The organism is uncultured Tateyamaria sp. (assembly GCF_947503705.1).
In the GTDB taxonomy this organism is placed as follows: Bacteria; Pseudomonadota; Alphaproteobacteria; order Rhodobacterales; family Rhodobacteraceae; genus Tateyamaria.
The window spans coordinates 111971-166589 of sequence record NZ_CANNES010000003.1 but is presented as its reverse complement, the minus strand read 5'-3'; the positions used below and the strand labels follow the sequence as shown (position 1 = coordinate 166589).

Below are 54619 nucleotides of genomic sequence, written 5' to 3'. Positions count from 1 at the left end.
CCAAAATTCGGGGAAATGAAAACAACGCCTGCCACGTCCTGCATCATCAGCGCGTTTTGCGCTGTGGCCGCCACAAGCGTGCCGCCCGTCGAGGTGGACAGGATCAGCACCTTTTCACCGGCAATGCGTGCCGCTGCCAACCCTTCGGCCAGATCGTTGACCCAGGCCTGCACCGATCCTTCGGCCATGGCGTCGCCACTGCGTCCATGTCCTCGCAAGCGGGTATAGATCAGGTTTGCGCCAAGTCCCTTGGCCACGCGATCCGGCACGGGGCGGATCTCTTCCGAGGTGGCCGAAAACCCGTGCACATAAAGGACCGCCCATTCGGTTCGTGCCCCCGGCGCTTCAGCCCAGATCACCCGTTTTTCGACACCGGGCGTGATATCGTCATACTGGGCCTCCACAGCCGCAAAATGCGCATCAAGGTCGGGCCCAACGGAAACGCCCATCGGGGTCAGCGTCGCATCTTCATAGGGACCAAGGAGCCATAGACCAAAGCCAAGCACCACCAGGATCAGCAACAGACGGCCCAGGAATTTTCCGACCATCCTCATTGCAAGGCCTCCAGAATATCGGTGATGGCGGCCTCGATCAGGCCCAGACAAGGACCATCTGAAAACCGGTGATCCGCATCCTTGACCAAAGTCAGGCGCATGTCGATGCAATCGGCATGATCCATTAGGCGCAGGGCAGTATCGGTGCTGACCGCCGTGTCCGCCGTTCCCTGGAGGCAGCGCACCGGAAAAGGTAACGGCAAAGGATCACGCAGCACCAGGTTGCTGCGCCCGTCCTCGATCAGGCGCTGGGTGATGATGTAGGGCTCCATATAATCCGAAGGCATCGCGATCTGACCGTCCCGCGCCAAAGTCGCCTTTTGATCCTCGGTAAAGGACGCCCAATAACCGTCCTCGGTAAAGTCTGGGGCCGCGGCCACCGTAACCAATCCCGCAACGCGATCCGGGTGCGCGCGCGCGAACAAAAGTGATTGCCAGCCCCCCATCGAACTGCCCACAACGATCAGCTTGCCGGTGGTCAGCGTCGCAAGGGCGGCTGCTGTATCCTCGGCCCAATCCCCGATACATCCCTCTTCGAACGTACCCGAGCTTTCGCCATGGCCGGAATAATCGAAACGGAGAAATGCACGCCCGTGCGCCTGGCACCAGGCCTCAAGATGCACCGCCTTGGTGCCCTCCATGTCGGACTTCAAACCACCCAGAAACACAACCGTCGGCCCCACCCCGGGCGTTGCGTGATAGGCCAATCGCCGCCCCTGTGGTGTCTCAAGATACTGTGCGGCACTCATCTGCTGTCCTCCCGGTTTTGGCGGATCATGCGCAGGGGCGGCGGCGCTGTCCATCCTGCCGCAGCGGCATTTTTAAGTGACCATATTGTCACGTGACTATAGAATCACATATAAGGCTCGCCATGGATGCTCTGTTCAAAGCCCTCTCCGACCCCGCGCGCCGCATATTGCTCGACAGTCTGCGCAGTACCGACGGGCAAACCCTGCAACAATTGCAGGGCCAACTCGACATGACCCGGTTCGGTGTGATGAAGCACCTAGGCGTGCTCGAAGAGGCAGGGCTGATCACCACCAAAAAGGTGGGGCGCTTCAAGCACCACTACCTCAACGCCCTGCCCTTGCAGGAAGCGATTGATCGCTGGATCGAGCCGTTGCTCGTCAAACCGGCGGCCCGAGCAGTTTTGGACCTCAAATCAAAACTCGAAGGACATGAAACCATGACAAAACCAGATTTCGTGATGCAAACCTATATCCGCTGCACCCAGGACGCCCTGTGGGCCGCCTTGACCGAAGCATCGGCTCATGCGGCCTACAACTTCATGTGCCAGGACGTGCGCCGCGATGGCGATACACTGCATTTCCAAACACCTGACGGCAATGAAATGCTGGTGTGCCGCGAGACGGCGCTTGATCCCAAAACCCGCATCGCCTCAACCTTTGAGCCGAAATGGGCCCCCGGCGTGCCGGTCTCCCAGATCGTGTATCTCATCGCGGTCGAGGGGCCATTTTGTGCACTGACGCTGGAGCATTACAACATCCCTCCCGCTGCCGCTGATGGGATTGCAGATGGATGGGCGCGCACGCTCTCTGGTCTCAAGACCTGGCTCGAAACCGGCGAGAGTGCCAAATTTCTCAGCCCGCAAGTACAGTGATCCTTTCATTGTTCCAAAATCATTCAAACGTTGTCCGGGCGCGTCGCCCCGGACCCATCCAGGACAGCCCTCATGACCATCGAATTCACATATCTTACACTGACCCTCATGCTCGCCGCCTCGCTTTGGATCCCCTACATCGTCGGGGTCAACACTCACCCACAGGATGGCGTGGACAGTTTCGAACGCCCTCCGGCCCTGATGGGATTCCCGCCTTGGGTGCACCGGGCACACCGTGCACATCTGAACCTTATCGAGACAGCCATGCCCTTTGCAGCGCTGTTGCTCATGGCCCATATCCTCGACGTCTCCACACCGGTCACGATCTGGGCGGCGGCCGCCTTTTTCTGGTTGCGGGTCATCCATGCGATCGGCATGATTTCCGGCATTGCGCGCTTTCCGGCGCGGCCGTTGATCTTTTTGCTGAGCTGGCTGTGCACGCTGGCCGTCGGCGTGCAGCTGCTGCTAAGCTCAGGCACAGGTTGACCAATAAGCATGGATTTGGCACAGACAGCGCCATGACACATGTTTCGCCCAAAGGTTATCCCGGCACCGCACAACGTTAGCGGACCTGTGTTCATTCCAATATCTGAACTCAATTGACCGCCCGAGCGCGGTCTTTTGTTTGTTGCGATGCCCGCGCGGCGCAGGAGCATCACAATGAAGATACGACCCCTAATCCCCGCCGACCTTAACGATATGCAACGGATGATTAACGGGCTCGCGGCCCATCATGGGGACGTGGCCCTGCCCCTCGGCCCAGAGATGCTGGAGAACCTTGTGAGCGTCACGCCGTGGTTCACCGTTCTGGTCGCTGAAGTCCCAGACGGCAAGGTAACAGGATACGCGGCCATGTTGCCGACAGGCCAATTGCAGTTTGGAAGGCTTGGGATCGATATCCATCACCTGTTTGTCGAACCAGAGGCGCGTGGGTCGGGCACAGGTCGGGCATTGATCCAAGCCTGCATCAGACATGCAAAAGCCCAGGGATGCACCTACGTCAGCGTCGGCACACATCCGGACAACAGGATAGTACATCGGTATTACGAAACACACGGGTTCGCGCGACGGACCGGACAGGGCCCGCGCTTTGGCATCAACCTTTAGCCGCTGACATAAGGCCCTTTGGCGGGGCGATAGAAGGTCTTTTGATTGTGCAGCCGCCCCAACAGATCATGGATCTGACGCACCTCGTCATCCTGGGACCGCGCTTTGACATCAGCTTGGGTTTTTGAAAGTTTTGAGGCGCGCAATGCATCCTCTATCAGATCCATATCCGACACAGACAATTCAAACTGCGTGTTGAACTTTGGCACTGTGATATCTCCGCTGAGCAAAAGTTTCCGATAGGCGTCAAAATACGTCTGGGGCCTCGATTGTCCACCCCAATATGTCGAATTCTGACCTCGAAATGACGCTTTTTCGGCATGCACTTGTATGCAGAGCGACGCAAGGCACAAGAGGTCACGGGCAGGCGGCACAAGCACAGCCAAATGGTTTGACATATCAGGGTTCAGCGCCTCTACTCGACCTATTGTAGAAACCAGATTTGTCCGCTTATGACCGATTTTCAAAGCCGCCCATCAGCGCCGCGCCAAAACCCGCCGGAAGAACCAAGCGAACCCAAAGGTCTGGCGCGATTGCAAGCCGCCATTTCGCGCGCATCAGGGCTGACCAAGAACCTCGCGGCGGCTGGTGCCATGGTTGTTTTCCTCGTTGTCGCGAGTTGGCTGGTCGCAGAACAGGTGATGCTGTGGTGGAAGACGGATCATACGCTGACCACGGCCAAGCGTGATTTTTTGTGCAACAAGCATGCCTATACCATCGCCCTGCCCGATCAGACTGCGCCCACGGCAAGCGAGGGTGAGAGTGAAGCAACCCGGGCCGTTGCAATCGCCCAGGCTTCGGCGCAGATGGCGCAGCTACGGCAGATCCAGGACAAGGTTCTGGAAATCTACAACTTGAAAGAACTGGCGCGCCAACACGCCATTCCTTTCGATACCGTTGGCCGTGTCCGACACTTCTTGCGATGTGGTCGTGTCACGGATGTGACTGCCACCACCGTCAAATTTACTTTGTCTGAAGGTGAGCGCAAACCATACTCGCAAGACCTGAAAGCCCTCTATGACTGGGAAAACGCGGGCTTCGAATTCGTGTCGAATGAGTTCTCGGACGTTGTGCCACCCATCATCCTGGGTGCGTGGCGTCAACGTTTGGATACCCTCAAAGGCGCGCTGTCCAAAATCGAAACAACTGTCGCCCCCGTCGCTACGGATGCGCAATTGGCCGCCGCCGACAAGGGAGCCGCGCCGCCAATCCCTCGAAAGCAGTTGGTGCTGGTCAAACCCGACGCCGAGGACATCGAAACAGCCTGGCTGCTGATCACCGCCTCTGACATCAATCAATCGGCCGCCCTCTCCGAAGTTAAGGATTTGCGTCAGGCGCTGACCGGCTCCTACAAGGCAGCACTTGGCGGCGAGGGCAGCACAACACTCGAATTTTCCCCGCGCACGGAAACCGCGGTGAAGGACTATGTGGCGATGTACAAGACCGGAAGGCGTATTCGGACGGTGGTGGCCTTCAAAGACCGCGAAAGCGCGAACATCGCCCGTCAGGTTCTGCAACAAGAAGGGCTGATCCGGCTTGATGCGTATACACGCAACGTCGCGGCTTGGTGTGCTGGCAAGCCCAAACAAGAAACAACGACTACGGACGGCCCGCCGCTCTACGACTGCTCCTAAGCAAACAGGCTTGACCGTTTGGGTCTTCCTCGTCACAAGACGCTCACACACACCTAGCAACCGGGCGTTCCGTGGGCGCCAAACTGACGAGGATGCCGATATGGCCCAAATCTCTCTTACCTTCCCCGATGGCAATGCGCGCGAATACGAGGCCGGGATTACCCCTGCTGCTGTGGCCGAGAGCATTTCCAAATCCCTGTCCAAAAAGGCGATCAGCGCGACCGTGGATGGTCAGCACTGGGACCTCGCCTGGCCCATCGAGGCTGATGCACAAATCGCCATTCACACCATGGCGGACGAAGACCAAGCCAACGAGTTGGTCCGGCACGATCTGGCCCACATCATGGCCCGCGCCGTTCAGGAGATTTGGCCCGATACTCAAGTCACCATCGGCCCTGTCATCAAGGACGGCTGGTACTACGACTTTGACCGCGCCGAACCCTTCACGCCCGAAGACCTCGGCGTGATCGAGAAAAAGATGAAAGAAATCATCAACAAGCGCGATCCCGTCCGCACCGAAGTGTGGGAGCGCGAAAAGGCGATCCAGTATTACAAGGAACGGGGTGAGCCCTATAAGGTCGAGCTGATCGACGCCATTCCCGGCGACGAGCCGTTGCGGATGTATTGGCACGGCGACTGGCAGGACCTGTGCCGTGGACCGCACTTGCAGCACACTGGCCAAGTGCCAGGGGATGCGTTCAAACTTATGTCCATCGCAGGTGCTTACTGGCGCGGCGACAGCAACCGCGCGATGCTGCAACGCATCTATGGCGTGGCCTTTACCGGCAAGGAAAAGCTGCGCGCCCATCTCAACATGCTCGAAGAGGCGGCCAAACGCGATCACCGCAAGCTGGGCCGCGAGATGAACCTGTTCCATATGCAGGAAGAGGCTCCGGGTCAGATATTCTGGCATCCTAACGGGTGGTCCGTTTATACCTCTTTGCAGGACTATGTGCGCCGCAAACAGCGCGCGGGCGGCTATCAAGAGATCAACACGCCCCAGGTCGTGGACCGCAAGCTTTGGGAGGCCTCAGGCCACTGGGACAAGTACCAGGAACACATGTTCATCGTTGAGGTGGAGGAAGAGCACGCCAAGGAAAAGGCGATTAACGCGCTGAAACCCATGAACTGCCCCTGCCACGTACAGGTGTTCAACCAAGGTCTGAAGTCCTACCGTGACCTGCCCCTGCGGCTGGCCGAGTTCGGATCTTGTGCCCGCTACGAACCCTCGGGCGCGCTGCATGGTATAATGCGGGTGCGCGGCTTTACCCAGGATGACGCACATATTTTCTGCACCGAGGACCAGATCGAGGCCGAGTGCGCGAAGTTCATCAACTTCCTGGCCGATATCTATGCGGACCTCGGGTTCGAGCAGTTCGAGATCAAGTTCGCCACCCGGCCTGAAAAACGGGTTGGGTCGGACGAATCCTGGGATCATGTCGAAGGTGCGCTTGAATCCGCGATCAAGGCAACCGGGCGTGATTTCACGCTGGAGCCCGGCGATGGCGCGTTCTACGGGCCCAAGCTGGACTTCTATCTGACCGACGCCATTGGTCGCGTTTGGCAGTGCGGCACCTTCCAGGTCGACCCAAACCTGCCCGAACGGCTGGGTGCCACTTACATCGCGCCCGACGGCTCGAAACAGCGACCCTATATGCTGCACCGCGCCTGCCTTGGCTCGTTCGAGCGGTTCATCGGCATCCTTATCGAGGAACATGCAGGCAAGCTGCCCTTCTGGCTGGCCCCGCGTCAGGTGGTCGTCGCCTCAATCACTTCTGAGGCGGATGACTATGTGGCTGAAGTGGTGCAGAGCCTGCAAGCCGTGGGCGTCCGCGCCGAGGCCGATACCCGCAACGAAAAGATCAACTACAAGGTCCGCGAACACTCGGTCGGCAAAGTGCCGGTGATCCTGGCCGTGGGTGCCCGCGAGGTCGAAGAGCGCACCGTCTCCGTGCGTCGTCTGGGCCAAAAGCAAACGCAAGTGGAGCCGCTGGACGCCGTGACCGCCGCTTTGCGGGTTGAAGCGACGCCGCCAGACCAGCGCTAAGTCCGGGCGATCAGCACGGGTTTTGCAACAATTGACCCGCCGGATTGCAACAATCTGGCGGGTTTCCCCTCAAATACCGCCGGTTCTCTGACATCTCATAACGGGGCTGTGACACACAGGCTCGTGAGTGGTAACCTGCCCGCGACATAGCCTATCTAAAGTTCACGAAGACAACGCAACCGATATCCAAAAGGGAAGTTTCAGATGTCGAAGACAATCAAAACAGTCGCACTGGTTGGTGCCGTCGCCGCCGCAATGACCGCACATGCCACCACATCGGCCGAAGCCGCGTCCAAAGAAAAATGCTTTGGCATCTCGCTGGCCGGCGAAAACGACTGCGCTGCGGGTGCAGGCACGACATGCGCCGGTACATCGACCGTCGATTATCAGGGCAACGCCTGGACACTGGTTGACGCAGGCACGTGCACCGAAATTGAACTGCCCGCGATGGCCGATGGCACACCACGTCAAGGTTCGCTCGAAGAGCAGAGCCGCGATCTGCCAGCGTAAGTCGCTGATTTGAATACTGCGTCGGGCAGCGCCTTGCCCGACGTACCAACCACCCCGGAGGACATGCAATGCTGGACGCGACGCGACACCCGCCCCGCCTGCCTGCCGCCCCGGGCGTCGGATATAAATCCCAACATTTCAGTGCGTTGCGCGCAGACCCAGGCCCCGTCAAATGGCTAGAAGTGCATGCAGAGAACTATATGGGCGATGGCGGTCGACCGCATGCGCAACTGCGCGCGCTGCGGGACGATTTTGCCATATCGGTCCACGGCGTTGGCCTGTCCATCGGGGGCGAAGGCGCACTGGATGCAGATCATTTGGCGCGGCTCAAGACTTTGGTTGACTGGCTGCAACCTGCCAGCTTTTCCGAACATCTGGCGTGGTCCACTCACGGGGCCGAGTTTCTCGATGATCTGCTGCCCCTGCCCTATACAAATGCGACGCTGACCCGCGTGGCGGAGCACATTGATCAAGTGCAAAACACCTTGGGCCGTCAAATGCTGCTGGAAAACCCGTCCAGCTATCTCGCCTTTGCCGAAAGCACTTGGTCCGAGACCGATTTCCTGAGCGAATTGGTGCGTCGCACGGGCTGTGGCCTGTTGCTGGACGTAAACAACGTATTCATCTCGGCCACCAATCTTGGCTATACCGCGACCGGATATCTGGACGCCTATCCAACCGATGCCGTTGGTGAAATCCATGTGGGTGGCCATGACGAAGATCAGGACGATGACGGTGCCCTGCTATTGATTGACAGCCACGGGCGCGCCGTGGCCGACCCTGTCTGGACCCTGTTAGATTACGCCTTGCACCTTACTGGCCCGACGCCGCTTTTGGTTGAATGGGACAATGATGTGCCCGATTGGCCCAGCTTGCGCGATGAGGCAGGGCGAGCCGAGCAAGCCTTGGCCGCGCTGGCCGACCGCTAGATCAGATGCACAGTGGCCAATCCGAATTTCGCACGGCATTGCTGGACCCGGCGCAACCCGTGCCAAACGGCCTGACCATCGGGCAAGGCAAACCGATCACCAAGCGTTTTGCCGTCTACCGCAACAATGTGACAGTGGCATTGGTCGATGCGCTCAAGGCCAGTTTTCCGGTGCTGCGCAAATTGCTGGGCGATAAGAATTTTGATCAGCTTGCCCCGACTTTTGCGCGCGCGCACCCACCGAGCACACCCCTGATGATGCACTACGGAGCTGAAATGCCTGCCTTTTTGGCGGCCTTTCAACCGTTGCAGCATATCGGATACCTCGCAGACGTGGCCCGGTTGGAGGTCGCAATGCGCGCCTCTTATCACGCAGCCGATACCACACCGCTTCCCGCTGATGCCTTTGGCGCTGTGCAACCCGAGGCACTGCTGGCCGCGACGCTCACGTTTGCCCCCACGATGCACCTGATCCGCTCGGATTGGCCGCTTTATGACATCTGGCGGTTCAACATGGAAGAAAGCGCGCCAAAGCCGCGTGCCGAAGCACAATCCGTGCTGATCACACGGCCCGAGTTCGACCCAATCCCGCACCCGCTGGACCCCGCAGAAACCGCGTGGATCAGTGCGATCCTGAATGGCGACGCCATCGAGGCGGCACAAGACGCAGCCGTCGCCCGCGCACCCGATTTTGACCTTTCGCCTCTGCTGACATTGCTGGTGCAGCAGGGCGCATTGACCCACCTCAACACCCCAAAGGACTGACTTATGACTGCCCTGTCTCGCTTGCACGCCGCCGTTTTTGACCCGCTGGAGCGGGTTGATTGGATATTGCCAACGCTGGCCCGTTTCCTCTTTGCCTCCGTTCTGGCCGCTTATTTCTGGGTCTCTGGCCTGACCAAACTCGGCGATGGGTTTTCCGGGCTCTGGACGCCGTCGCTGGGTGCCTATGCTCAGATTTTCCCAAAAGCGATGGAGGCCGTGGGCTATGACGTCGAGGCGCTTTCGGTCTTTCATTGGGCGGTTGTAACGCTGGGCACCTGGGCCGAGTTCATCCTGCCTGCTCTGATCATCATCGGGCTGCTGACCCGCTTGTCGGCCCTTGGCATGATCGGTTTTATCGTGGTCCAGTCGCTGACCGACCTTTATGGGCACAACAAATGGGACGACGCGCTGGTATTGGGCGGCTGGTTTGATGCGCCGTCAGGCAGCCTGATCATGGACCAGCGGTCACTCTGGATATTTTTGCTTTTGGTTCTGGTGGTTAAGGGTGCCGGACCGCTGTCTTTTGACCGGGCGCTACGCCGCGCCTAGGGCGGCTTGGACGTCTTTCGTCCAGCCCAGATAAAGCTGATCGCCATCGACGATCAGCGGGCGTTTCATCAAAGTCGGGTGATCGGCCAGGAGTTGGGCGGCGTCTGCCGCCCGCTCTGCCGCGTCCAGCCCCCGCCATGTGGTCGAGCGGGTGTTGACCAGGGCCGCGCCAAAAGCCGCATGGGCGCGCGCCATCACGTCCGCAGGCACCCCTTGAGCACGAACATCAACAAAGGTGGCATCCGGCAACGCCTTGATCGCCTTGCGGCAGGTGTCGCATGTTTTTAAACCGTATATTTCCATGGCCTTACCTCACATTTGCGTTGAATTAAGCATCACTTAGGCCGGAATGCACCCCAAATCCCTTGAATTTTGGCCCTCAGAGGCAATCTCTGAAGGAGTGGTTAAGGAATTGCGCAGCGCGCAGAGCCTCATCCGCCACCATGCTTCGCTTGCGGGGCAAGACGACAAGGCAAAAGGAGGCACGGACATGCCAACTGGCACCGTGAAGTGGTTCAACACCACAAAAGGCTACGGATTCATTGCGCCCGATGACGGCGGCAAGGACGTATTTGTTCACATCTCAGCGGTGGAGCGGTCAGGACTGAGCGGGCTTGCAGACAACCAGAAGGTTGGGTTCGAGCTGCTTGAAGGACGCGACGGCCGCCAAATGGCTGGCGACCTCAAACCCTTGTAAACGCTGCAAGATCAGGCGCGGCACGGGTGTTGGCGCGCCGCGGATCAGGTCAGTCGTAGGTGCAGCCCTTGGTGCCCACAGGGCAGCTGGAGCTGGAGCGGCGCACGTAGTGCACGCGCTTTTTGGCGACGGGGTGCGCCAGGGCCTGTTGATAGGTCATGGACTGGTTTGGCCTGCCGCAGCAGATCACGCCTGACATCGACACCGGCTGCAGGCCGGCGGGGCAATAGTTGTGTTTGCTGTGCACCGGATAAATCTTGGGCGTGTCTGCCATGGCCGAAACGGCCCCCATCAGCGTCATCGCGGCTGATGCCATCAGAACCTGTGTAAACCGCATATCTTCCCTCGTTTTGTGAACTCACCACGAAATCTATGGGCACACCCTGCCTCTGAGGCGCTGATAAGTCCAGATTTTTTGCCCACTCACACCAACGCACGCATGATTTACCTAAAATTTTCCTGATTGTGTCTAGGCTGAGGACAATTCAGACGGATCGGAGGATGTCATGACAGAAATTTTGCGTGTGCTTGTGCTCTATTACGCCTGCGACATCGCGGCGGCAGAACGGCATTTGACGCCCCCGGAATGGGAAACCTGCATGGGGTATTACGCCGAAGTCAAACGCCACTTTGCAGACGGTGAGACAGGGCCGCAGAGCCACCGTTTGGGGTACCTGGAGTTTAAGGAATGGGAAGATGAGAACCCCGTTCTGGTCACACAATTGCGGGAACGGAGCCAGCGGTTTGTCCGGTGATTGGGGTCACCGAACGCTGTGTTAACCGGTGGATTTGGGCGGCTGGGCCTTGGGGTTTGGCTGGCGATTTGGGGAGAAATGTACAGTTTGGGCAGGGGAATGTGCGTTTTCGGAGCCGTGGATTTGGAGCGATTCGAGAGGACTTTTGAGAAAGCTACATTTTTGGGGGAGTTCTGTACGTTTTGGTGTTTACCGTGCGGAACACGCAAAACTAAAGGTTAATTCAGTGCGCAATTTTGAGACAACCTGATTTTAGTGAGCTGACAACGTGATCTATGCCCTACTTTTTAGTTGGCTTACCGTTGTCGTTCATTTGACCGCGTGTCGTTGGTTTAGCCGAAGAAGGTGGCTTCGGAGCCGGAGCGGGTGGCTTCTTGCTTCCAGACACAGTCAAACTTACCATCGATTTGGCTTACTTGCCGTTGTCATCTTGCTTTTCGACTTCGCGATACGTCGGCTTAGACGACGAAGGCGGCGGCGGGGTAGGTTTCTTCTCATCGCTCATTGTACAGCAACCCTTATTATATCGACAGCATAACCCATGCCGGGATTTGTGCAAACGCAAAAATTGATGAAAGGAATATGTAGGTTTTTATTCTGCTAATGACACCTTCGTTTTCATCGAAGAATCTGTCTGCTTCTGTAGCAAGCAAAGCGTACAACTGTGCTTCAGCGGATCGGTAGCCATCTTCCGGGTAATTTTCGTAGTATTCGGAAAAATGCAGCGCTGTCTTTGGATCCAGATCAAAGCGCACAGTTCGCCAGTCCACAATCGCCAAAATCGCAAACAAGATAGACAAGGAAAACGTCGACAACACCAACCATTCATGTACCGAAATGTTTAGGAACTGGTGTTTTGCTTCCCCAGTAAACATGTTTGCAGCTGAAATTGTCGCGAAAGCAGTAGCTACCAATCCAGATATCGCAGCACAGAATGACGCTTGAGCACGGAAAGCTTTTAGGTCTTCCTTTTGTGCACGCAACTGACCGTAGCTGGCCTCATAAGCTGTTTTTTCAATTTCCATTTCATTTACGCTGATCACGGGAATGCAAACAAAGCACTACTGTCAAAATCGAAAACGGCATGCCAAAGCAATGGCGCTCACCCAATCACCCCCATAAACTCCCGCCATTCCCCTTTGGACATGCCGGAGTTTTCCTGCGTGACCTCTTCACCCTTTAGCATTCGGGCGATGCACGCAAGGGCTGTGGCGGAAAGCGTGGCGCCACCGAGCCGGTAATCCTCGAACGCCCCGTAGGCGGCGGGCACCCAGTCTTTGACCATTTCGCAGATCGCGTCGGCGTAGACCCTGATCTCATATTGCGCGTGGGCATCGGCGCGCAGGCGCAGGAAATGGAAGAGGTTGTGGAGGTCCACTTTCCAATACCATTGGGTATAGACATTGGCGGGCAGGTTCATCCGGGCCAATTCGCGGGCCAGCCCCTGTTGGTCGTCTTGTGAAATCATTTCCTGGTAATGATCATACGCACGGGTACTGTCGGATTTGAGGATTTCGAGGACGCGGGCGGCCTCGGCCCCTTCCAGCACATCGCCCCGTCCCTGGTTGTTGACCACCGATTGTGCGTTCAGGGCATCCGGCTCGGGGATATAAAACTCGCGATCCAGGATCGAATAGCGGGCGGAGTATTCGTTGACGTTGGCCGTTCGGTGCCGGATCCACTGGCGCGCCACGAAGACGGGCAGTTTCACGTGCAGCTTGATCTCGCACATCTCGAACGGGGTCGAATGCCAGTGGCGCATGAGATAGCGGATCAGCCCTTCGTCGTTTTGCACCGACTTGGTGCCCTTGCCATAAGACACGCGCGCCGCCTGGCAGATCGCGCTGTCATCGCCCATATAGTCGATGACCCGGACAAAGCCGTGATCGAGCACGGGGCGGGCGTGGTACAAATGCGCCTCCATCCCCGGCACGGTCGCCCGCAGCGTGGGCTGGGGCGTGGCGCGCAGGGCGTCGATTTCGGCAAGCTGGTCGGGGCTGAGCGGCATGGGGCGCGTCCTTATCCACAGAATCTGTCAGGCCTATACCTTATCTGGTGGAGGCCGCCCTGAGAACCGCAATATAGAGGTCGTTTTTTGGCAACGCCCCGCAGCCGCTCGCGCGTCCAACGTGCAGGAATTCGTTGACTTTTTAGCGATTGGGGCAGACTCTGGACCGCAATGAGGCAGATATAATAAACCGCAAAAGGTTTTTCAGGCATGAAACGAACGGCAGCAGTGTGCGCGCTGGCCCTTGGGGTCGCGGCGTGCGGAGACGGTAACCCCTTTACAGATGGCGGCGACACGACGACGGGCGGCGGTACAGCAACGAGCGATGTGCCCGCCAACATCCTGGGCGATCTGGAACGCATCAGCTTTAACGCGTCGGACAACACCTTGACCGTGACGGGCCTGACCCAGGATGGTGTGCCGCTGGTCAACAGCTATACTGCTGTCAGCAACACCTTTGCGCCCGGTTACACCACCTTTACCGGCCAGAACGATCCGCTGGGTCGCCATGCCACCGCCTTTGTCGCCAGTCGCGATGGCGTGCAGGCGGGCGTTGTCATGACGGGCGGGCAGTTCAACAAGTTCTTTGGCGGGACATTCTTTGAGCGCACAGGCACCTATACCGCGCCCACGGCGCCCGAGGGCCGCTTTGACGTGACATATTATGGCAACTATGCCGCTGGTTTGAATGGCGTGGGGCCGGTTACTGATCTGTTGCCCATCACCCAGCCTATTGATCCGGATGTGAACACCCCGACCCAGACCGCCTATATCACCGGGCTGATGTTTGTGAACGTGGACCTGAACGACATGTCGGTCGAGGGCGAGATTTATGACCGGACGGCCGTGTTCGGCGCGGGCTTTGGCGATCTGGCCGACCTCGTTCTGGTGGACGGGACGTTGACGGGCGATGGCACCTTTACCGGCAACATCGAAGTGGACGCGACCGATCCCAACCCCGATGCACCCGATGATCCCGTGGGCGTCGACATTGGCGATTTTGCCGGTGTGATCGGCGGCACGGATGGATCGGCCATGGCGGGCGGCACCTTTATCGAAGATTTCTCGGACGCCCTGGGCGACGAGATCGAGTACGGCGTCTTTGTCCTGGACCTGTGTGTGGCGGGCAATACTGACCCGATCTGCGTCAACGCAGTCCAACCCTGAGCATCATGATCCGGGCGGCTCTTGCGGTGGCCGTGGCCCTTTGGGCGACGGCGGCTGTGCCACAAACCCAAGATCAGCCTGAACGCGCCTCCATCTCGCTCGATCAGGCGCGGGTTTTGGCGCGCCAGGCCCTGCATGCGGGCGACTTTGAGCTGGCCCGCCAGATTGCCATGGGTCTGGTTCAGGCGGACGAAACGGATGCCTATGCCTACGGCATTCTGGCCGCCGCCCATTCGCGCATGAACAACCCGAAACTGGCCCGCGCCGCGGTGCGCTTGTCCTATCGCCATGGTGACAGCCCTGGTGCCAAGTTCGGTGCGGCCCGCACCGCAGCCAGCATCGCCTACCAGCAAGAGCGCCCCACCCTGTCGCAAGCCTGGCTGCGCATCGCCGCCGCCCATGCCGACACTGACAAGCAAAAGAACCTGCTCGCCTCGGATTATCGGAACGTGCGTGCCGCCAACCCGCTGAGCTTTAACCTGACCGTGTCGGTGGCCCCGTCGGACAATGTGAACAACGGCACTGACAACGTGCTTGAGGTGATCAACGGCACCTATACCCAAGGTCTTTTTGGCGGCGCGACACGTGCACTGTCTGGTGTGGTGGGCGTGGTCGATGCGCGGCTGCGCTACCGTCTGGCCCGCGACAAGACTTCGCAAACCAACGCCACTGCGCGCATCTATACGCGCCAGATTGATCTGTCTGCCTCGGCCAAGGCGGCGGCCCCCTTTGTCAGCAACAGCGACTTTGCCTCGACCTTTGCCGAAGCGGGGCTGGAGCATCAGTTCGCTGCGGGCAAAGAGGGAAATTCCGTCACGCTGAGCGGGGCGGTCGGGGCAAGTTGGTCGGGCGGCAGTCGGTCCTATGACTTTGGCAAATTGTCGGTGCGCCGCGGCATTCGCCTGTCGCCAGCGGACCGTTTGTCTTTCTCCGGCACAGCCGAGAAAAGGTTTTCGACACGCTCTTCGCTGCGCGACGTGGATGTGTTTACGCTTGGCACACATTACAGCCACCGCCGCGACAACGGTGACAGGGTGAACCTCGGGCTGACTGTGCAGGACGTCAGCGGCGCCTTTACCAATGCCGATTACCGAACGGCCAGTGTCAGGGCGAGCTATGCCTTTGGCAAGCAGGTCGGGCCGGTCAAGATCACCACCGGGGTGACCTTTGGCTATACCGATTACGACACCTATGTGCTGGTCAGCCCGGTTGCGGGCGGACGCGAGGATCAGTCGCTTTATGGCGATGTGTCGTTCTTTTTCGCCGACTACGATTTTGCGGGCTTTGCCCCCACGGTGCAGGTGCGCACGGGGCGTCGGTCGTCAAATGTGAACCGCTTCGAGATCGGCGAGACCACCATCTCGCTCGGCATCCAGTCAAAGTTCTGAGAGCGGCGCTGGCCCCTGCCGGTGGACATGCTAGGTTAGCCATCAGACAGACTTAGCAAGGAGCGCCGGATGGCCCTGACTTACCTGCACACGATGGTTCGCGTGAAAGACCTCGATGCCTCGATTGCCTTTTACAAGCTGTTGGGCCTCGAAGAGACCCGCCGCTATGACAACGAAAAGGGCCGTTTCACCCTGTTGTTCATGGCCCCGCCTGATCAACCCGAATGTCCGGTCGAGCTGACCTATAATTGGGACGGCGATGAGGGCCTGCCCAGCGACAGCCGCCATTTTGGCCACCTCGCCTACCGCGTCGACAACATCTATGAGATGTGTCAGCACCTGATGGACAATGGCGTGACCATCAATCGCCCGCCGCGCGATGGGCATATGGCCTTTGTCCGCTCGCCCGACAACATCTCGATCGAGTTGCTTCAGGCGGGCGATAACCTGCCCCCGGCAGAGCCTTGGGCCAGCATGGAAAACACCGGCTCTTGGTAAGGTTTGCCGCCACATGTGCGCTGTTTTGCGCCGCCTCTCCGGCGGCGGCGTGTCGCTTGGCACTGTTGTTGGCGCTCGACGTATCCTCTTCGGTCGATGCGACAGAAGACCAGTTGCAGCGGGGCGGGCTGGTGTCTGCCCTGACGGCCCCCGAGGTACAGGCCGCGTTCTTTGCCTCGGACGATCCCGTGGCCCTTGCCGTTTACGAGTGGTCGGGGCGCTATAATCAGGAGGTTGTTCTGGATTGGCTGTTGATTGACAGCCCCGCCGCCCTGTTGCGGGCGGCCGAAACGGTGGCGGCCAGCGAGCGATCCCATAATGAGTTTCCTACCGCGATGGGCTATGCTCTGGGTTATGGTGCTGAGATGTTGGGCCGTGCGCCGCAATGCCTCTACAAGACCATTGATATGGCGGGCGATGGTCAGAACAACGAGGGCTTTGGCCCGTTATTGGCCTATCGCGAGTTTCCCTTTCGCGACGTGACCGTGAATGGGTTGGTGGTGAATGCGGCAGAGTTCGCTTCAGAGACCCAGTTGATTTCATTTTACCAGAACGAAGTGTTGTGGGGCCCGGGTGCCTTTATGGAGGTGGCCCAAGGGTTTGAGGACTATGAGCGGGCGATGCGTCGCAAGCTGGAGCGGGAACTGACCCCGCCGGTGATTGGTGCCCTGCCCCGCGCGGGTCGGGCCGGATGATCTGGCGGCGCGCAGCCTGTGCGGCTGTGTTGGCCCTTTGGGCGGGTGGCGCGGTGGCGGAATGTCGGCAGGCACTGGCCCTGGGGTTGGACGTGTCGGGGTCAGTGGATCAGCTGGAATACCGGTTGCAGATTGATGGGTTGGCCGCGGCCTTGGGCGCGCCGTCGGTGCGTCAGGCCTTGACCGTCATGCCGGGAACACCGGTGGATCTGTTGGTGTATGAGTGGAGCGGGCCGGAAGATCCGGCGGTGATCCTGCCCTGGACCACGATCGCGGATGAGGCCATTTTGAATGGCGTCATCGCCCACCTGCAAACGACCGAGCGGCGCCAGACCACGCCGGGCACGGCGCTGGGGTTGGCGATGCGTGTCGGCGTTGGATTTTTGGCGCAGCGGTCTTATTGCTGGAAACGGACCCTGGATATATCGGGGGACGGCAAGTCGAACCTGGGCCCCCGCCCGCAGGACGTGAAGGCAGAACTCGCAGGCACTGATGTGACCATCAACGCGCTGGTGATCGGGGCGGATGCGCCATCCTTCGGCGATTTACGCCAGATGGATGTGGCAGAGCTGTCCAGTTATTATCGTCACAACGTGATTGTCGGCGAGGACAGTTTTGTGCAAACCGCGCTGGGGTTTGAGGAATATGCCCAATCCATGGCGCGAAAATTGGAGCGGGAGTTGGAAACCCTGATCTTTTCCGAAGACATCACGCAGCCAGGAGTGCCGCCCGTAGCACGCTAAACACCTGTTTTTCCGGCTCAGTAGATATAGCGGATCTGATCCGTCCAGTAGCGTTCCATCCGTTTGAGTGACCCGGTGATGTCGGTGATCCCCTCGGGGCCCAGCACGCCCTTGGATTGCAGCCCTTCGGCGTGACGTTCAAAAAGATCGGCCACCACGTCGCGCACCTTGCGCCCGTCTTCGGTCAGGCGGACCCGCACGGAGCGGCGGTCAATTTCGCAGCGCTGGTGGTGCATATACCCCATTTCGACCAGCTTTTTCAGATTGTAGCTGACGTTTGAGCCCTGGTAATAGCCACGGCTTTTCAATTCGCCTGCCGTCACCTCGTTGTTGCCGATGTTGAACAAGAGCAGCGCCTGCACCGCGTTGATTTCGAGCACGCCGACGCGTTCGAATTCGTCCTTGATCACGTCGAGCAGCAGCCGGTGCAATCGTTCGACCAGCGACAAGGCTTCGAGGTAGCCCACCATAAAGCTGTGGTCCGTATTGCCCTTGGCCGCACCAGGAAGCTGGCGGATGGGGTCCTGAATGCTCATCTACGCTCTCCGACTCATTTGATGCTCAGAAAATGAGCCAGATTCGGAAATATATGGTTAAGCGCCGCCAGACCCCGACGCCGCACCTTGCAGCGCCTGGGAAATCTTTGAAATCATGTCAGAAAATCGATCCGGTGCCGGTTCTTGCCCGGTGACCCAGCGATAGAGGTCCTGGTCATTCTCGCTGAGCAGCGCGTCATAGGTGTCCAAATCGGGCGTATCCATGTGCGCCAGATTGTCCGCCGCATAGGCCGTCAGAATCAAATCCATCTCTTTGATCCCGCGCCGCATGGACCGCATATGCAACCGCTTCAGACGGTGTTCATAAAGCTCTTCAGCCATCGGAACTCTCTTGCAATGCAGTGCGCAGGCGTTTTTCCAACCGCCCCACCTGTTCGGCCCGGCGCAGCAAGTCGGTGCGCAGGTCGCGCATTTCGGTGAGCAGATCGCGCATGTTGTCGGACATGGGGGCCGCTTCGAACGGGGCCTCGACGCCCTCGCCTTCGCCGTTCATCAGCCACATCATCGAAACATTCAGCAGCCCCGCCATGATCGACAGGCGGTTGGCGCGCGGCTCGCTCAGGTCTTCTTCCCACGATTTCAATGTCGCCAGACGCACGCCCAGACGTTTGGCCAGTTGTTTCTGGGTCATGCCCGCCTGTTCGCGTGCCCCTGCCACCCGATCACCAAATGTCGATGCCTCGGGGCTGTACCAATCGTGGGTGTCGTCCATTGAAGTCACCTTTTCACTGTTGTTTTGGCAGGTTCGGGCGCTTGATTGCGCGTGGGACCCCGCCTATGAGGGTTCAGGTATCCAATCTAGCGCCCAGAGGCCATCATGACATTCCTTTCCGCGACACTCGACCGCGTCAAACCGTCCCCGACCGTGGCCTTGACCGGACAGGTCGCCGCCCTCAAGGCGCAAGGCAAGGACATTATCGGCCTTGGTGCGGGCGAGCCTGACTTTGACACGCCGCAAAACATCAAGGATGCGGGCGTCGTCGCCATTGCCATGGGCCGCACGAAATACACAGCCGTGGACGGCATACCGGAGCTGAAGCAGGCCATCGTCGCCAAGTTCAAGCGCGACAACGGCCTGGAATACACCACGGACGAGGTCACCGTGGGCACGGGCGGCAAGCAGGTTCTCTATAACGCGCTGATGGCCACACTGAACCCCGGCGACGAGGTGGTCATTCCCGCGCCCTACTGGGTGAGTTACCCCGACATGGTTCTGATGGCCGGCGGCACACCCGTCACCATCACCTGCGGCATTGAAAGCGCTTTCAAGATGACGCCGGAACAGCTTGAGGCCGCGATCACGCCCAAGACCAAGTGGCTGATCTTCAACTCGCCCTCAAACCCGACAGGTGCCGGCTATACCCGGGCGGAGTTGCAGGCCCTGACGGACGTGTTGATGCGTCACCCGCAGGTTTGGGTCATGACCGACGATATGTACGAGCATCTGGCCTATGACGGGTTCGAGTTCTGCACCCCCGCCGAGGTGGAACCGGGCCTGAAGGATCGGACCCTGACCGTGAACGGGGTCAGCAAGGCCTATGCCATGACCGGCTGGCGCATCGGCTACGCCGCCGGTCCCGCGCATCTGATCAAGGCGATCCGCAAGGTGCAGTCACAATCGACCTCGAACCCCTGTTCGATCAGCCAATGGGCCGCTGTTGAGGCTCTGGATGGCCCGCAGGATTTCATCGCACCGCACAATGAGATGTTCGTGCGTCGGCGCAATCTGGTGGTCAAGGCGCTGAACGCCATCGACGGGATCGAATGCCCGGTGCCCGAGGGGGCGTTTTATGTTTATCCGTCCATCGCAGGGCTGATTGGCAAAACCTCTGCTGCGGGTACAGTGATCGCAGATGACGCAACTTTTGCCACGGCTCTGCTGGAGGAGACCGGCGTGGCCGTTGTTTTCGGGGCCGCCTTTGGGGTATCGCCAAACTTTCGCGTCAGCTACGCTACGTCGGACGAGGCGTTGACAGAAGCCTGCGCACGGATCACGACGTTCTGTGCGGGTTTGACGTAGCGAGGGAAGCGCGAAGATCATGGGTGCGGAACTGCCAGAATACTATTTCCGTGTGCGCGAAAACGGGGCGACCGTGTTTCGCGTCGACACCCAGAACCGTCAGCGGCGGATCGAGATGGACCAGATCGCGACCGTCAACATTCGAAATGGCGAGATCAAGCCGAATGGCGATCGGGTGCTGTCAGAGGACGATCTGGCACGGATCAAGGAATGGATGGCAGAGCGGACCGAGCTGCTGTCCTACCGCGATATCGACGACATTCACCGCGCAGTAGACTACCTGAACCTGACGACCCATTGGGCGCAATCGCGTGCCACCGAGGATCAGCTTGAGGATGTAACCGATGCTTTGCTTTTGGCGATGCATGACCTGCGGTCGGTTCTGGTCCGCAAAAAAGCGGATCGGTTGATGAAAGGTCAGGCGGCCGAGTAACGGCGTCAGGCTGTCGGTGTCACCTCTGGCGTCGCGCCCATGCGCAAGGCAGGCACGGACACGGCCCAGAACCGCCACATCAGTGCGACCCCGGCAAAGCCCAGCCCGACGACGAGGCCCAGCCACACACCAACGCCGTCCCAGCCCAACACAAAACCAAGCACGTATGAGCAGGGCAGCCCGATCACCCAGTAGGACACCGCCGCCAGCACCATCGGCACCCGCGTGTCCTGCACCCCGCGCAAAAGCCCCAGTGCCACCACCTGCGCCCCATCCATCAGTTGGAACAGTGCCGCCATGGCCACCAGCACCACGCCGATGGTCATGATCTCGTCCCGGGCGGGTTCATCGCTTTTCATGAAGACGCTGATCAGCGGCTCTGGCATGGCGACAAAGACCACGATTGTGGCCAGCGCTGTCAGCAGGCTCATAACGATGACAGTCTGCGCGCCCTTGATCATATGCGGCAAGTCCCCTCGCCCATAAGCGTTGCCCGCCCGGATCGTGGCCACATTGGACAGCCCCAGATGGATCATGAAGGTGATCGAGGCCAGTTGCAGCGCGATCCCGTGCGCGGCCAGCGGGATCGTCCCCAACCAGCCCATCATGATGGCCGTGGCCGCAAAAAGCCCCGCCTCGCTGAGTGTCGTCAGCCCGATGGGCCAGCCCAGCCGGAACACCCGCCCGAGCATGTCGAAATCGGGTCGCCAGAGCCGGTTGAGAATGCCGTGTTCGGGCAGCGCGATCAGCGCATAGGCCACAACGCCGATGAGCATGACAAACTGTGTAACGATCGAAGCCCAGGCCGCCCCAGCGATCCCCATCTCGGACGCGCCCCAATTGCCAAAGATAAACGCATAATTGGCCAACCCGTTGGCCACGGCCCCCACAACCGTCATCCAGAACACGATCTGGGTGCGTTCGAGGGCGGCGAGATAGCTTTTGAATGTCATGACCACCAGTGCCGGGAAAATCCCCCAGCCCGCGATAGCGAGATAGGTGGCCCCGTCGCGGGCCACCTGGTCGGTTTGCCCCAAGCCCAGCAGCAAAGGTTCGGACCAGATCATCAGCGGCATGGCGAGGGCCGCAAAACCCATGCTGAGCCATAGCCCCATGCGCGTAGCACGCCGCAAGCTGACCTCATCGTCCTCGGCCTGGTAAGACGCCACCATGGGCATTACCGCCCAGGCAAAACCCGAACCCACAAGGAAAAGCACAAAGAAATAAGAGCCTGCAACGGTTTGCGCGGCCAATTCGTCGACGCCGTACCACCCCAGCATGACCGTGTCGGTCACCCCAATGGCCACCTGCCCCAGATGCCCGCCGATCAGCGGCAGGCCAAGGACCATGATAGCGCGCATATGCGCGGGATATGACAGCAAACGGGTGGACATGAGACAGGCTTACGCCTGCTTTGCCAACTTGAAAAGCCCTCGCGTGTGGCGGGCGTCAGGATGCCACCCTTGGCCATGCATACGGTTGCGAATGCTTGAGATGCTCGCGCAGGGGTTGTGGCTCTCAATTCAGAGGAAGGGAAGCACCAGAGCGATTGCGATCAATGCAATCAGCCCGCCTGCCACGACTTCGATCAGCGCCATGGCCCGCAACGCCCCGCTGCCGGACCAGCCCGCCAGCGCCGTGCGCCGTGTGCCCACAGCGGCCAAAGCCACCAGCACCGTGACACTTGCCGTGCCCAGCCCCATGACCAGCGCCCCCGCTATTCCGGCCAGCGGAATGCCAAGCCCAAAGCACAGGATCAGCAGGAAAACCGCCCCCGTACAGGGCCGTATGGCGATGGAGGCAATGATGGCCGCTGCGTCCCGCCAGGAGTTTACGTTTTCGGCCTGTTCCACGCTGGGGCCGTGGGCGTGGCCGCAGCTGTGACAGTGCCCGTCAGCGTCGATATCGTGATCATGGGCGTGTTTTGGCACCGTGAGCGCACGCCGCACACCCCGCACGACCAGCCACAGCCCCACCAGGGCGATGGCGGCGTAGCTGGCCGGGGCCAGTACCTGTTCCGCCGTCTCTGTCATCTCGGCCCGGCCCCAGCCCAACAGCAGGGCGCCCACGCCGACCAGAACGATCGCGGCCAGCGCTTGGGCCAAGGACGCAGCGACAGCCATCCACGACAGCCGCCAGGCAGTGACCCGTGCCGCGGCGCCATATCCGCCGATCACCAACTTGCCATGGCCCGGCCCCGCCGCATGGAAAAACCCGTAAGCGGCACAGACGCCCATCAGCGCGAACCACGCCCTCGGCTCGTCCGCGCGCACGGCCCGCAGGCCTGCGGCCAGCGCATTTTGTGCCTCACGCTGTTCGGCGGCGGCCCAGCGCGAAATGTCTCCGATCCCGCCCATGCCAAAGAGCCAGACCAGCAGCACAATCGCGACGCTCAGAACTCCGATTTTCAGGAGGCGCATGTCAGGCGCACCGTATCCGCAAAAGCTTCGCCAACCTCGGGATAGTCCTGTTCGGCATCGGATGAGGGGGTGGCATAAAGCAGCTCTTCGACCAGGGTATAGGCCGCGTCCAGATCCGCAGGCAGGATGGCGGCCTCGCAGAAGGCACCTGTGTCCACCGGACCCACGAGGCTGTAAGCGGTGTAGAATGTGGGGTCAAAGGCCTTGATCACGAGACCGTCCGCAGGCCCGCTCGCTGCGCGAAAATGGGTTGTGGTGATCAATCCGTTTTCAACCGTGGTGCCGCGCCCCTCGGGGGGGCCAAGGGCTACGGGCACGCCATCCCGCGTTACGTAAGTGTCGCCTTGATACCCTTCGATCCACTGCCGGTCGAAGCCGTCCAGAAGGATCGTCTCACCCTGCACCAGACGTCCGTCCCCGTCGCGGTCGAGGCCCATATCAGCCAGCAGCAACATGGAATAGAAATCATCATAGGTCCACTTGACCTCGATCCCTTCAAATATGCCTGCTTCGTTGATTTGCAGGCGCAGTTGCGTGTCCACAAAGACATGCGGGTGCGCCGATGCGGCGGCCGGCAAAAGGGCAAGGATCGCAATGCTGCGGAGGAACGAGCGGAACATGCACGCAGATGTAGTCGCGACCACCCAAAGGCTCAAGCCCTGCCGCGATGTGCATTCGGCGGGACGCTGCCGATATGGTATGATGCATCACCGCTTGAATGCGCCGCGTGCTCTGTCACAGTGGGCGCCATAGTCAGTGCCTGCGTGTTACGCCTTTTGAACAATCGCTCGAAAAGGAGCCTTGGATGCCCCGTCGCACACAGCACCTGTTGGCCGCAACCGCCGCACTAACCACCACCGTCGCGGCAGATGCGCTGGCCAATCCTATTGACCAAATCCGCCCCGATGCGCCTGAGCTGGCCGCCTATGGCGCGTTCAGCGTCGGTGTGCAGACCCTTGACGTGAAGATCCCGGACAGCGTCGATGTGCTTGGCGTGGAAGGCAAGGATGTCCCCCGCTATGATCGCCCCCTGACTTTGGAGGTCTGGTATCCGGCGGCAGAGGGCACGGTGCCCGGGGGCAGCTACCGCGCGTTGATCCGCGATGGCGCAACCGAAGTGACCCTGACCGGTCAGGCCGTGCGCGATGCGGAGCCCGCGACGGGCACCCGCTTTCCCCTGATCGTGATCAGCCACGGTTATCCTGGCAACCGTTATCTGATGGCGCATCTGGGTGAAAATCTGGCCTCCAAAGGCTATGTCACAGTATCCATTGACCACACCGACAGCACCTATTCGGACCAGGCCGCGTTTGGTTCCACCCTGTTCAACCGGCCCCTCGATCAGGCTTTTGTGGTGGATCACATGGCGGGGATGACTGGGCCGTTGGGTGACATCGTGAATGCAGATCAGACCGGCGTGATCGGCTATTCCATGGGCGGGTACGGCGCGCTGATCTTTGGCGGTGCGGGCGTCACCCAAGCATCGACCGAGTTCAGCTGGGGTGCACCCAACGGCTTGCTTTCCGCGCATCTGGCAGGCTCTGACAGTCACGAGGCGCTGATTGATCCGCGCGTCAAAGCCGTCATTGCAATTGGCCCCTGGGGCAACAATGCTGGCTTTTGGGACATGGAAGGCTTGGCGGGGCTCCGCGTGCCCACAATGCTGATGGCGGGCGGCAGGGACGACGTGTCGGTCTATTCCGCCATGCGCACCATCTTTGACGAAGCGGTGGGCACGGATCGGCATTTGCTCACTTTTGATCATGCCAACCACAATGCTGCGGCCCCGATGCCTGCCCCCATCGAAAGCTGGGCACCCGTCGAGGGCCTCGATTTTGTGCCGTTCGAGCATTATGCCGATGCGGTCTGGGACACGACGCGGATGAACAACATTGCCCAGCATTTTGCGACCGCTTTCATGGGGTTGCACCTCAAGGACGAGGCGGACATGGCGGGTTATTTCGATCTGGTGCCCACATCGAGCGACGGCCTGGTTGATTTGGATGACGCAGGCGTGCCGACCGAGGACCACACCTATTGGCGGGGATTTGCGCCGCGCACTGCCGCGGGGCTCATGTTCGAAACCAAGCCCAAGGGCGAATGATGCGGGTCGAGACACGAAGGCTGTGGGGCCAAGACTTTGTGATCCGCTCCTGGGGCGATCCTGGGTTGCCCAAGATGCTGATGCTGCATGGCTTTCCCGAATATGGCGGCGCCTGGGGCGATCTGGCCCCGCTTTTGGCTGACCGGTTTCACTGCATTGCGCCGGATCAGCGGGGCTATGGCGGCAGCTATGCGCCCGATGAGGTGGGGGCCTATGCGACCTCGCAGCTGGTGGGGGACATGGTCGCGCTGATCGGTGACGGTGGCCCGGTCACTGTCTTTGGCCATGACTGGGGCGCGGCCGTGGCCTATGGGTTGGCGATGTTCCAACCGCATCTGGTCGATCGGCTGATCGTGGCCAATGGCGTGCATCCAGTGCCGTTTCAGCGGGCGATGGCGTCTGGCGGGGCGCAATCCGCGGCCTCGCAATACATCAACTATTTGCGCCAGCCAGGGTCCGAGGATGCGCTGGCGGCAGATGATTTCGCGGGTATGCTGGGCTTCTTTTCGGCCAAGATGGACATGAGCTGGCTATCGGGCTCTCGGCTTGACGGGCAAAAGGCTGCCTGGCGGCAATCGGGGTTGCGGGGCATGATCAACTGGTATCGCGCCTCACCGCTTGTTGTGGCCGACCCGGGCGCGCCAGTGCCAATGCCCGATCTGCCGCTGGACAAACTGCGGGTCCGATGCCCGCACCTGCTGATCTGGGGCGAAGACGACAAAGCCCTCCTGCCCTCATCAACCGAAGGGCTGGAGGAGTTCGCGCCCGATCTGAAACGGGCCTGCATTTCCGGGGCAGATCACTGGGTGCTGCATCAAAAGCCGCAAGAGGTGGCAGGGATTATCCACGACTGGCTTGCCTGACCGAAAACCATTTGTCACGCACAAGCCCCTTTTTCCGGCAGGTCAATGACGACCGGAGCATGCGCAATGGTCATGCTGCTGTTGACCGAACTTGCGTTGACATATGTCGTCTCGCCGATCACCCGCTGGCCCGCACTTGCATGCACATGGCCAAAACAATGCAGCGCCGGTCGCACCTGCGCCAGTCTGTCTGTCAAATGTCGGCAGCCCAAAGCCCGCCCACGGCTTGAAACATCGAGAATTCCGGCGGGTGGCGTATGACTCACCAACACATCAACATCAGGTGGGATTGCCGCCCAAGCGGCTCGCAAGGCGGCATCACCTGCGTAAAACGCATGGTTTGGCAGGTCCGGCACCCAGGGCGCGCCATAGAACCGGCGGCCGCGAAAGGAAAATTCCTCATCCTGTAAATAGGTGGCGTTTCGAAAGGGCTGCGCCCTCTTGGCCCCGCAATATTCCAGCGTCCGGTCGTGGTTTCCGCCAATGCAGATGATGTGCTCGAAATGCTGTTTCGCAAACCAACGATCCACATTTCCAAGCACATCACCGTTGCGCTGAAACATATCTTCGAAATCGCCACAATGGATTAGAATGTCGCCTGACAGACGCCCCAACTCTGAATGACGCCCGTGGGTATCGCTGATTATGACAAGTCTCATCTCCGCCACTGGACGCAATGTCCTTCCATATGTCCAGAGCCTACGGCACACAGCATCTTCCCCCCCTCCCCCGGCTCTGGCATAGTGTCGTCCAACCAACGAAAAAAGAGCAGCAGCCATGACCGATCTTCTGGTTCCGGACGAGTTTCCCAAGAAACCGTCGCCGTCTGACTATGATGCCTCCTCCATCCAGGTGCTGGAGGATATGGAACATGTGCGGCTGCGCCCGGGCATGTATATCGGCGGCAAGGACGACCGCGCCCTGCACCACATGGTGGCCGAGATCATCGACAACTCCATGGACGAGGCCGTTGCAGGCCACGCCACCTGGATTGAAGTCGAGCTGCACGCAAACGGGCACGTGTCGGTGCGCGACAACGGCAGGGGCATTCCCACCGGCGCGCACCCCAAGGACCCATCCAAGACCGCGCTTGAGATCATCTTTTGTACGCTCAATGCGGGCGGCAAGTTCTCCGGCGACAGCTATGAGACCTCGGGCGGGCTGCACGGTGTTGGTTCATCCGTCGTCAACGCCCTGTCGGATCACCTACGGGTCGAGGTGGCGCGGAACAAGGAACTCTTTGCCATGGAGTTTTCGCGCGGCGTGCCGCAGGCCCCGCTGGCCAGGATCGGGGCCGCCCCCAATCGGCGCGGCACATCCGTGACCTTCCACCCAGACCCGGACATTTTTGGCTCGCTCAAACTCAAGCCTGCGCGGCTGTTCAAGATGGCGCGGTCCAAGGCGTACCTCTTTTCCGGTGTGGAAATCCGTTGGAAAACGGCGATTCCTGATGGCGACACACCGCTTGAGGCGACATTCCACTTTCCCGGCGGTCTGGCCGATTACCTGACCGAAGTGATGGCGGGTGCCACAACCTATGCAGACGCGCCGTTCGCAGGCGCGGTGTCGTTCGAGAAGTTCAAGGTTCCGGGCAAAGTGGAATGGGCGATCAACTGGACGCCTGCGCGCGACGGTTTCATCCAGTCCTATTGCAACACGGTCCCCACGCCCGAGGGCGGCACGCACGAAGCGGGGTTCTGGGCCGCGATCCTTAAGGGGATCAAGGCCTATGGCGAGTTGGTGAACAATAAAAAGGCGTCCACCATCACCCGCGAAGACCTGATCACAGGGGCGGGCGCGCTGGTGTCGTGTTTCATCCGCGAGCCGGAATTCGTCGGCCAGACCAAGGACCGGCTGGCCACGGTCGACGCGCAGCGGATGGTCGAAAACTCCGTCCGCGACCATTTTGACAACTGGCTGGCCGCCGACACCAAATCGGCCGGTGCGATCCTCGACTTTCTGGTGTTGCGGGCCGAAGAACGCCTGCGCCGGAGGATGGAGAAAGAGACCGCGCGCAAGACCGCCACGAAAAAGCTGCGCCTGCCCGGCAAGCTGGTCGATTGTTCAGCCACGAACCGGGACGGCACCGAGCTGTTTATCGTGGAGGGCGATAGCGCGGGCGGGTCCGCCAAAATGGCGCGCGATCGCAAGACGCAAGCGCTCTTGCCCCTGCGCGGCAAGATTTTGAACGTGTTGGGCGCGGCCTCAAGCAAGCTGGGGTCCAACGCCGAAATCTCTGATCTAACGCAGGCGCTTGGCGTGGGGTTGGGCACGAAATTCAACGTGGACGACCTGCGTTATGACAAGGTCATCATCATGACCGACGCGGACGTGGACGGCGCGCATATCGCAGCACTTCTGATGACGTTCTTCTTTACCCAGATGCGGCCGATGATCGACCAGGGGCACCTGTACCTCGCCTGCCCGCCTTTGTTCCGCCTGACCCAGGGGGCGAAGCGGGTCTATTGTTTGGACGAGGTCGAAAAAAACGCCCACCTTGAGAAGGGATTGGGCGGCAAGGGCAAGATCGACGTGTCACGGTTCAAGGGTCTGGGCGAGATGGATGCAAAGGACCTCAAGGACACAACGATGAACCCGGCCACGCGGAAACTGATCCGGGTGTCGATTGACGAGGATGAGCCGGGGGAAACCGGGGACCTGGTGGAGAGGCTGATGGGGAAGAAACCGGAGATGCGGTTTCAGTATATTCAGGAGAATGCGCGGTTTGTGGAGGAGTTGGATGTTTAATCGATGTCAAACGGTGGCTCCGGTCGATCTAGCCAACTAGGGAAGTCATAAAGACTGTCTCGCTCAACGTACCGCCCTGAAGCAGAGTATTCTCTGCTTAGTCGCTCTTTTTCATCAAACGCGCGCGCACCTTCGAATAGGTGCAACAAGAACCATCGTTCATCATTCGCATCAGGAATTGGGTGGGTGATCTGTGTATATCCGTAGTGTTCTTTCGCAACGTGTTTGATTACTTCGGCAGCAGCTTCTAGAGCATTATCAACTCTTTCGCGACTTGCTGAGCTAAGTTTTACCGCGTTTGTCCGATGGTCTAAGTCAGAGTGTGCGATCTTCTTGTCAGACCAGTTTTTTGCAAAGCTTGCCTTTTCTATGGCTTGGGTTTGTAAACGTTTCAACTGCGCATCCTCAACAAAGAAAAAATGCGAGAGGCCACGCAAAGTAACCGACTTCTCATTCCAACGTGTATTCTCAGGCCGATCAGTGAGCTTGCGTAAATTCAAAAGCGTGCGCTCAAACAGAACGCGTTCCAATGTGTTTGCCGTTCGGCCTGAAATTTTGTTCAAAAACTCCACTGTTTCAGGATTAGTGCCAAATAAGCTTCTGTACAGACGCCATTCGATCCGTGCAGAAAACACATCCTGCTTAACCAGTTCAAAATACTGCTCGGCGTCTATGTTCATATCGCAAACGTAGCACCAGTTCAAAGTAGGGCCAAGCAGACCGATCGTCGGGCCGCGGTGCGGCGATCCGACCGTTCTGCGACAGCACTTTATGGCAGCCAGGTACCTCCTCGCTCAAATCTCAGCGCCTACATCAACCAAACCGCCGTGCCGGGGGGCGGCCCGGCGATGAGGCGGCGGCTTTCAGCCTTGATTCCGCCCTGAGGGCAAAGCAGCAAGGTAGATCTGAATTAGGTGATCCCCGACCCTCTCGCGCATCGCAAAGCGATACGCTGCCGGGTGACGCGCCCGCTTTGCGGACGCTGGCAAAAAAGCGGAGGCTAACGCCTCCGCCGTCACTCGCTAAACTTATCCGGGCCAATACGCTGCCCGTCTCACCTTCACTATCGCCCTCCAAGGGTTAACCGGGATTTACCCAACCGGGGCGATATCAAGGCCATTTCAAGGCGACGGGGGCCTTACTCGAAGGGGGACACCGGCAAGGCCCTCCGCCGCGTGCTCTGCCGCCCGTGACGTCCATGACACCGGGGGCAAAACCGTCAGATCGTGACGCCGACCACAGCCCAAAGGCTCATCAGCGCAGCAAATCCAAACACAGTGGGAATGATAACTTTTTCCATCTTTTCAGTCCTTTCCAGGCAGGCCGGGAACCCGTGAGTGGTGGCCTGCGGTGCGTGCCGCAAAGCGTATCTCTGCGATCATGACACCAAGGTGGGCACGCCCCTTTGACACAAAAACCCCCTGTTTGATCATCTTTGCTCACGGCTCCGCGACGGGATTGAAACGCAAGGCTTGCATCGACGGGGCCCGCCAGTCAGGCTGGCCGCATGGTAAATACAGATGATGCACAACGCTTTCTGAACGAGAATTTCGCACCCTGGGTCCTGGCCCTGACCCCGACAGTCACCCGCGTCGACGCCGAGGGCCTGACCCTCGACATCCCGATCACCAACGACATCGCGCGGGTGGGCGGGATCGTGTCGGGTCAGGCATTGGCCACGCTGGCCGACACGGCGATGGTGCTGGCCTGCGGCGCGCATCTGGGGCGGATGGTGCCTGTGGCGACCGTAACCCTCGACACCCAATTCCTGCGCCCCGGCAGCGGCGACTGCATTCAGGCACAGGCCGAGGTTACGCGGGCGGGCAAGGCGCTGATCTTTGCGCGCTGCACGCTGGTTGCCGCCCCGTCGGGCAAGCCCATCGCCCTGGCCACGGCGACCTTTGCGGCCCCGCCGATGTGATTGACACCTGCACAGACGCTAATCATCAGGCGCACCATATTTTCCCTTGATCCCCGCATCCATCCGCCCCCTACTGCGCCCATGATCCTGCGCATGTTTTTGATCCTGACGCTGCTGGCGGGTTGCGGGCGGCCCCTGACCGAGGCCGAGATTGCCTTTACCCGGACACTGCATGGCGACAGCCTGGATGTGACGCGCGTGCGACTGGTGGAAGGGTCCCCCACGCGGGCGGTCACCTTTCGGCGCAAAGCGCGGCCGCGCACCACGTGCCGCGAGCGGATTTTGCCGCCGCCCAAGGATGCGATTGTGACGGCCAAGCCAGCGGCGGTGGCGCTCTGGACGCGGGTGCTGTTTGATCGCGACTGGTATCTGGACGACTACGTGCCGGAATACCCGGACAAGGTGAACCTGATCGCGGCCATGCTGCTGGCCCATGAATTGACGCATGTCTGGCAGTGGCAGAACCGCAAGACGACAGGCTATTCGCCGCTGCGCGCGGCGCGCGAACATCGGCGCGGCGCGGACCCCTATCTGTTTGACGTCAGCGATGATCGGGTGTTCGGCGATTTCGGCTACGAGCAACAAGGTTCCATCGTGGAGGAGTTTGTGTGCTGTCGGGCACTGGACCCTCAGGCCCCGCGCACCAAACGCCTCCATGCACTGATCAGCGGAGCGATGCCGGTGGCGCCGTTGCCGCAGTCGCGCCCCTATGACGTGCAACTGCCCTGGGACGGCGTTCAAATCGACGGAATTTGCGGATGAGGGGCGCCAGGATCCCCGTAAGGCGGACGTGTCGTCCGCCATCGCCAGATGCAACAGGAGGTGCCCAATGGCCCAATATGCGCTGATCATGCTGCTGGCGGGGATCGGCATACCCATCCTGGCGACACTGAACGCGGCCCTGGGCGTCCGCCTGGGCAGCCCCGCAGCGGCGGCCACCATCCTGTTTCTGATCGCGTTGGCCAGTTCGGCGGTGTTCTTTGCCCTCTCGGGCGGGCAGGGCATGGCCCGCGTGGCTGCAGCCCCCAAGCATCTGCTGCTCGCAGGCGTTCTGATTGCCTTTTACGTGCTCTCGATCACCTATATCGCGCCCCATTTCGGGGTCGGTAACGCGGTGTTCTTTGTGCTGTTGGGACAATTGATCAGTGCGGCGGCCATTGACCATTTCGGGCTCTTTGGCGCGCAGGTGACGGCCTTGGGGCCCGCGCGCCTGGGTGGGATAGCCCTGATGGCCGCAGGGGTGTGGTTGACGCAGCAGGCATAAGGCGGGCGTGTCGCCTGCCATCGCTTAGTCGTTCATATCCGCCAGTTCCAGCGCCTGTGACCATGCTGCGGGGTCCACGTCCACCGGATCGGCCAGAACACGGTTCTGGCCCGGTATCCGCCCGCCCTCATCCGCATCTACCAGTGCCGCCAGAGCGGCCAGCCGGTCGCCAAAGGCATCCGATGTGCTGGGGTCGATCAGCAGGTAATACTGGCCCAGATCGTGCGGTGGCCCCTCAGGCGCCTTGAGCGGTTTGACATCGCGGCTGAGCACGCCGCCGGTCATGCCTGCGGCCAGCAGTTCCGCCATCAGGCCAAAACCCCAGCCCTTGTAGCCGCCCATCGACACGAGCGAACCGCCAATAGCGGCCTCGGGATCGGTGGTGGGATTGCCGTCTGCGTCCAGCGCCCAGCCCGAGGGGATTTTCTCACCAGCCGCCTTGGCCATGGTGATCTTGCCCAAGGCCACAGTCGTCGTCGATTGGTCGAATTGCAGCGCAAGCCCCCCCTGCCCGTCAGGCACGGAAAAGGCGATGGGGTTGGTGCCGATCACCCGGGATTTTCCACCGGGCGGGGCCACGATGGGCGACGCGTTCGTAAAGCCGATGCCGATCAGCCCGGCTTGCGCGATCTGTTCGGTGAAATAGCCCAGCGACGTGCAGGTGTGGGCGTGACCCACTGCGAGGCTTGCGACCCCGAACTGGCGCGCGGCATCCAGAGCCGGGGCCAGACCATAAGCAAAGGCCGGTTGGGCAAAGCCCATGCGCGCATCCACATGAATGGCGGCAGGTCGGGGCGTTGTCACAAGGGGCACGACATCGCCTTTGACCCGGCCCGTGGTCAATTGCGCGCAATAGCTTTCGAGATAGTAGAGACCGCAAATCCGGTTGCCCGCTGCCTCGGCCCGAGCCACAGCGCGTGCCACTTCTGCGGCAGCAAAAGCGCCCGCGCCATGGCGCAGCAGCGCCGCCTGAACGGTGATTTCAATGTCGCTTTGAGAGACGGTGGCCATCGTGATACTTCCCCTGCGGCAAGGGGCCGCTGACGCGCAGTCAGATCAAAACCGCCTCGGCCCGTCAACCCGCCGCAGTGACCCCAGGCGACACGCCCTGCACCAGCGCCGCATCAATCGGGGCTGACAGCCCCTGCAGCAGAACCGAACCGCCGGTGGACAGGGTAATCAGCACGCCATCCGCCTCAAGGCTTTGCCCAACGATAGTGACACCGTCCGGATCAGTTGCCTCGACCACCAATGCGTCATTTGTCGCGTCAAAGTCGGTCACGATCACGGTGCCAGCAACGTCTGAGGCGAGAACAAAGCTGTCTGCCCCCTCGCCACCGGTGCCCGTATCCCCGGTGCCCAACACCAGTATATCGTCGCCCAGACCACCAGCCAGCGTATCGGCATCACTGTCAGAGGCAACGGTACTGTCCGCGCTGGTGGAGAAGAGCACGTCATCTCCTGCCGCGCCGCTCAGCGCATCCGCTCCTGCACCGCCTGCGATCGTATCATTCAGCGCATCACCGCTGCCGGTATCATCGCCCCCTTGCAGATCCGCATTAACCGCCTGCGTCGGTCCGGGGCCTGCATAAGTTTCGCCATCATCCGTGCCGGTAAAGCTAACGACGCCTGGGTCGTCGACGGGTACGGTATCATCGCCCGGCATGGTATCGTCACCCGTCACGGTGTCGTCGCCCGTCACGGTGTCGTCGCCCGTCACGGTGTCGTCGCCCGTCACGGTGTCGTCCCCCGGGGTTGTGTCATCGCCCGTCATCGTATCGTCGCCGGGGGTCGTATCATCGCCAGGCGTCGTGTCTTCGTCAGGGCCGTCTTCTGCGGTCACGAACAAGATCGCATCTTCGGACACTTCTTCGGTCAGGCCCTGCAACAGCGCCGTGGCCCCATTGTCGAATGCCACCAGCACACCGTCGGCCAGAATGGTCTGGCTGACAACCGACACGTCGCCTTCTTCCGCCACTTCAAAGACCAGCGCATCCTCGGCGGGGTCAAAATCTGTCACGGTGATTGCACCGGTTTCCCCCGCGCTCAGCACAAATTGGTCCGCGTCCGCGCCGCCCGTGCCAATGTCGTTGTCCGACAGGAACAACGTGTCGAGCCCCTCGCCACCCAGCAGCGTGTCGGCCTCATCATCAAAAGGGTCTGCCGCAGTGCCGCCTTGCAGGATATCGTTGCCCGCGTCGCCCTGCACGATGTCCGCACCCACGCCGCCCACAACGCTGTCATCGCCCAAGCCACCCGCCAGCACATCGTCGCCTGCGTTGCCCGTGACCGTGTCATTGCCTGCATCGCCCGACACCGTGTCGTTGCCTGCGTTGCCAGCCACCGCATCATCGCCTTCACCGCCCGAAACAACGTCATCACCAGCACCACCGCTCAGCGTGTCATCTTCGCCCAGGCCGTTGATCGTGTCGTTGTCCGCGGTGCCCATCAGATCATCGGCGATCGTGTCATCGCCAAGCAGGTCGCCCCCATCATCAATCGGCGCATCGGGGTCGTCGACGTCCACGACATCGTCCGTTTCATCCGTTTCAATCACAGAAGACGAACTGCCCAAGGCGCCGATGAGCGGCGCAAGGGTCACAATCAAGAGGGTCATCAGGGGGGTCATGAGGGCTCCGACACGCAAAAATTAACCAGTTAACCACGTTGCCCTATCACAGAACCGCAACTTACCCGAGCAAAATGAGGAAAACACAGTGTTTCCAAATATGTGCCAAGTGACCTTCATCTTGGCTCAGCGCACTGTGAGCTGCCCACTCTCAAGTGCGACTTTCCGGTCCATCCGAGCCGCCAGTTCAAGGTTGTGCGTGGCGATCAGCGCCGACAGCCCGGTGTCGCGTACCAATCCAATCAGCGTGTCAAAAACCTGATCAGCCGTATCCGGGTCAAGGTTGCCCGTCGGCTCATCCGCCAGCAAAAGCCGGGGCGCGTTGGCCAGCGCCCGGCAAAAAGCGACGCGCTGTTGCTCGCCTCCCGACAGTGCGGCGGGCCGGTGATCGGCGCGATGATCCACACCCACTTGCGCCAGCAAATCGCGCGCCCGTGCATCAGCATCGGACCTTGCCACGCCTGCGCTGAGTTGTGGCAGAACGATGTTTTCCAGGGCGGTGAATTCCGGCAAGAGGTGGTGGAATTGATAAATAAAACCCACTTGTGTGCGCCGCGCCGCTGTCCGTTTGCGGTCAGACTGCCGCGTCATGTCCTGCCCGGCCAGCGTCACTGCGCCCGCGTCGGCCGTATCCAGAAGCCCCGCGATATGCAGCAGCGTGGATTTGCCGGCCCCCGATGGCGCCACCAACGCGACCACCTCGCCTTTGGCCACGCTCAGGTCAACGCCGCGCAGCACATCAACGGCGGTGGGCTTGCCCTTGTTGTAGGTCTTGGTGATGCCTTGCAGGTTCAGAACCGGATCACTCATAGCGCAGCGCCTCGACCGGGTTCATGCGTGCCGCCCGCCGTGCCGGAAAGATCGTCACGATGAACGACAACCCCAGCGAAAGGGCGACCGCCGACAGCACATCGTCGAGATGCAATTCGGCGGGCAACGAATACAGCCCGTATTTCTCGGGCGTCCAGTCGCCGCCCATCAGCACAGAAAAAATTGGATCAATGTAGACCGCAAAGAGGCAGCCCAGGATCACTCCGAACGCCGTTCCGATCACACCGGTAAAGGCCCCGCAGATGAAAAAGACGCGCAGGATCGACCCTTCGGACAGTCCCATTGTGCGCAGGATGCCAATGTCGCGCCCCTTGTTTTTGACCAGCATGATCAAGCCCGAAACAATGTTCATTGCCGCGATCAGCACCAGGATCGACATGATGATGAACATCACGTTGTCCTCAACCTCCAGCGCTCGCAGGAAGCCGCCGGACGCATCGCGCCAGGTCCAGACCTGGGCCCGTTCACCCGCCGTCATAAGGATCGAAGCGAGATAGCTGTCGACCGCTTCGGGCGTTTCCACCATCACCTCGATCTCGTCCACCACGTTCTCGCGGTTGAAGAAGGATTGCGCCTCGGCCAGAGGCAGATAGACCCGCGTGCGGTCAATGTCATAGCGTCCGGCGGAAAAGATGTAGGTGACCTCATAGGCGTTGATCCGTGGGCTGGTCCCAAAAGCGGTGCGCACGCCGTTGGGCGATATCAGCTTGATCCGGTCGCCCACTTGCGCGCCCAACTCGCGCGCGACACCTGAACCGATGGCAACCCCCTGTTCGAACCGCGTGATGTCGCCTTGGGAAGTTTCAGGGTCCGCGATACGTGGCAGCGTGCCGAGATTGGTGGCGCTGAGGCCAAAGACTTCGACGCCTGCATTCCGACTGCGCAGATTGGCCATCACCTGGCCTCGCACCAGCGGCGCGGCCCGCGTCACACCGGGAAGCGCCTGCAGCGCCGCAGCGGTCGTGTCATAGTCGGCAATCGTCCGGTCGATGCGGCCCGCCTCGTCCACCTGCCCGATCTGGTAGACGGTGACATGGGCATTTGCCCCCAGGATGGTGTCGACAAATTCCGCGCGAAAGCCCGAGCGGACCGACAGCGTCGCAATCAGGGCAAAGACGGCAAGCGTAATCCCGATGAGGCTGATCCAGGTCATGGTGCTGACCCCGCCTTCGGCCCGCCGGGCGCGCAAATAGCGCCAGGCGATCATCCACTCGAAGGGGGCAAAGGGGGCTGTGGCCACGTGTTCTCGCTCCTGCTCGGGTTTTGGTCAGACTTGGTCGTTTGGCCCCGGAACGTCAAGCGTGGGTGCAGGCGCAGTGTGCTGGCGCGCTGGTCTGCGCCGAAACGGCCACAGCGCGATTTTGAGCGCGGCCCACATCGCCAAAAGCCCCGCGACAAAGCCGCTGCCCGCAAAGGTGAGCCCTGCGAAATTGATCGGCACGGCAGGTTCATAGCTGGCAAGGGCTGCACGCGCCACCTCGCCATCCGTGAGCCGCGTTGCGTGATAGGCCCGCATGAAGGGGCCCGCCGATTGCAGCAGTTCGAGGTCAGCGGCGAGCCGGGCATGTCGGTCAAAGGTACGTGCCATGTCCGCGCGTCGCCGTTCGATGAAGTCCGTGCCTTGCATTTGGGCCAGCGCCTCGTTCCGGCTGAGCCCCTCGGCACTGGCAGAGGCGTCGAAATCGGCCACCACCTGGCCCAGCGCGTCCACGGCCCCACCCAGACGCTGCGTGTATTGCTGGGCATATTCGGGAAATTGCGAGGCCACACCACCGCCCATCAACCCGCCCACCATCACAAGGACCCGTATAATCATTTTCCGCCCCAATAGACTGCTCTGGCCATTGCGCCATCCAAGGCCGCCATCGCATCCCAATCGTGGCATCCTTCATAAACGGCCAGAGCCGCCGCCTGCCCCTCCCAGATGACGCCATAGCTGCCGATGTTCAGGCGGTCAGAGATACACAATGCCCCAAAATGCCAAAAGTTGTAGCCGTTGCCAAATGCACGAAACACAATGCCTAGACCGTAAAAGGCCCCGTCGCCCAAAGCGACATGCGGCAGCGCAAACGGATCATCCCCGATAATACTGTCCGGGCCGTACTGCGCCTCCAGAAAGCGCACGTACCCGCGCGGTTTGGCCTGCAAGCCACCCCAAGGCTGAAAGCCGCCGGTTCGTGGGCTGGGCGAAATATCGTCGTTCAAGTCCAGGACATCGCGACAGGTTTCCCAAAAGGGGTGTCCGCTGGCCGCCTCGATCACCAGGCCCAGGAGAGCATAGTTTTCATTGTTGTAAAGATATGTACCGCGCGTTCCGCTCTGGGTGTCGCGTGCATTCACAGCGCTCAGCACATGGTCGCTGAAATGCAAAGACGGGTCTGTCGCGCGGTCCAGCCAGAACGGCATTGTTGCTTGTGTGGAATCCGGCCCAAGACCAGACGTGTGTGTGATCAATTCGGACACGGTAACATCAGGGGCCGTGCCCAGATGCATCGGAAGCCTGTCGGACCAGTCCAATCGGCCCGCTTCAACCAGTTGCAACGCGCAAGCGGCGGTTATGGACTTGCTCACGCTTGCCAATTCGCCAAAGCCGGGCGCATTGGCATCGGCGGATTGCACAGTGACCCAGCGCCCATCTTCAAGCCGCATACCCATTCCCAAGGCGCCTGTCGTACTCTGCGCGACAAGCCAGCGATCATAGGCAATCACAAGCTCCGCCGCATTCATCTGGGCTTGTCCGCCCTGAGCGAAAGCCGGAAATGTCCAAACAAGAAAAATGCAGCGGGTCAGAAAACTGCGCATCTGATCACGTCCCTGCGTAAATCTCCGCGATCTTCTGCACGGCGGTTTCGGGCGGCAACTCCTCGCTCTCGCCAGTGCGGCGCGAGGTCAGCTCGACCACCCCGTTTTTGAGGCCACGCGGGCCAACCGTGATCCGCCAGGGCAGACCGATCAGGTCCATCGTGGCAAACTTGCCCCCTGCCCGCTCGTTCCGGTCGTCATAAAGCGGATCGAGACCCAGTGCCTTGAGGCTCGTGTAGAGGGCCTCGCAGGCCCCGTCTGCCTCATCGTCGCCCTGCTTGAGGTTCACGATCCCGCAATGGAAGGGCGTCACGCCTTCGGGCCAGATGATGCCCTTGTCGTCATGGCTGGCCTCGATGATGGCGCCCAAAAGGCGGCTGACGCCTATGCCGTGGCTGCCCATGTGGACCGGGTTTTGCTTTCCATCCGGTCCCTGGACAACGGCGTTCAGCGCCTCGGAATACTTGGTGCCAAAATAGAAAATCTGGCCCACCTCGATACCCCGCGCAACCCGACGGCGATCCTCGGGAATGGCGTTGAAAAGGGCCTCGTCATGGGTTTCGTCGGTCCGGGCATAAAGGTTCGTGAACTCGTCCATCACAGCGGCGCATTGCGCCACATCATCATAATTGATGTCCCGATCGCCAAAGGTCAGGTCGGTGACAGTGCTGTCATAGAACACCTCGCTCTCGCCCGTTTCGGCCAGCACCAAGAATTCATGCGTATCATCGCCGCCAATGGGGCCGCTGTCGGCGCGCATGGGGATTGCCTGCAGACCCATCCGCTCGTAGGTGCGCAGATAGCTGACCAGGTGTCGGTTGTAGGAATGCATCGCATCCTCTTTGGTCAGGTCAAAATTATACCCATCCTTCATCAGGAACTCGCGACCACGCATCACACCAAAGCGCGGGCGGATCTCGTCACGGAACTTCCACTGGATCTGATACATGGTCAGGGGCAGATCCTTGTAGCTGCCCACATGGGCGCGGAAAATGTCGGTGATCAACTCTTCCGCCGTGGGGGTGAACAGCATGTCACGGTCGTGCCGGTCCTTGATGCGGAGCATCTCTGCCCCGTAGGCGTCATAGCGGCCGCTTTCGCGCCACAGATCCGCCGACTGGATCGTAGGCATCAGCATTGGCATATGGCCCGCGCGCTGTTGTTCCTCATGCACGATGTTCTCGATCTTGCGCAGCACCTTGAAGCCCAGCGGCAGCCAGGAATAGATGCCGGCGCTGGCCTGTTTGATCATGCCTGCGCGCAGCATCAAGCGGTGGCTGACGATCTGTGCCTCGCTGGGGTTTTCCTTGAGAACGGGCAGAAAATAGCGGCTCAGACGCATGCGTGCGCTCCTTGATACGAGTTTCGCCCTGATTATGCCAAAGCACCCTGCCCCGCAATCGGCAAGCCTGCACTTCTTTTGGTCAAAAATATCCCGGAGGAGCCGAAGGCGGTGGCAGCGCCCCCACAAAACAAAGGAATGCTCCACATGGCGCTCGATTGGGTCGCGGGCGGTCAGATCAGGAACATCGGGCTTTAAAGGTGAAACACCGATAACGAAAGCGCGAGCGACGTGAACCGCCGCCCGCGTTCCTCCGTACCTTTGTCACATGTCCAAAGGCATGGATGCACACTGGAGGAAATAATCACTATGACACACTTGCGCAAGTTCGCCGCGATCACAGCAACGGCACTGACATTCGGCACCGCCGCTCAGGCCGCCAACATCGTCGAGATCGCTTCGGGCGATGACCGCTTCTCGACCCTGGTCGCCGCCGTCAGCGCCGCAGGCCTGGTCGAGACCCTGCAAGGCCCTGGCCCGTTCACTGTCTTTGCGCCCGTCAATGACGCCTTCGCCGCCCTGCCTGACGGCACGGTCGAAACGCTGTTGCAGCCCGAGAACAAGGATCAACTGACCAACGTATTGCTGTACCACGTGGACGACCGCAACCTGACAGCCGAGCAGATCCCCAATGGGTCGAACTATTTCAAGCCGATCCTGGCCTCTGAGCGGATTTGCATCACCAAAGGCGCGTCCGGCGTGAGCATTGCCGATGGCACAGGCGAAACCGCAAATGTTGTTATCGCCAACATTGAGGCCGACAACGGTGTGATCCACGTGATCGACAAGGTCCTGCTGCCCGGCACGCGCCCTGCCTGCCACTAAGCCGCATAGAAGTTGACCACGACACGGAAAGGCCCCGCCGCCATGGCGGGGCCTTTTGCCGTTGCGCCCTTGAAGAATCCGATGAAACCGGCAATGTCGGACCCATCCAGACAGGAGCATGCCATGGCGCTTCCGGTGCGCGAACAGTTGAAGTATTGGAGCATCGCGGCGGCGGTTTTCTTCGTGCTGCTTTATGCCCTTGGGGATCAGCTGCTGCCCTTTTTCCTGGGTGCGGCCATCGCCTATTTCCTTGATCCAATCGCCGATTGGCTCGAAGGCCGCGGATGCAGCCGCGGGCTGGCCACAGGCCTGATCACCGTGGCCGCGGTCATTGTCTTTGTCCTGGTGACGATGCTTGTGGTGCCGACCCTGGTCCAGCAAGCCATCCAGCTTTTTAATACAGCTCCCAACCTTGCTCGCGATCTGGGTGCCTTTCTGACCGAAAAATTCCCCAGCCTTCTGGATGAAGGATCGACACTGCGCCAAAGCCTCAATTCGCTGGGCCAGACGGTGTCTGATCGCGGCGGCCAATTGCTCAACTCGGCCCTGACGTCGGCAGCGAGCCTGATCAATGTCGTTGTCCTCTTTGTCATTGTGCCCGTAGTGGCCGTCTATCTGCTGCTCGATTGGGACCGGATGATCGAAAAGGTCGACGGGCTTCTGCCTCGAGATCATGCCCCCGTCATTCGCGAACTGGCCACAGAGATTGACAGGACCCTGTCCAGCTTTATCCGTGGCATGGGCACAGTGTGCCTGGTGCTGGGCACCTACTATGCCGTCGCCCTGATGCTGGTGGGCCTGCAATTTGGGCTGGTCGTCGGCTTTGTCGCGGGCCTTTTGACCTTCATTCCCTATGTGGGGGCCTTGGTGGGCGGCGCGCTGGCCATTGGTCTGGCCCTCTTCCAGTTCTGGGGTGAATGGCATTGGATCGCCGCTGTGGCCGGCATTTTCATGTTGGGGCAAGTGGCCGAAGGCAACGTATTGACCCCCAAGCTGGTGGGCAGCAGCGTGGGTTTGCACCCTGTTTGGCTGATCCTGGCCCTGTCGGTTTTCGGCGCACTCTTTGGCTTTGTCGGCATGTTGGTCGCCGTGCCGATGGCCGCCGCCCTCGGCGTCTTTGTCCGCTTTGCCATCGACCAATATCAGCAAAGCCTGCTTTATCGCGGCGTCGATGGCCAAGGCAAACCCAAGCCAAGGCCCGAGGACTAAGCCATGGCAGTCCAATTGGGATTTGACCTGCCCGCGCGTGCGGCGCTGGGGCGTGATGATTTCATGGTTGCCCCGTCCAATGCCGTGGCACTGGCCATGATCGACAATTGGCCGTCCTGGCCTTTGGCAAAGCTTGCGCTGACCGGCCCCTTGGGTTCTGGCAAAAGCCATCTGACCCATGTCTGGGCCAGCGAAGCGGGTGCGCGGATCGTGATGGCCATGGACCTGGCCGAACAAGACATCGACGCCTTGGCCCAACACCCTGTCGCCGTTGAAGGCGTGGATACGATCCGCGCCGATATGACCGCCCAGACGGCTCTGTTTCACCTGCACAACCTGCTGCACAGTGCCGCCTTGCCCCTGCTGATGACCGGTGTGGCCGCCCCCAACCTGTGGCGGCTTAGCCTGCCTGACCTCCAGAGCCGGGTGGACGCGGCTGCCCATGCCGCGCTGGACGCGCCTGATGACACGCTGTTGGGCGCGGTTCTGGCCAAGCTCTTTGCTGATCGACAGCTGACACCGCGCCCGGATGTGATCCCCTATCTTGTGACCCATATGGAGCGCAGCTTTGCCGCAGCGCGCGATATCGTGGCCACGTTGGATGCCACAAGCCTGGCCCGCAAACGGCCCATAACCCGGAGCTTGGCCGCCGAGCTGCTGGACAAGGACACCACCTCTGGGGGATAAACGTCACTCAACCGTCACACCCAGCCGCCATAAGGCCCTCATGACAAACGCCGATTTCCTGCAAGCCCCGTTTCCCGCACCCGTAGACCTGCCTGATCTGGACCCGACCGGGCCCGGGCGGTTCTTTAACCGCGAGCTGAGCTGGCTGGGCTTTAACTGGCGCGTTCTGGAAGAGGCTGCAAACCCTCGTGTGCCTCTGCTTGAACGGCTGCGGTTCCTGTCGATCTCGGCCACAAACCTGGACGAGTTTTACACCGTGCGCGTAGCGGGCCTGCGCGAATTGGCCCATGCGGGCAACACCACCCCCGCCGCTGACGGGCTCAGCCCTGCCGAGCAATTGGTGTTGATTAACGAAGACGCCCGCAACCTGATGAAAACCCAGCAGGAAACGCTGACCGCACTGCAGGCCGAAATGGAAAGCACAGGCATCTCGATCCTGCGCCGGGATGACCTGACAGACACCGAGGTCAAACATCTCGATGACGTGTTCCTGTCGCGGGTTTTTCCGGTCCTGTCGCCGCTGGCGATTGACCCCGCACACCCGTTTCCCTTCATTCCCAACACCGGCTATGCCCTCGCCCTCCAGATGGAGCGGAAATCGGACAAGCGCACCTTGCAGGCGCTGCTGCCCATTCCCGCCCAGATCGACCGTTTTGTGTCGCTGCCCGGCGATGCGATCCGGTATTTACCACTCGAAGAGTTGCTGCTGCTCAAGCTGCCCATGCTATTTCCCGGCTACAAACTGAAGGCGCATTTCGAGTTTCGCGTGCTGCGCGACAGCGACCTGGAGGTCGAGGACGAGGCCGAAGACCTGGTGCGCGAATTCGAGGTGGCCTTGAAACGTCGTCGCCGCGGCGAGGTTGTGCGCCTGACCCATTCGGCGGGCGCACCGCCCAAGCTGATGGCCGTGATCATGGACGAACTTGGCGTCAGCGACGCCGAGGTGATCGAACTGGATGGCATGATCGGCATGTCCGACCTGAGCGAGCTTGTAACTGACGCCCGATCCGATCTGCTCTGGCCCAGCTTCACGCCCCGCGTGCCGGAACGGGTCAGCGACTTTGAAGGCGACATGTTCGCGGCCATCCGCCAGAAGGACATGCTGCTGCATCACCCTTACGAGACCTTCGATATGGTGGTGCGCTTCCTGCATCAGGCGGCCATTGATCCCAACGTGGTTGCGATCAAACAGACACTGTACCGCACGTCGAAAAAATCCCCGATTGTCGAGGCGCTGTGCGAGGCCGCCGAGGACGGCAAATCCGTCACGGCCCTGGTAGAACTGAAAGCCCGGTTTGACGAGGCGGCCAACATTCGGCAATCGCGGCGACTTGAGCGTGCCGGCGCCCATGTGGTGTATGGCTTTCTTGACCTGAAAACCCACGCCAAGATCAGCACCGTGGTGCGCCGCGAGGGCAAGGAACTGGTGACCTATACTCATTACGGCACCGGCAACTACCATCCCATCACCGCCCGGATTTACACTGACCTTTCTCTCTTTACCTGCGACGCAAAGCTGGGTCGCGACGCCACCAAAGTGTTCAACTACCTGTCTGGCTATGCTCCGCCAGAGGGCCTCGACAATCTGGCCATTTCGCCCACGACACTAAAGCCGCGGCTGTTGGACATGATCGCGGCTGAAGCCGAACATGCCCGCGCGGGCAAACCTGCCGAAATCTGGGCCAAGATGAACTCGATCATCGACAGCGAGGTCATCGACGCGCTTTATGCCGCAAGCCAGGCAGGCGTGCAGATCAGTCTGGTGGTGCGGGGCATTTGCGGGCTCAGGCCGGGGATCGTTGGGCTGTCGGAAAACATCCGGGTCAAATCCATCGTGGGCCGGTTTCTGGAACATTCCCGAATTGTGTGCTTTGGCAACGGCTTTGGGCTCAACTCGAAAAAGGCGCGCGTGTTCATTTCGTCCGCTGACTGGATGGGGCGCAACCTGAACCGGCGGGTCGAGACGCTGATCGAGATTGAGAACGCCACGGTCAAGGCCCAGATCGTGAGCCAGGTGATGGCCGCCAACCTCGCTGATGTGGCGCAAAGCTGGGTCATGGGGCCGGATGGCCAGTTCACCCGACCGGATGTGCGCGAGGGCGAATTTGCCTTTAACTGCCATCGGTTCTTCATGGAAAACCCATCCCTCTCGGGACGTGGATCAGCGGGCGCTTCGGACGTTCCGCAACTCACACATACCGAGGATTAAGGGCACCCATGGGTCGGTGGGTGGGCGCTTTTCGAGCCGCAGGCGAGAAACAGAGCCACCCGCCGGGCCAATCCGCGCATTGACCCACGGCAACCCTTGGTCCATCACTGGACAAAACACATGCGCCACGGGGGGTTCATGAACGTAGTGGTCGAGCCGAAAGGCACGGATGGCGGTCTGTTCGGGCGCCCCTTGTTCGAAGACCCATCCGCACGGGCGCTGGCACGGGTCGGGGTGGTCGATGTTGGATCAAACTCGGTCCGATTGGTCGTCTTTGATGGGGCCGCCCGCTCGCCCGCTTATTTCTACAACGAAAAGATCATGTGCGCCTTGGGCGCGGGCCTCTCTGACACCGGCCACCTCAACCCAGAAGGCCGCGTGCGGGCCCTCAACGCCCTGCGCCGCTTTCAACGACTGGCGGAAGGCATGGGGCTGTCGGGCCTGTCTGTCGTGGCCACGGCGGCGGTGCGCGATGCCATCGACGGGCCCGATTTCTGCGCCGATGTGGCCCGCGAAACCGGTCTCTTCGTGCGCACAATCGACGGGCGCGAAGAGGCGCGATTGTCGGCCCAGGGGGTACTCCTGGGCTGGCCCGGATCTTACGGGCTGGTCTGTGATATCGGCGGTTCGTCAATGGAACTTGCCGCAATCTCAGGCGGCCATGTTGGCCGCCGCGAAACCTCTGACCTTGGCCCGCTGAAACTTCAAACGGTCAAGGGCGGCAAAAAGGGGCGCCGCGCGCATATCAAAACAACCGTCGAAAACCTGCACGCGGCCATGGGGACCCAGCGCGATCGGCTATTTCTGGTAGGCGGGTCGTGGCGCGCCATTGCGCGGGTCGACATGTTTCGACGTGGCTATCCGCTGCATGTGCTGCACGAATACCGCATGACGCCGCGCGCCGTCTCGCGCACGGCCAAGTTCATCGCGGATCACCCCGATCACGAGGCCCTGCGCGCCGATTGCGGCATCTCTTCGGCCCGGATGGCACTGGTCCCCCTGGCGACTGAAGTGCTCTGGCGGCTGGTCAAGACCTTCCGCCCACAAGACATCGCCGTGTCCAGCTATGGTATCCGCGAGGGTATGCTTTACGAGCAGATGCCCCAGCGGCTGCGCGACCGCGACCCACTGATCGAAGCGTGCCGATTTGCCGAGGCCAAAGACGCCCGCATGCCCGGCTTTGGCAAACTGCTCTACACTTTCATCGAGCCTCTTTTCCGCTCTGCCCCGTTCAGCCGCAAGCGGATGATCAAAGCTGCTTGCCTCTTGCACGATGTCAGTTGGCGCGCCCATCCCGATTACAGGGCCGAGGTCTGTTTCGACAACGCAACCCGTGCAAATCTGGGCGGGCTAAAGCATTCCGAACGCATCTTTTTGGGTCTGGCCCTGTTGCACCGCTATTCCAACAAGCGCGAGGGCACCCATTTCGAGGGCCTCTATGACCTGATCGACGAAAAGGCCCAGCATGACGCGCTGATCGTTGGAAAAGCCATGCGGTTTGGGGCGATGCTGTGGATGGAAAAAGATGCGGATCGGGGCGATTTCCGCTGGTTTCCGAAAAAGAAACAGCTTGAACTGCGCTTGTCACCTGATGCCATGCCCCTGTTTGGCGAAGTCGCACAAGCCCGCCTGAATTCACTGGCCGCCTCTTTGGAGGCTGAGATCAAGGTCAAGACGCGTCGCGACTAGCGGATCAGATGTCGATTGGCTCTTCGGGCTCTGCTTCGGCCTCGGGCGCTGTGTCGTTCTCGCGCGGTTTGCGACGGATGACAATGTCGCCGTTCTCCAGCATCTCGGGCGGGTGATAAACGCTCCAGTCCTCGACCTCGGCCATAAGATCGCGCAGCGCCGGACCCATCTGCGCCGTAAACGCCTCAAATGAAGCGCCAAAATCCTCTGCCAGATCTTGCAGGTTGTCCAGCGTCGGCTCCATCTCTTGCAATAGCCCCTCCATGAGCAATTGCGCGCCGCGTTCCATCAGGGACAGGCCGTCGCCCTCGTCCTGCGCCATGGCGGGCGTCGCCAACCCAAGCGATACAATCAAAATGATGCGTTTCATGGTTGTCATATGGAGCCTCACAGGTCGATGTCCAAGCTTACCGGGAAATGGTCAGAGGCCAAAACCAGCGCATCGCGCAGCGCAGGTTTGGCCCAGCAGCCCGGATCATCCAGCGGGTGCCAGATGCGCCAGGCAGGCGCGCGGGCGGCCAGATCCGGCGACACCATTATGTAGTCCAGCAAGGCTTGCAAAAACCGCTTTTCCGGCCTGATCCAGAATCGTGCCGTCGTCGGAACGGCCCCCAGCTTGCGCTGCAGCGCGCGGGCGGCATGCGGATCAAAAAGCGGCGGTGCGCCATCGGTGCCCAGAATGATCTCGACGGAGGAGCGCCCAAAGAGGTGTTCGTATTCGTCCAGGCCGGGGCCATCATTGAGGTCACCGAGAACCATCAGTGGCGTTGCCTCTTCCAGATGGGCGGCCACGCGCGCGCGCAACCAAATCGCTTGAGCCAATTGTTTGCGCCGATTGGCGATGGAAATCCGCATGACCTCATCACGGGTCTTGGCCCCGTGTGGCGCTTTGGATTTCAGATGCGCCCCAATCATGTGAAAGGCAAATCCGCTGGCGGTTTCAACGGTGAGTTCGAGGGGCGGCTTGGAAAAGACGACGGTGTCCTCGTGGGCATCAATATCCAGATCGATGGCAAAGCTGCCGTCAAAACGCGGCGCGTTCGGGCCCACCTGGGGATCGTGAATGACCGTCAGGGTGTCGGGATCGTAAAGCAATGCGATCTCTTGCTGCGTATCATTTGCGAACCCCATGACTGCCTTGCGCGCACGCAGGCCCGCAAAACCCGCGAACGCTTCAAGGGCGCGGACCGTGTCGCGGGATTTGCTGCTGTCGGGGGCCTCGACGATCATGATCGCGTCGGCGTCCAGTTCGCTGAAAACCGTGCGCAAAGCGCCGATTTGAGCCGCGCGCGTCACACCATGGCGCCCTGACCACCCGTCGTCGTCAAGCAGTGTGCCCGCATCGTCAAAAAGGCTGTTCATCCATTCGATGTTATAAGTGGCCAACCGCATCAGCGGGCACTGCTCTGGATGTCTTCCCACGCGCGGTTTATGTCGATCATGCGCTTTTCGGCGAGGCGCACCGCCTCTTCAGGCACGCCACGCGCCATCATCGCATCGGGGTGGTTTTCGCGCACCAGTTTGCGCCAGGCCAAGCGGATCTCCTCAACCGGTTGGTCCGGGGCCACACCCAGCACCGAATAGGGATCAGGCACTGCATCGGGCACAAAACGCGCCCTGAGCGCCTTGAATTCGCGGTCGGGCACCGTGAAAATCGCCGCAACCCGTTCCAGAAATGCATCCTCGTTCGGATGATAGAACCCGTCAGCCATCGCGATGTGAAACAGCCCCTCGAGAAGGTCGGTAAGCGTTTCACGTTCGCCCGAAAACATCGCATGGATGCGCGTGGCATATTCCTCAAAACCCGCCACATCTGTCCTTGCCAAATCAAAAACACGCGCAGCGCCCGCCTCATCCTTGGCCGCGATATGGAACACTTCGCGAAAGGCGGTGACCTCGTCGCGGGTCACTTGCCCGTCGGCCTTGGCCATTTTCGCCCCCAGAGCGATCACCGCGATGGCAAAGGCCACGCTGCGTTCGGGCGGCGCGCGCAGCTTGTCGAAAACGGCTGTCAGCCCCTCTCCGGCAGAGAGAGCAGACAGCGCGTCGGATATGCGAGACCAAAGTGACATGCGCGCACCCTACCGTGTGTGCGCGGCGCTGTCAGGCGGATTGAGATGTTTTTGCATCATGATCAGGTCGAGCCATTGCTGTGCCTTGCGCCCGACCTCGGGCATGTGCCCGACCTGCTGAAATCCGAGCCGCTCGTGAAAGGCGACAGCGCCGGGATTGGCACCGCTGATCCCGGCGACCATGATATGTTTGCCAGCCTCGCGCCCGTGATCCATCAAGTAGGTCATCAAAGCCCGGCCCTGACCTTGTCCTTGCGCGTGAGGGGCCAGCATCACCGTATGCTCGACCGTTGCACTATAGCCGGGGCCGTCCCGGAATGGACCGTATGTGGCGAACCCGCCCTGATCGCTCAACACAAAAACCGGGCGGGTGGTGATCAATTCCGCGATACCTGCCTGCGTTTTCGGAACCGTGGTGAAGGTGATTAGGGAGCCGTCGATGACCGCGTTCCACAGATCTGTGATCCAAGCAGCATCAACGGAGGTCGCGGGCCGGATCACAGGCTGCGGTCCCCGTGGGGTGTCGCGAACGCGGCGTGCATTGCGACGGGGCCAACTTCGACAGCGACACGGTCATCCGCAATTTGGCCAAACAGTTTCTCGCGCAAAGTCTGGCCTTGCGGATGCACGAGGGTGAACCGGCGCAGCCGGATGCCGGTGGGCATAAGCTTGCCCGCAGGATGTACGCCCGGGGGCCATTCGATCAAGGCTGGCCAAAGGTTGTCAAAAGGGGTGGTGCCTGTCTGCGACACGGCCATGCGCCAGGACAAGTCCCCGCGCCGCACGGCGACTGGTGCACCCGCACCATCCGGCATCTGTGGCAAGGCCGCGTCCATATCGTCAACAGCGCAAGCCCAGTTCGACAGGCGTGCAGGGCCCGCGAACCTGTCCAGGGCATACCAACGCGGGCGTGTGGGTGGATCGACGGCAGGGTTGGGCGCAATCACCTCAAGGTAAAGCCCATCCTCAAGCCCCATCAAAGCGTTGTGGGTCTGAAACACCGCATGTTCGCCGCCGGGCTGCATCGCGATGCCCAGTGCCGCCTCCACATGGGCTTGTGCCTCAGCCAAGCTTTGCGCGCCGACAACCAAATGGTCGAATATCATATCCTTGGCCCACCCATTGCTTGAGGACGTCCCTGAAAGGACGCCCACATTGGGGCCGATTTTACAACGATTGCAACCCTAGCTGCGCGTCTCACGGATGATCGTCAGAATATCCTGCGCTGCATCGGGGATATTCGTGCCCGGACCAAAGATCGCCTTGACCCCTGCATCGTAAAGGAATTGGTAATCCTGCTGCGGGATCACGCCGCCGCAGATCACGATAATATCCTCTGCCCCTGCGTCCTTGAGAGCCTGAACCAGTTGCGGGGCCAACGTCTTGTGACCCGCCGCCTGGCTGGAGATGCCGATGACATGGACATCGTTGTCCACCGCGTCCTGCGCCGCCTCGGCCGGCGTCTGGAACAAGGGCCCCACATCCACGTCAAAGCCAATATCGGCAAAGGCCGTCGCGATGACCTTGGCGCCCCGGTCATGACCATCCTGGCCCATCTTGACCACCAGCATACGGGGGCGACGGCCCTCGGCCTCGGCGAAGTCTTCCACCGATTTCTGGATCGCGGCAAAGCCTGCGTCGCCCTCGTAAGCCGCGCCATAGACACCAGCGAGGGTTTTAACCTCGGCCCGGTGACGCCCGAACACTTTTTCCATGGCCATGCTGATCTCTCCCACCGTGGCACGTGCGCGCGCGGCCTCGACCGCCAGTTCCAAAAGGTTTCCGTTTGTGGCCGCCCCTGCTGTCAGCGCCTCAAGGGCTGCGGTGCAGGCTGTTTCATCACGTTCAGCGCGGATGCGCGTCAGACGCTCGATCTGGCTGGCGCGAACGGCGGCGTTGTCGATATCGAGGATATCAATCGGGTCTTCCTTGTCGCGGCGGTATTTGTTGACGCCCACGATAACCTCGTCACCCTTGTCGATCATCGCCTGACGGGTCGCTGCCGCCTCTTCGATCCGCAGTTTGGGCATGCCGGAGGCCACCGCCTTGGTCATGCCACCCATCGCCTCGACTTCTTCGATCAACTCCCAGGCGGCTTCGGCCAGATCATGGGTCAGTTTTTCGACGTAATAGCTGCCCGCCAGCGGATCGACAACGTTGGTCACCCCGGTTTCTTCCTGCAAAATCAGCTGCGTGTTGCGCGCGATGCGCGCCGAATGATCTGTCGGCAGGCCGATGGCCTCGTCCAGCGAATTGGTGTGCAGGCTTTGCGTGCCGCCCAGCACCGCCGACATGGCCTCATAGGCAGTGCGGACCACGTTATTGTAAGGGTCCTGTTCGGCCAGGCTGACCCCAGAGGTCTGGCAATGGGTGCGCAGCATCGAGGATTTGGGGTTCTTGGGTTCAAACTCAGACATGATACGATGCCAGAGTAGACGAGCAGCGCGCAGCTTGGCCGCCTCCATGAAAAAGTTCATGCCGATAGCGAAAAAGAACGACAGGCGACCTGCAAATTTATCAACATCCATGCCGTTGGCGATGGCGGTGCGCACATATTCGCGCCCGTCCGCAAGGGTAAAGGCCAGCTCTTGCACCAGGTTCGCGCCGGCCTCTTGCATGTGATAGCCCGAGATCGAGATCGAGTTGAATTTGGGCATGTCCGAGGATGTGTATTGGATGATGTCCGCCACGATCCGCATCGAGGGCTCGGGCGGATAGATGTACGTGTTGCGGACCATGAATTCCTTCAGAATGTCGTTCTGAATGGTGCCCGAAAGCGCCGCACGGTCCACGCCCTGTTCTTCTCCCGCGACGATGAAACTGGCCAGGATCGGGATCACCGCCCCGTTCATGGTCATGGAGACCGACACCTTGTCCAGCGGGATGCCGTCAAACAGGATCTTCATGTCTTCAACGCTGTCGATGGCCACACCGGCCTTGCCCACATCGCCCAGAACCCGTTCGTGATCACTGTCATAGCCGCGGTGCGTCGCCAGATCGAAGGCAACCGATACACCTTGCTGACCCGCAGCGAGACCGCGGCGGTAGAAGGCGTTAGATTCCTCGGCCGTGGAAAAGCCCGCATATTGGCGGATCGTCCAAGGACGACCGGCGTACATCGTGGCCTTGACGCCTCGGGTGAATGGCCCCTCACCCGGGATGGTGCCAAGGTGATCGACCTCCGCCAGATCATCCTCGGTATAGAGCGGCTGAACCTCGATCCCTTCGAGGGTCTTCCAGGTCAGGTCGTCCAGCGGACGGCCACGCAATTCGCCTTCAGCCAGGCTGCGCCAGGCGTCTTTTTTCGATGTCATTTGGATGTCCTCTGTTCTCTGAACCGGGTGGCAGGGTGTGCCCTGCGCGTGTGCGGTCCGCATCTTCTTTCAGTGTGGCCAGGCCATTGGCCCCGGCAATCAGCCAATGCATGTCATCAGCGTATGTTTCGCGCAGGGCGGCGCGTTGTCCTATGTTAAACGGGCTCCAGCGCCCCTCGTCCTGTGCGACAGCATCAGGGTCCGAGCCGCGTTCGGACAGACACAGGCGCAAGGCGCGCGCGTCGGCACAGCGGTTGAGCCATCTTGGGTCGTCATCGCGCGGCGCCGGGCAGTCTGCGGCTGCGGAAAGGAACCGATCCGCACGATCTGTAAACCGCTCAAACGGCAAGACTTTTATTGCGGCCTTTGGGGCGGCGCAGGACACGTCCGCAACCACGTCGCGCCAACTGCGTGTGTCGCTGGCAATCTGCTCGAACTGGGCCGCATCAGGCACATCATGGCCGCGATGCACCCCGTAGGCTGCAGCGGATGTCCAGAAGTGATCAAGGGCGCGCACAGACAGCGCAACCGTGTCTATACGGTTGTCAAAGGCCGCGACATAGCGGGCAATCCGCTCTCCCACATCGGGATAAAGACGGCCCGTTCGCAGGTTGCGGCGACACGATCCCATCATGTTTTCGTCACTGATCACAAGGGTCTGCACCCCACGCTTGGAGGCTTTGTCCAGCTGCAACAAAATCCGCCCGCGCGCCCGGCGTGCTGCGTCAAGCCCCAGGCCCGGCGTCGGCTGAATGCCGGAGAAAAGCCCCTTGCGGGTACGTACGGGCCCCCAGAACCCAATGCCTGCATCCGACAATTCGGCACTGTGACGCCGCATATAGCTTTGAAAACTGGTGGTGCCGGTCCGATGTGCGCCAATGTGAAGAATAAGTCTCATGCCAGCCCTGTCCTTTTGAACGAACCCCGCATCGCGCATTTGGGCGCGCGCGGGTCGACGGACATGTGACAGATGCGGCCTTGCAGACCCATTAATGCTAAAATTGACGCGAGGACCCGTCGCAATTGGCAAAAAACCTTCTACATTGCACCCAGCAGGAGGATGCATGAAACAGCTTTTACCCATTGTTCTAGCGAGTTTTTTCGGGGTCGCAGCACAGGCAGCCGATGAGCCTGGAGCCGCCGACCCATTCGTGTATGTCGACACGGATGTGAGCGATTTGACGCAATTTGTCTGGGAAAAGCGGCCAATCATCGTCTTTGCTGACAGCCCGAATGACCCCAATTTCAGCCTACAGATGGAATATCTGCGCGACCGGGCCGATGATCTGGCCGAACGGGATGTGGTTGTTCTGGTCGATACCGACCCCCAAGCGGTGGGTCCGCTGCGCGAAAAACTACGGCCCCGTGGGTTCATGCTGGTGCTGATTGGCAAGGATGGGGGCGTGAAGTTGCGCAAACCCTTCCCCTGGGATGTCCGCGAATTGTCACGCACCATTGACAAAATGCCCATGCGCCAACGCGAAATACGAGACCGCCGGGTCGATCCGGAAGGATAAACAGCAGACATAAGCCGACAAGGCGGCGTTAACCCCGCCTCCACATCCGCAAGGTGCGGCACGCTTATGTCTGCTGTGAAAATCACTCGAATTCCATGATCACGTCGTCAACGGCCAGACTGTCGCCTGCACCTGCGTTGATCTTGGACACGACACCTTTCTTCTCGGCGCGCAGGATGTTTTCCATCTTCATCGCCTCGATGGTACAAAGCACCTGGCCCTCCTGCACTTCGTCGCCTTCGGCCACGTCCAGTTTGACGACCAGACCCGGCATCGGGCAAAGCAGCATCTTGGACGTGTCTGGCGCCGTTTTCTCTGGCATGAGCCGGGCCAATTCGGCCTGGCGCGGGGTGCGCACATGCACCTTGAGGTCCGCTCCGCGCGTTCGGATACGGAAGCCGCCTGATACTTTGCCGACTTTCAGTACCAAGGGCGCATCATCCACCGACATCACCGCCAGTTGATCCCCCGGCGTCCAATCGCCCGTCACCCGCAAAGACGTGCCATCATCAAAGCTGACCGTCGCCCCGGCGGTATCGGCCGCAATCACAACATCAAACGACACCCCCTGCACAGAGACATTCCAGTCCGAGCCGACTTTGCGCTCGTGGTTGTCCATGCGGCCCGACACACGTGCGCGGCGGATCTCGGCCACCCGGTGCATTGCGGCACAGGCGGCTGCCACACGTTGCAGGTCGGTGTCCGACAGGGTCACACCCTCGAAGCCGTCGGGATATTGCTCTTCGATAAAGGCGGTGGTCATGTCGCCCGCGATAAAGATAGGATGATCCATGACCGCGCTTAGGAAGGGCAGGTTGTGGCCGATCCCTTCAACCTCGAAACTGTCGAGTGCCACGCGCATCGCCTCAATCGCCGTGGCCCGATCCGGGCCCCAGGTGCAAAGCTTGGCTATCATCGGGTCATAGTACATGCTGATCTCGCCGCCCTCATAGACGCCGGTGTCATTGCGTACAGCAGTGGGGCCTGCGGGTGCATCGCCCTGCCACTTGCCGGTGTCCAACAGCGGGCCAGAGGCGACCTCGGACGGGGGCCGATATCGGGTCAGACGGCCGATGGACGGTAGAAAGCCGCGATATGGGTCCTCGGCATAAAGCCGGTTTTCGATGGCCCAACCCGTCAAGGTCACGTCGTCCTGCGTGATGCTGAGCTTTTCGCCTGCGGCCACGCGGATCATCTGCTCCACCAGGTCCACGCCGGTGATGAGTTCAGTAACCGGATGTTCCACTTGAAGTCGGGTGTTCATTTCCAGGAAGTAGAAGTTTTTGTCGCCGTCCACGATAAATTCAACGGTGCCTGCGCTGGCGTAATCGACCGCCTGGGCCAGGGCCACGGCCTGCTCACCCATCGCGCGGCGGGTCGCCTCGTCGAGGAAGGGGCTGGGTGCCTCTTCGACAACCTTTTGGTTGCGGCGCTGGATCGAACATTCGCGCTCGCCAAGGTAAATCCCATTGCCGTGGCTGTCACAGAGTACCTGAA

The 54619-nt window shown here is 60.5% G+C and carries 61 protein-coding genes (2 of these 61 cut by a window edge); 30 read left to right on the top strand and 31 right to left on the bottom strand.

Annotated elements, in window-relative coordinates; genetic code table 11:
- A protein-coding gene (locus tag Q1A44_RS09450) for an alpha/beta fold hydrolase (protein WP_299623500.1) crosses the window boundary here: on the bottom strand, positions 1-554 show its 5' portion. The gene continues 430 nt to the left of window position 1, outside the view; the window shows 554 of its 984 coding nt (coding positions 1-554); its start codon is at positions 552-554; the stop codon falls past the left edge of the window.
- Positions 551-1303, bottom strand: a complete 753-nt coding sequence (locus Q1A44_RS09445; protein ID WP_299623497.1) for an alpha/beta hydrolase — start codon at positions 1301-1303, stop codon at positions 551-553. The genes Q1A44_RS09450 and Q1A44_RS09445 overlap by 4 nt, the downstream gene beginning before the upstream one ends.
- Positions 1304-1425: 122 nt before the next feature.
- On the opposite strand from Q1A44_RS09445, the gene Q1A44_RS09440 reads away from it, so the two are divergent.
- The 3 genes from Q1A44_RS09440 (at position 1426) to Q1A44_RS09430 (ending at position 3282) form a co-directional block, all read left to right on the top strand.
- Positions 1426-2175 (top strand): helix-turn-helix domain-containing protein, encoded by a 750-nt coding sequence (locus Q1A44_RS09440; RefSeq protein WP_299623494.1) that lies wholly within the window; start codon positions 1426-1428, stop codon positions 2173-2175.
- 72 nt (positions 2176-2247) lie between these two features.
- Positions 2248-2661, top strand: coding sequence for an MAPEG family protein (locus tag Q1A44_RS09435; protein ID WP_299623491.1), 414 nt, complete (start codon positions 2248-2250; stop codon positions 2659-2661).
- Positions 2662-2835: 174 nt separating this feature from the next.
- Positions 2836-3282 (top strand): GNAT family N-acetyltransferase, encoded by a 447-nt coding sequence (locus tag Q1A44_RS09430; protein ID WP_299623488.1) that lies wholly within the window; start codon positions 2836-2838, stop codon positions 3280-3282.
- On the opposite strand, the gene Q1A44_RS09425 is transcribed toward Q1A44_RS09430, so the two are convergent.
- Complete coding sequence (locus Q1A44_RS09425; protein ID WP_299623485.1) at positions 3279-3491, bottom strand: hypothetical protein; 213 nt, start codon at positions 3489-3491, stop codon at positions 3279-3281. The two genes, Q1A44_RS09430 and Q1A44_RS09425, sit on opposite strands and share 4 nt — an antisense overlap.
- A gap of 243 nt (positions 3492-3734) precedes the next feature.
- Here Q1A44_RS09425 and Q1A44_RS09420 point away from each other — a divergent pair, with 243 nt between their 5' ends.
- From Q1A44_RS09420 to Q1A44_RS09395, 6 genes are all read left to right on the top strand, one after another.
- Positions 3735-4916, top strand: a complete 1182-nt coding sequence (locus tag Q1A44_RS09420; protein ID WP_299623482.1) for a hypothetical protein — start codon at positions 3735-3737, stop codon at positions 4914-4916.
- Between the two features lie 100 nt (positions 4917-5016).
- Complete coding sequence (thrS, locus tag Q1A44_RS09415) at positions 5017-6963, top strand: threonine--tRNA ligase (RefSeq protein WP_299623478.1); 1947 nt, start codon at positions 5017-5019, stop codon at positions 6961-6963.
- Positions 6964-7167: 204 nt separating this feature from the next.
- On the top strand, positions 7168-7473 hold the full coding sequence (locus Q1A44_RS09410; RefSeq protein WP_299623473.1) for a DUF2282 domain-containing protein: 306 nt from the start codon (positions 7168-7170) through the stop codon (positions 7471-7473).
- 68 nt (positions 7474-7541) lie between these two features.
- Positions 7542-8402, top strand: coding sequence for a DUF692 domain-containing protein (locus Q1A44_RS09405; RefSeq protein WP_299623470.1), 861 nt, complete (start codon positions 7542-7544; stop codon positions 8400-8402).
- Positions 8403-8407: 5 nt separating this feature from the next.
- On the top strand, positions 8408-9166 hold the full coding sequence (locus tag Q1A44_RS09400) for a DNA-binding domain-containing protein (protein WP_299623467.1): 759 nt from the start codon (positions 8408-8410) through the stop codon (positions 9164-9166).
- A gap of 3 nt (positions 9167-9169) precedes the next feature.
- Complete coding sequence (locus Q1A44_RS09395) at positions 9170-9715, top strand: DoxX family protein (RefSeq protein ID WP_299623463.1); 546 nt, start codon at positions 9170-9172, stop codon at positions 9713-9715.
- Here Q1A44_RS09395 and Q1A44_RS09390 read toward each other — a convergent pair.
- Positions 9701-10018: an ArsC/Spx/MgsR family protein gene (locus tag Q1A44_RS09390; RefSeq protein ID WP_299623460.1), complete on the bottom strand. Its 318-nt coding sequence runs from the start codon at positions 10016-10018 to the stop codon at positions 9701-9703. The two genes, Q1A44_RS09395 and Q1A44_RS09390, sit on opposite strands and share 15 nt — an antisense overlap.
- 187 nt (positions 10019-10205) lie before the next feature.
- Between Q1A44_RS09390 and Q1A44_RS09385 the strand changes: the two genes are divergently transcribed.
- The gene (locus tag Q1A44_RS09385; RefSeq protein ID WP_299623458.1) at positions 10206-10412 is read left to right on the top strand and encodes a cold-shock protein; all 207 of its coding nucleotides are present in this window, start codon (positions 10206-10208) and stop codon (positions 10410-10412) included.
- 49 nt (positions 10413-10461) lie between these two features.
- Here Q1A44_RS09385 and Q1A44_RS09380 read toward each other — a convergent pair whose 3' ends face one another.
- Positions 10462-10749 (bottom strand): hypothetical protein, encoded by a 288-nt coding sequence (locus Q1A44_RS09380; RefSeq protein WP_299623455.1) that lies wholly within the window; start codon positions 10747-10749, stop codon positions 10462-10464.
- A gap of 169 nt (positions 10750-10918) precedes the next feature.
- Between Q1A44_RS09380 and Q1A44_RS09375 the strand changes: the two genes are divergently transcribed.
- Positions 10919-11167 carry a hypothetical protein gene (locus tag Q1A44_RS09375; RefSeq protein WP_299623452.1) on the top strand — a complete coding sequence of 83 codons (249 nt, stop codon included), beginning with the start codon at positions 10919-10921 and terminating at the stop codon, positions 11165-11167.
- Positions 11168-11688: 521 nt separating this feature from the next.
- On the opposite strand, the gene Q1A44_RS09370 is transcribed toward Q1A44_RS09375, so the two are convergent.
- Together Q1A44_RS09370 and thyX are read right to left on the bottom strand one after the other, a co-directional pair.
- Positions 11689-12210 (bottom strand): hypothetical protein, encoded by a 522-nt coding sequence (locus Q1A44_RS09370; RefSeq protein ID WP_299623449.1) that lies wholly within the window; start codon positions 12208-12210, stop codon positions 11689-11691.
- A gap of 59 nt (positions 12211-12269) precedes the next feature.
- The gene (gene thyX / locus Q1A44_RS09365) at positions 12270-13175 is read right to left on the bottom strand and encodes an FAD-dependent thymidylate synthase (protein WP_299623446.1); all 906 of its coding nucleotides are present in this window, start codon (positions 13173-13175) and stop codon (positions 12270-12272) included.
- Between the two features lie 210 nt (positions 13176-13385).
- On the opposite strand from thyX, the gene Q1A44_RS09360 reads away from it, so the two are divergent.
- The 5 genes from Q1A44_RS09360 (at position 13386) to Q1A44_RS09340 (ending at position 17666) form a co-directional block, all read left to right on the top strand.
- On the top strand, positions 13386-14342 hold the full coding sequence (locus tag Q1A44_RS09360) for a thymidylate synthase (protein WP_299623442.1): 957 nt from the start codon (positions 13386-13388) through the stop codon (positions 14340-14342).
- A gap of 5 nt (positions 14343-14347) precedes the next feature.
- Complete coding sequence (locus tag Q1A44_RS09355) at positions 14348-15730, top strand: hypothetical protein (protein WP_299623438.1); 1383 nt, start codon at positions 14348-14350, stop codon at positions 15728-15730.
- Between the two features lie 69 nt (positions 15731-15799).
- Positions 15800-16228 carry a VOC family protein gene (locus Q1A44_RS09350; RefSeq protein ID WP_299623435.1) on the top strand — a complete coding sequence of 143 codons (429 nt, stop codon included), beginning with the start codon at positions 15800-15802 and terminating at the stop codon, positions 16226-16228.
- A 56-nt stretch (positions 16229-16284) separates the two neighbouring features.
- Positions 16285-16923, top strand: a complete 639-nt coding sequence (locus tag Q1A44_RS09345) for a DUF1194 domain-containing protein (protein ID WP_366942598.1) — start codon at positions 16285-16287, stop codon at positions 16921-16923.
- Positions 16920-17666 carry a DUF1194 domain-containing protein gene (locus Q1A44_RS09340; protein ID WP_299623428.1) on the top strand — a complete coding sequence of 249 codons (747 nt, stop codon included), beginning with the start codon at positions 16920-16922 and terminating at the stop codon, positions 17664-17666. Before Q1A44_RS09345 ends, Q1A44_RS09340 begins: the two co-directional genes overlap by 4 nt.
- Positions 17667-17683: 17 nt before the next feature.
- On the opposite strand, the gene Q1A44_RS09335 is transcribed toward Q1A44_RS09340, so the two are convergent.
- The 3 genes from Q1A44_RS09335 to Q1A44_RS09325 are packed head-to-tail and all read right to left on the bottom strand — an operon-like array spanning position 17684 to position 18935.
- The gene (locus Q1A44_RS09335; protein WP_299623424.1) at positions 17684-18202 is read right to left on the bottom strand and encodes a winged helix DNA-binding protein; all 519 of its coding nucleotides are present in this window, start codon (positions 18200-18202) and stop codon (positions 17684-17686) included.
- A 57-nt stretch (positions 18203-18259) separates the two neighbouring features.
- Entirely contained in the window at positions 18260-18544 is a 285-nt protein-coding gene (locus Q1A44_RS09330) for a succinate dehydrogenase assembly factor 2 (RefSeq protein ID WP_299623420.1), read from the bottom strand.
- Positions 18537-18935 (bottom strand): helix-turn-helix domain-containing protein, encoded by a 399-nt coding sequence (locus Q1A44_RS09325; protein WP_299623417.1) that lies wholly within the window; start codon positions 18933-18935, stop codon positions 18537-18539. The genes Q1A44_RS09330 and Q1A44_RS09325 overlap by 8 nt, the downstream gene beginning before the upstream one ends.
- 105 nt (positions 18936-19040) lie before the next feature.
- On the opposite strand from Q1A44_RS09325, the gene Q1A44_RS09320 reads away from it, so the two are divergent.
- The gene (locus Q1A44_RS09320) at positions 19041-20243 is read left to right on the top strand and encodes a pyridoxal phosphate-dependent aminotransferase (RefSeq protein WP_299623414.1); all 1203 of its coding nucleotides are present in this window, start codon (positions 19041-19043) and stop codon (positions 20241-20243) included.
- A gap of 19 nt (positions 20244-20262) precedes the next feature.
- On the top strand, positions 20263-20676 hold the full coding sequence (locus Q1A44_RS09315) for a hypothetical protein (RefSeq protein ID WP_299623410.1): 414 nt from the start codon (positions 20263-20265) through the stop codon (positions 20674-20676).
- 5 nt (positions 20677-20681) lie between these two features.
- On the opposite strand, the gene Q1A44_RS09310 is transcribed toward Q1A44_RS09315, so the two are convergent.
- The 3 genes from Q1A44_RS09310 to Q1A44_RS09300 form a co-directional block, all read right to left on the bottom strand.
- The gene (locus Q1A44_RS09310) at positions 20682-22070 is read right to left on the bottom strand and encodes an MATE family efflux transporter (protein WP_299623407.1); all 1389 of its coding nucleotides are present in this window, start codon (positions 22068-22070) and stop codon (positions 20682-20684) included.
- 129 nt (positions 22071-22199) lie between these two features.
- Positions 22200-23096, bottom strand: coding sequence for a hypothetical protein (locus Q1A44_RS09305; protein WP_299623404.1), 897 nt, complete (start codon positions 23094-23096; stop codon positions 22200-22202).
- Positions 23084-23716 (bottom strand): DUF1007 family protein, encoded by a 633-nt coding sequence (locus Q1A44_RS09300; RefSeq protein ID WP_299623400.1) that lies wholly within the window; start codon positions 23714-23716, stop codon positions 23084-23086. The genes Q1A44_RS09305 and Q1A44_RS09300 overlap by 13 nt, the downstream gene beginning before the upstream one ends.
- Before the next feature lie 185 nt (positions 23717-23901).
- Here Q1A44_RS09300 and Q1A44_RS09295 point away from each other — a divergent pair, with 185 nt between their 5' ends.
- Together Q1A44_RS09295 and Q1A44_RS09290 are read left to right on the top strand one after the other, a co-directional pair.
- On the top strand, positions 23902-25200 hold the full coding sequence (locus Q1A44_RS09295) for an alpha/beta fold hydrolase (RefSeq protein WP_299623397.1): 1299 nt from the start codon (positions 23902-23904) through the stop codon (positions 25198-25200).
- Positions 25197-26063 (top strand): alpha/beta hydrolase, encoded by an 867-nt coding sequence (locus Q1A44_RS09290; RefSeq protein ID WP_299623395.1) that lies wholly within the window; start codon positions 25197-25199, stop codon positions 26061-26063. Before Q1A44_RS09295 ends, Q1A44_RS09290 begins: the two co-directional genes overlap by 4 nt.
- Before the next feature lie 14 nt (positions 26064-26077).
- Here the strand turns inward: Q1A44_RS09290 and Q1A44_RS09285 are convergent, their stop codons facing one another.
- Positions 26078-26722 carry a metallophosphatase domain-containing protein gene (locus Q1A44_RS09285; protein WP_299623391.1) on the bottom strand — a complete coding sequence of 215 codons (645 nt, stop codon included), beginning with the start codon at positions 26720-26722 and terminating at the stop codon, positions 26078-26080.
- A 118-nt stretch (positions 26723-26840) separates the two neighbouring features.
- On the opposite strand from Q1A44_RS09285, the gene Q1A44_RS09280 reads away from it, so the two are divergent.
- The gene (locus tag Q1A44_RS09280; RefSeq protein WP_299623387.1) at positions 26841-28811 is read left to right on the top strand and encodes a DNA topoisomerase IV subunit B; all 1971 of its coding nucleotides are present in this window, start codon (positions 26841-26843) and stop codon (positions 28809-28811) included.
- Here the strand turns inward: Q1A44_RS09280 and Q1A44_RS09275 are convergent.
- Entirely contained in the window at positions 28808-29491 is a 684-nt protein-coding gene (locus Q1A44_RS09275; protein ID WP_299623384.1) for a hypothetical protein, read from the bottom strand. The two genes, Q1A44_RS09280 and Q1A44_RS09275, sit on opposite strands and share 4 nt — an antisense overlap.
- An 827-nt stretch (positions 29492-30318) precedes the next feature.
- Here Q1A44_RS09275 and Q1A44_RS09270 point away from each other — a divergent pair.
- The 3 genes from Q1A44_RS09270 (at position 30319) to Q1A44_RS09260 (ending at position 31996) form a co-directional block, all read left to right on the top strand.
- Positions 30319-30732: a PaaI family thioesterase gene (locus tag Q1A44_RS09270; RefSeq protein ID WP_299623381.1), complete on the top strand. Its 414-nt coding sequence runs from the start codon at positions 30319-30321 to the stop codon at positions 30730-30732.
- An 81-nt stretch (positions 30733-30813) separates the two neighbouring features.
- Positions 30814-31494: a hypothetical protein gene (locus tag Q1A44_RS09265; protein WP_299623377.1), complete on the top strand. Its 681-nt coding sequence runs from the start codon at positions 30814-30816 to the stop codon at positions 31492-31494.
- A 67-nt stretch (positions 31495-31561) separates the two neighbouring features.
- Positions 31562-31996 carry a DMT family transporter gene (locus Q1A44_RS09260; RefSeq protein WP_299623374.1) on the top strand — a complete coding sequence of 145 codons (435 nt, stop codon included), beginning with the start codon at positions 31562-31564 and terminating at the stop codon, positions 31994-31996.
- A gap of 24 nt (positions 31997-32020) precedes the next feature.
- Here Q1A44_RS09260 and Q1A44_RS09255 read toward each other — a convergent pair whose 3' ends face one another.
- The 7 genes from Q1A44_RS09255 to proS all read right to left on the bottom strand — a co-directional run bounded on the left by Q1A44_RS09255 (position 32021) and on the right by proS (position 39600).
- Positions 32021-33007, bottom strand: a complete 987-nt coding sequence (locus Q1A44_RS09255) for an Ldh family oxidoreductase (protein ID WP_299623371.1) — start codon at positions 33005-33007, stop codon at positions 32021-32023.
- Between the two features lie 64 nt (positions 33008-33071).
- Positions 33072-34625: a calcium-binding protein gene (locus Q1A44_RS09250; RefSeq protein WP_299623368.1), complete on the bottom strand. Its 1554-nt coding sequence runs from the start codon at positions 34623-34625 to the stop codon at positions 33072-33074.
- 126 nt (positions 34626-34751) lie between these two features.
- Entirely contained in the window at positions 34752-35435 is a 684-nt protein-coding gene (locus Q1A44_RS09245; RefSeq protein ID WP_299623365.1) for an ABC transporter ATP-binding protein, read from the bottom strand.
- Positions 35428-36696 (bottom strand): lipoprotein-releasing ABC transporter permease subunit, encoded by a 1269-nt coding sequence (locus Q1A44_RS09240; protein ID WP_299623362.1) that lies wholly within the window; start codon positions 36694-36696, stop codon positions 35428-35430. Before Q1A44_RS09240 ends, Q1A44_RS09245 begins: the two co-directional genes overlap by 8 nt.
- Before the next feature lie 27 nt (positions 36697-36723).
- Positions 36724-37272, bottom strand: coding sequence for a DUF2937 family protein (locus Q1A44_RS09235; protein ID WP_299623359.1), 549 nt, complete (start codon positions 37270-37272; stop codon positions 36724-36726).
- On the bottom strand, positions 37269-38258 hold the full coding sequence (locus Q1A44_RS09230) for a serine hydrolase (protein ID WP_299623356.1): 990 nt from the start codon (positions 38256-38258) through the stop codon (positions 37269-37271). The genes Q1A44_RS09235 and Q1A44_RS09230 overlap by 4 nt, the downstream gene beginning before the upstream one ends.
- A 4-nt stretch (positions 38259-38262) precedes the next feature.
- Entirely contained in the window at positions 38263-39600 is a 1338-nt protein-coding gene (gene proS / locus Q1A44_RS09225; protein ID WP_299623352.1) for a proline--tRNA ligase, read from the bottom strand.
- Between the two features lie 309 nt (positions 39601-39909).
- On the opposite strand from proS, the gene Q1A44_RS09220 reads away from it, so the two are divergent.
- A complete protein-coding gene (locus Q1A44_RS09220) occupies positions 39910-40425 on the top strand; it encodes a fasciclin domain-containing protein (RefSeq protein WP_299623350.1) in 516 nt (171 codons plus the stop codon).
- On the opposite strand, the gene Q1A44_RS09215 is transcribed toward Q1A44_RS09220, so the two are convergent.
- The gene (locus Q1A44_RS09215; protein WP_299623346.1) at positions 40422-40550 is read right to left on the bottom strand and encodes a hypothetical protein; all 129 of its coding nucleotides are present in this window, start codon (positions 40548-40550) and stop codon (positions 40422-40424) included. The genes Q1A44_RS09220 and Q1A44_RS09215 overlap by 4 nt on opposite strands.
- On the opposite strand from Q1A44_RS09215, the gene Q1A44_RS09210 reads away from it, so the two are divergent.
- The 4 genes from Q1A44_RS09210 (at position 40549) to Q1A44_RS09195 (ending at position 46219) form a co-directional block, all read left to right on the top strand.
- A complete protein-coding gene (locus tag Q1A44_RS09210) occupies positions 40549-41634 on the top strand; it encodes an AI-2E family transporter (RefSeq protein ID WP_299623342.1) in 1086 nt (361 codons plus the stop codon). The genes Q1A44_RS09215 and Q1A44_RS09210 overlap by 2 nt on opposite strands.
- Before the next feature lie 3 nt (positions 41635-41637).
- Positions 41638-42321, top strand: coding sequence for a chromosomal replication initiator DnaA (locus tag Q1A44_RS09205; protein WP_299623338.1), 684 nt, complete (start codon positions 41638-41640; stop codon positions 42319-42321).
- A gap of 40 nt (positions 42322-42361) precedes the next feature.
- Positions 42362-44530: an RNA degradosome polyphosphate kinase gene (locus Q1A44_RS09200; RefSeq protein ID WP_299623334.1), complete on the top strand. Its 2169-nt coding sequence runs from the start codon at positions 42362-42364 to the stop codon at positions 44528-44530.
- A 138-nt stretch (positions 44531-44668) separates the two neighbouring features.
- Positions 44669-46219 (top strand): Ppx/GppA family phosphatase, encoded by a 1551-nt coding sequence (locus Q1A44_RS09195; protein ID WP_299624226.1) that lies wholly within the window; start codon positions 44669-44671, stop codon positions 46217-46219.
- A 4-nt stretch (positions 46220-46223) separates the two neighbouring features.
- On the opposite strand, the gene Q1A44_RS09190 is transcribed toward Q1A44_RS09195, so the two are convergent.
- The 7 genes from Q1A44_RS09190 to Q1A44_RS09160 all read right to left on the bottom strand — a co-directional run bounded on the left by Q1A44_RS09190 (position 46224) and on the right by Q1A44_RS09160 (position 52503).
- Positions 46224-46589 (bottom strand): hypothetical protein, encoded by a 366-nt coding sequence (locus tag Q1A44_RS09190; protein WP_299623331.1) that lies wholly within the window; start codon positions 46587-46589, stop codon positions 46224-46226.
- A 17-nt stretch (positions 46590-46606) separates the two neighbouring features.
- On the bottom strand, positions 46607-47611 hold the full coding sequence (locus Q1A44_RS09185) for an endonuclease/exonuclease/phosphatase family protein (protein ID WP_299623327.1): 1005 nt from the start codon (positions 47609-47611) through the stop codon (positions 46607-46609).
- Positions 47611-48291, bottom strand: coding sequence for a molecular chaperone DjiA (locus Q1A44_RS09180; protein WP_299623323.1), 681 nt, complete (start codon positions 48289-48291; stop codon positions 47611-47613). The genes Q1A44_RS09185 and Q1A44_RS09180 overlap by 1 nt, the downstream gene beginning before the upstream one ends.
- 9 nt (positions 48292-48300) lie before the next feature.
- Complete coding sequence (locus Q1A44_RS09175) at positions 48301-48792, bottom strand: GNAT family N-acetyltransferase (protein ID WP_299623319.1); 492 nt, start codon at positions 48790-48792, stop codon at positions 48301-48303.
- Positions 48789-49397 carry a VOC family protein gene (locus Q1A44_RS09170; RefSeq protein WP_299623315.1) on the bottom strand — a complete coding sequence of 203 codons (609 nt, stop codon included), beginning with the start codon at positions 49395-49397 and terminating at the stop codon, positions 48789-48791. Before Q1A44_RS09170 ends, Q1A44_RS09175 begins: the two co-directional genes overlap by 4 nt.
- Positions 49398-49475: 78 nt before the next feature.
- Positions 49476-51605: a methylmalonyl-CoA mutase gene (gene scpA, locus Q1A44_RS09165; RefSeq protein WP_299623311.1), complete on the bottom strand. Its 2130-nt coding sequence runs from the start codon at positions 51603-51605 to the stop codon at positions 49476-49478.
- Positions 51568-52503, bottom strand: coding sequence for a hypothetical protein (locus Q1A44_RS09160; RefSeq protein WP_299623308.1), 936 nt, complete (start codon positions 52501-52503; stop codon positions 51568-51570). The genes scpA and Q1A44_RS09160 overlap by 38 nt, the downstream gene beginning before the upstream one ends.
- A 166-nt stretch (positions 52504-52669) precedes the next feature.
- On the opposite strand from Q1A44_RS09160, the gene Q1A44_RS09155 reads away from it, so the two are divergent.
- Positions 52670-53122: a DUF4174 domain-containing protein gene (locus Q1A44_RS09155; protein ID WP_299623303.1), complete on the top strand. Its 453-nt coding sequence runs from the start codon at positions 52670-52672 to the stop codon at positions 53120-53122.
- 82 nt (positions 53123-53204) lie between these two features.
- Here Q1A44_RS09155 and Q1A44_RS09150 read toward each other — a convergent pair whose 3' ends face one another.
- On the bottom strand, positions 53205-54619 hold the 3' portion of the coding sequence (locus Q1A44_RS09150) for an acetyl/propionyl/methylcrotonyl-CoA carboxylase subunit alpha (protein WP_299623299.1). Its footprint extends 631 nt past the window's final position; 1415 of the gene's 2046 nt are visible here — the last part of the coding sequence; its start codon lies beyond the right edge, outside the window — the gene reads right to left on this strand; its stop codon occupies positions 53205-53207.

Excerpts from the sequence above, each read along its gene's own strand:
- Q1A44_RS09445 (WP_299623497.1), bottom strand. The coding sequence starts at position 1,303 with ATGAGTGCCGCACAGTATCTTGAGACACCACAGGGGCGGCGATTGGCC.
- Q1A44_RS09440 (WP_299623494.1), top strand. The coding sequence starts at position 1,426 with ATGGATGCTCTGTTCAAAGCCCTCTCCGACCCCGCGCGCCGCATATTG.
- Q1A44_RS09435 (WP_299623491.1), top strand. The coding sequence starts at position 2,248 with ATGACCATCGAATTCACATATCTTACACTGACCCTCATGCTCGCCGCC.
- Q1A44_RS09430 (WP_299623488.1), top strand. The coding sequence starts at position 2,836 with ATGAAGATACGACCCCTAATCCCCGCCGACCTTAACGATATGCAACGG.
- Q1A44_RS09420 (WP_299623482.1), top strand. The coding sequence starts at position 3,735 with ATGACCGATTTTCAAAGCCGCCCATCAGCGCCGCGCCAAAACCCGCCG.
- thrS (WP_299623478.1), top strand. The coding sequence starts at position 5,017 with ATGGCCCAAATCTCTCTTACCTTCCCCGATGGCAATGCGCGCGAATAC.
- Q1A44_RS09410 (WP_299623473.1), top strand. The coding sequence starts at position 7,168 with ATGTCGAAGACAATCAAAACAGTCGCACTGGTTGGTGCCGTCGCCGCC.
- Q1A44_RS09405 (WP_299623470.1), top strand. The coding sequence starts at position 7,542 with ATGCTGGACGCGACGCGACACCCGCCCCGCCTGCCTGCCGCCCCGGGC.
- Q1A44_RS09400 (WP_299623467.1), top strand. The coding sequence starts at position 8,408 with ATGCACAGTGGCCAATCCGAATTTCGCACGGCATTGCTGGACCCGGCG.
- Q1A44_RS09395 (WP_299623463.1), top strand. The coding sequence starts at position 9,170 with ATGACTGCCCTGTCTCGCTTGCACGCCGCCGTTTTTGACCCGCTGGAG.
- Q1A44_RS09390 (WP_299623460.1), bottom strand. The coding sequence starts at position 10,018 with ATGGAAATATACGGTTTAAAAACATGCGACACCTGCCGCAAGGCGATC.
- Q1A44_RS09385 (WP_299623458.1), top strand. The coding sequence starts at position 10,206 with ATGCCAACTGGCACCGTGAAGTGGTTCAACACCACAAAAGGCTACGGA.
- Q1A44_RS09380 (WP_299623455.1), bottom strand. The coding sequence starts at position 10,749 with ATGCGGTTTACACAGGTTCTGATGGCATCAGCCGCGATGACGCTGATG.
- Q1A44_RS09375 (WP_299623452.1), top strand. The coding sequence starts at position 10,919 with ATGACAGAAATTTTGCGTGTGCTTGTGCTCTATTACGCCTGCGACATC.
- thyX (WP_299623446.1), bottom strand. The coding sequence starts at position 13,175 with ATGCCGCTCAGCCCCGACCAGCTTGCCGAAATCGACGCCCTGCGCGCC.
- Q1A44_RS09360 (WP_299623442.1), top strand. The coding sequence starts at position 13,386 with ATGAAACGAACGGCAGCAGTGTGCGCGCTGGCCCTTGGGGTCGCGGCG.
- Q1A44_RS09355 (WP_299623438.1), top strand. The coding sequence starts at position 14,348 with ATGATCCGGGCGGCTCTTGCGGTGGCCGTGGCCCTTTGGGCGACGGCG.
- Q1A44_RS09350 (WP_299623435.1), top strand. The coding sequence starts at position 15,800 with ATGGCCCTGACTTACCTGCACACGATGGTTCGCGTGAAAGACCTCGAT.
- Q1A44_RS09340 (WP_299623428.1), top strand. The coding sequence starts at position 16,920 with ATGATCTGGCGGCGCGCAGCCTGTGCGGCTGTGTTGGCCCTTTGGGCG.
- Q1A44_RS09335 (WP_299623424.1), bottom strand. The coding sequence starts at position 18,202 with ATGAGCATTCAGGACCCCATCCGCCAGCTTCCTGGTGCGGCCAAGGGC.
- Q1A44_RS09330 (WP_299623420.1), bottom strand. The coding sequence starts at position 18,544 with ATGGCTGAAGAGCTTTATGAACACCGTCTGAAGCGGTTGCATATGCGG.
- Q1A44_RS09325 (WP_299623417.1), bottom strand. The coding sequence starts at position 18,935 with ATGGACGACACCCACGATTGGTACAGCCCCGAGGCATCGACATTTGGT.
- Q1A44_RS09320 (WP_299623414.1), top strand. The coding sequence starts at position 19,041 with ATGACATTCCTTTCCGCGACACTCGACCGCGTCAAACCGTCCCCGACC.
- Q1A44_RS09315 (WP_299623410.1), top strand. The coding sequence starts at position 20,263 with ATGGGTGCGGAACTGCCAGAATACTATTTCCGTGTGCGCGAAAACGGG.
- Q1A44_RS09310 (WP_299623407.1), bottom strand. The coding sequence starts at position 22,070 with ATGTCCACCCGTTTGCTGTCATATCCCGCGCATATGCGCGCTATCATG.
- Q1A44_RS09305 (WP_299623404.1), bottom strand. The coding sequence starts at position 23,096 with ATGCGCCTCCTGAAAATCGGAGTTCTGAGCGTCGCGATTGTGCTGCTG.
- Q1A44_RS09300 (WP_299623400.1), bottom strand. The coding sequence starts at position 23,716 with ATGTTCCGCTCGTTCCTCCGCAGCATTGCGATCCTTGCCCTTTTGCCG.
- Q1A44_RS09295 (WP_299623397.1), top strand. The coding sequence starts at position 23,902 with ATGCCCCGTCGCACACAGCACCTGTTGGCCGCAACCGCCGCACTAACC.
- Q1A44_RS09290 (WP_299623395.1), top strand. The coding sequence starts at position 25,197 with ATGATGCGGGTCGAGACACGAAGGCTGTGGGGCCAAGACTTTGTGATC.
- Q1A44_RS09285 (WP_299623391.1), bottom strand. The coding sequence starts at position 26,722 with ATGAGACTTGTCATAATCAGCGATACCCACGGGCGTCATTCAGAGTTG.
- Q1A44_RS09280 (WP_299623387.1), top strand. The coding sequence starts at position 26,841 with ATGACCGATCTTCTGGTTCCGGACGAGTTTCCCAAGAAACCGTCGCCG.
- Q1A44_RS09275 (WP_299623384.1), bottom strand. The coding sequence starts at position 29,491 with ATGAACATAGACGCCGAGCAGTATTTTGAACTGGTTAAGCAGGATGTG.
- Q1A44_RS09270 (WP_299623381.1), top strand. The coding sequence starts at position 30,319 with ATGGTAAATACAGATGATGCACAACGCTTTCTGAACGAGAATTTCGCA.
- Q1A44_RS09265 (WP_299623377.1), top strand. The coding sequence starts at position 30,814 with ATGATCCTGCGCATGTTTTTGATCCTGACGCTGCTGGCGGGTTGCGGG.
- Q1A44_RS09260 (WP_299623374.1), top strand. The coding sequence starts at position 31,562 with ATGGCCCAATATGCGCTGATCATGCTGCTGGCGGGGATCGGCATACCC.
- Q1A44_RS09255 (WP_299623371.1), bottom strand. The coding sequence starts at position 33,007 with ATGGCCACCGTCTCTCAAAGCGACATTGAAATCACCGTTCAGGCGGCG.
- Q1A44_RS09250 (WP_299623368.1), bottom strand. The coding sequence starts at position 34,625 with ATGACCCCCCTGATGACCCTCTTGATTGTGACCCTTGCGCCGCTCATC.
- Q1A44_RS09245 (WP_299623365.1), bottom strand. The coding sequence starts at position 35,435 with ATGAGTGATCCGGTTCTGAACCTGCAAGGCATCACCAAGACCTACAAC.
- Q1A44_RS09235 (WP_299623359.1), bottom strand. The coding sequence starts at position 37,272 with ATGATTATACGGGTCCTTGTGATGGTGGGCGGGTTGATGGGCGGTGGT.
- Q1A44_RS09230 (WP_299623356.1), bottom strand. The coding sequence starts at position 38,258 with ATGCGCAGTTTTCTGACCCGCTGCATTTTTCTTGTTTGGACATTTCCG.
- proS (WP_299623352.1), bottom strand. The coding sequence starts at position 39,600 with ATGCGTCTGAGCCGCTATTTTCTGCCCGTTCTCAAGGAAAACCCCAGC.
- Q1A44_RS09220 (WP_299623350.1), top strand. The coding sequence starts at position 39,910 with ATGACACACTTGCGCAAGTTCGCCGCGATCACAGCAACGGCACTGACA.
- Q1A44_RS09210 (WP_299623342.1), top strand. The coding sequence starts at position 40,549 with ATGGCGCTTCCGGTGCGCGAACAGTTGAAGTATTGGAGCATCGCGGCG.
- Q1A44_RS09215 (WP_299623346.1), bottom strand. The coding sequence starts at position 40,550 with ATGGCATGCTCCTGTCTGGATGGGTCCGACATTGCCGGTTTCATCGGA.
- Q1A44_RS09205 (WP_299623338.1), top strand. The coding sequence starts at position 41,638 with ATGGCAGTCCAATTGGGATTTGACCTGCCCGCGCGTGCGGCGCTGGGG.
- Q1A44_RS09200 (WP_299623334.1), top strand. The coding sequence starts at position 42,362 with ATGACAAACGCCGATTTCCTGCAAGCCCCGTTTCCCGCACCCGTAGAC.
- Q1A44_RS09195 (WP_299624226.1), top strand. The coding sequence starts at position 44,669 with ATGAACGTAGTGGTCGAGCCGAAAGGCACGGATGGCGGTCTGTTCGGG.
- Q1A44_RS09190 (WP_299623331.1), bottom strand. The coding sequence starts at position 46,589 with ATGAAACGCATCATTTTGATTGTATCGCTTGGGTTGGCGACGCCCGCC.
- Q1A44_RS09185 (WP_299623327.1), bottom strand. The coding sequence starts at position 47,611 with ATGCGGTTGGCCACTTATAACATCGAATGGATGAACAGCCTTTTTGAC.
- Q1A44_RS09180 (WP_299623323.1), bottom strand. The coding sequence starts at position 48,291 with ATGTCACTTTGGTCTCGCATATCCGACGCGCTGTCTGCTCTCTCTGCC.
- Q1A44_RS09170 (WP_299623315.1), bottom strand. The coding sequence starts at position 49,397 with ATGATATTCGACCATTTGGTTGTCGGCGCGCAAAGCTTGGCTGAGGCA.
- scpA (WP_299623311.1), bottom strand. The coding sequence starts at position 51,605 with ATGACATCGAAAAAAGACGCCTGGCGCAGCCTGGCTGAAGGCGAATTG.
- Q1A44_RS09160 (WP_299623308.1), bottom strand. The coding sequence starts at position 52,503 with ATGAGACTTATTCTTCACATTGGCGCACATCGGACCGGCACCACCAGT.
- Q1A44_RS09155 (WP_299623303.1), top strand. The coding sequence starts at position 52,670 with ATGAAACAGCTTTTACCCATTGTTCTAGCGAGTTTTTTCGGGGTCGCA.